A 56,417-nucleotide genomic window follows, 5' to 3' on the forward strand; every position below is an offset into this window, starting at 1 on the left:
ATGGGACTTTTTTTCTACACAAAATAGGCTCCATAATATCCATAGGGGGTTACCCACTACAAATATTATAGAGCCAATTTGTCCTTTCTTTTCACTTATAAATTATAATATATTGAAATGGAATATAAACAAATAGACTAGGGAATTCAAATCAAATTTCTAACAAGGCTTTATAAGTCGTATTGTCCTATTCTAGCTTCAAGACACTGTATTTTTTCTATTGAAAAAGAATTTTTTTACAAAAATAGTTGGTTATTTAGTTTATTTATGCTATAATAGGAGCAATTATTTTTAGGAGGTGGCAGTATGTCTTATTTGTTTGAGATATTACCGAGTTTATTGAGCGGTGCAAGCATGACTTTGCAGATTTTTGCACTGGTCTTGATTTTTTCTATTCCCTTGGGCGTTTTGATTGCCTTTGCCTTGCAAGTCCATTGGAAGCTCCTCCATCATCTGATTAATATCTATATCTGGATCATGCGGGGCACACCCTTGCTTTTGCAATTGATTTTTATCTATTACGTGCTACCAAGTATTGGGATCCGTTTAGATCGCCTTCCTGCGGCCATTATTGCCTTTGTTTTGAATTATGCGGCTTACTTTGCTGAAATCTTCCGTGGAGGGATTGATACCATTCCTAAAGGTCAATATGAGGCTGCCAAGGTCTTGAAGTTTAGTTCCTTTGACACAGTGCGCTATATTATTTTGCCCCAAGTGACCAAGATTGTTCTCCCTAGTGTATTTAATGAGGTTATGAGTTTGGTCAAGGATACCTCTCTGGTCTATGCTCTAGGAATTTCAGATCTTATCTTAGCTAGTCGAACAGCTGCCAACCGTGATGCTAGTCTGGTTCCTATGTTCTTGGCAGGAGCCATTTACTTGATTTTGATTGGGATTGTGACCATTCTTGCCAAAAAAGTTGAGAAGAAGTACAGTTACTATAGATAGGAGGCTGTCATGTTAGAATTACGAAATATCAATAAAGTCTTTGGTGAAAAGCAAATTTTATCTAATTTCAGTCTAAAAATTCCTGAAAAGCAAATCCTAGCTATCGTTGGGCCTTCTGGTGGAGGTAAGACAACCCTCTTACGTATGCTTGCAGGTCTTGAAACCATTGATTCAGGACAAATCTTTTATAATGGAGAATCTTTAGAATTGGATGAACTGGAGAAGCGCAATCTACTAGGATTTGTATTCCAAGATTTTCAACTTTTCCCTCATTTATCCGTTCTAGATAATTTGACCTTATCTCCTGTGAAAACCATGGGAATGAAGCAGGATGAGGCTGAGCAGAAGGCGCGTGGTCTTTTGGAACAGTTAGGACTGGCAGGGCACGCAGATGCTTATCCATTTTCATTATCAGGTGGGCAAAAGCAGCGGGTGGCCTTGGCGCGTGCTATGATGATTGACCCAGAAATCATTGGCTACGATGAACCAACTTCTGCCCTAGATCCAGAATTACGCTTGGAAGTGGAAAAACTAATCTTGCAAAATAGGGAACTTGGCATGACCCAGATTGTCGTTACCCACGATTTACAGTTCGCTGAAAACATCGCAGATCAGATTCTCAAGGTTGAGCCTAAGTAGGAGGTGCCGATGACTAATAAGAAAATTGCTTTAGTATTGGTTTCTCTCCTGACTCTCTTTTTAACGGCTTGTACTCAGAAAGCCAGTGATCCAAAGCAGGATAACTGGGATAAGTATCAAGAGCAGGGGAGTATAACCATTGGTTTTGACAATACCTTCGTACCTATGGGATTTGAAGAAAAGAATGGCCAATATACAGGATTTGATATTGATTTGGCACAAGCTGTCTCAGAAAAATTAGGTGTTAAGGTGCAATTTCAGCCAATTGACTGGGATATGAAGGAAACGGAACTGCAAAATGGAACTATAGATGCCATCTGGAATGGCTATTCTGCCACTGATGAACGCCGAGAGAAAGTTGCCTTTAGCATTCCATATATGGAAAATCAGCAAGTTATGGTTACTAAGAAAAGCAAGCAAATTCATTCAGTAGAGGATATGAAGGATAAGACCTTGGGAGCCCAAGCCGGATCCTCTGGTTATTTAGACTTTGAAGCCCAGCCAGATTTACTGAAAAATCGTGTCAAAGACCAGAAGGCCAATCAATACCAGAGTTTCAATGAAGCCTTGATCGATTTGAAGAATGACCGTATTGATGCCTTGTTGATTGACCGAGTATATGCCAATTATTATCTTCAGTCTGAAGGAATATTAAATGACTATAATGTCTTTTCAGCTGGATTTGAGAGTGAATCTTTTGCTGTAGGTGTCAGACCTGCTGACAAAAGATTACTGCAAGCTTTAAATCAATCCTTTGTTGAACTACATCAAGAAGGGAAGTTCCAGGAAATCAGCCAAAAATGGTTTGGAGAAGATGTAGCAACCAAAGAAGTGAAAAGTAGAGATTGAGTTTTTACTCAGTCTTTTTTGCATCAAAAAATCCTCTGGCAAATACCAGAGGATAAGAGTTTATTTCATTGTTGGGAAGAGCAATACGTCACGGATAGTAGTTGTATCAGTGAGGAGCATGCAGAGACGGTCGATACCGATTCCCAAACCACCTGTTGGTGGCATACCGTATTCAAGAGCTTCAATGTAGTCGTAGTCGATACCTGTAGCTTCATCATCACCAAGTTCTTTAGCTTTAGCTTGGGCTTCAAAACGGCTAAGTTGATCGATTGGATCGTTGAGCTCAGTAAAGGCATTACCGTACTCCTTAGTCATGATGAAGAGTTCGAAACGGTCAGTAAAGCGTTCGTCTTCAGGATTCTTCTTAGCAAGTGGAGATACAGCTACTGGATGTCCATAGACAAAGGTTGGTTGGATCAAGGTTTCTTCAACAAACTCTTCAAAGAAGGCATTGATAATGTGGCCAACTTCAGTGTAGTGTTTCTCAACTGGAACTTTCTTCTCAGCAGCGATAGCTTTGGCTTCCTCGAAAGTCATGTCTTGCCAGAAATCTACACCAGTAATTTCCTTGATAGCATCCACCATGTGAACACGCTTAAATGGTTCATTGATTTTGATTTCAGTTCCTTGGTAGTTAACTGGGCCTTCGCCTTTGACAGCTTTAGCAGCATGTTGGATAATGCCTTCCGTCAAGTCCATGATGTCTTGGAAGTCTGCATAAGCTTGGTAGACTTCGATAGAAGTAAATTCAGGGTTATGAGTAGCATCCATTCCTTCGTTACGGAAGATACGGCCAATTTCATAAACGCGTTCCATACCACCTACGATTAGGCGTTTCAAGTGAAGCTCAGTCGCGATACGAAGCACCATGTCAATGTTTTGGGCATTGTGGTGAGTGATAAATGGACGGGCAGAAGCACCACCAGCTTCGTTATGAAGAACAGGTGTTTCCACTTCAAGGAAACCTTTTTGATCAAGGTAACGACGGATTTCAGAAATGATTTTTGAACGAGTGACAAAGCGCTCAAAGCTTTCACGGTTAGAAATCAAGTCAAGGTAACGTTTACGGTAAATTGTTTCAACGTCTGTCAAACCATGGAATTTCTCTGGTAGAGGACGAAGAGCCTTAGACAAGTGTGTGATGTGAGTAGCCTTGATAGAGAGTTCTCCCATATCTGTACGCATCACTTCGCCTTCGACACCAAGGAAGTCACCAAGGTCTGCTTTTTTGAAGATTTCATAGTTTTCTTCACCGACAGCATCCTTACGAACGTAGATCTGGATTTGACCTTCGCGGTCTTGAAGGTGGGCAAAACCTACTTTACCTTTACCACGTTTGGTTACCAAGCGTCCTGCGATAGTAGCTGTTTCGTTTTTATCGTGTAATTGTTCTTTATCGAGATCAGCAAATTTATCTTTTAATTCTTGTGAATTTGCAGTGCGTTCAAAGCGTTTTCCGAAAGGATCAATTCCTTGTTCACGGAGCGCAGCCATTTTTTCACGGCGAACGATCTGCTGGTCATTTAGTTCTTCCATATGTTCTGTTGACATGGGATCCTCCTAGTTTTACTCAAAATTGAATACGATGAGTCATTTTTTGCGATACTCCCATTTTATCATAAATAAGCAAGAAATTCACGGATAATCTTTCAAAACTAAAAAGAACTTGACGCTATAATCAAGTCCTGTTATTGATAGGAAGTATCATTCCAAGTATCGAGAGTAAATGTTTCAAAATCATGGGTTTCTAGAATGGTCAGGCTGGCATTTGCTAGACCACCATCTTTACGAAGAAGTGGTTCTTTATAGCCTAAAAGAGTACGAAGACTGGCAGTAAGATTGGCACCGTGACCGACAATTAGAATACGCTCAGCCGGACTATCTTTTAATGATTTGATAAATTGGATGGTCCGTTGCGTGGTGCTATAGAGGGATTCGGCTCCAAACATTTGAGTGTCAAATTGAGCAAGATTAGATCGAAAAGCTTTGATTTGTTGTGGGTAAATAGCTTCCAAGGTTGCAATTTTCAAACCTTCCAACTTCCCCAACTGCCATTCACGGAGATTAGGAACACTTTCTAAAGGACAGGGCGTTTTGAGTTGACTTTGGATAATCTCGGCAGATCTGACCGCTCGAGGTAAATCACTTGAATAAATCTGATCAAAAGGAATTTCCTTGAGATATTGGCCAAGTTGTTTTAGGGTTTTAATGGATTCAGGAAGAAGGGGAGAATCACCACTAGCACCTTGAAAACGGCCTTCTTGGTTCCAGACTGTACGACCGTGGCGAACAAAATAGAGTTTCATTACTTGATGTCCTCCAAGATATCTACAAAGTCAGCCTTTACAAAGCTAGCCAAGTCTTGGGGAGCAACGATAATGCTGTGTCCGACCTCGCCCGCAGAGACAATCATTTGATCCAAGTTTAGGGCGATTTTATCGATAAAAATGGGATAATTGTGTTTCTGACGAATTCCGACAGGATTATTAGCTCCATGAATGTAACCAGTTGTTTTTTCCAAGTCCTTTTGGGGAATCATGCTCACTTTTTTATTGCCAGAAATTTTGGCTAGTTTCTTTTCCGACAAGTGTTGAGTGATAGGGACAATTCCGATAATCGGTCCTGTCTTGTCTCCCAAAAGAGCCAAGGTTTTGAAAATCTGATCTCGTTCATAACCTTGAGGAAGCTCTCCTTCCAGGGCATTGATTTGAATCCCCTGATGTGGGATGCCTGCTTTAGACAGGATTTGTTCCACTAATGTTTTTTTGATTTTAACTTTTTTTGCCATTATTTATACTTATCCTCCAATTGGCTCATCCAAATACCAAGCCATATTCCCAGTGCAAAGAAGAAGGCGATGATGACATACCCAACAAGAGAAAGGCCAGTGTATTGGATACTTTCAGCGTTTCCTGCATTTGGAATCAAGATCAAAAGAGTACTTGATAAGACGATTCCGATGATGAAATGATAGACGCGTGAGTGGTAGTTATTTAAGGCATAATCCATCAATTTTGAAAAAATGATGAGAGTTGCACCTGCTCCAATTCCAATTGGAAAGAAGGTTCCCAAGAGATCAAAGGTTTTAAAACCTGTCAGCATAGGAGCATAGAGGCCCAAAATCAAAAGTAGATTCGATGGACTGAGGCCAGGAACTAATACGCCAAGAGCCAGCAGTGCACCAGCTAGGACGAAACTAAGAAAGCTGGCACTTAAGGTTCCAACAACAAAATTTAAGGCATAGAGTCCTAGTCCAGAAATGATAAAGGTTGCCCAGAACCAAGCTAAATCAATCTTGTCTCGGTCAGATTCTCGAGTTGATTCTTTGAGGAGGCTAGGAACAGTACCAATAATGGCACCCGCAAAGCTCCATAATACAAAGACCTGATAATTTTCAAGCAGGTACTCAATCGGGTAGGAAAATAAGCCGATTCCCAGAAGCATACCAATGGCAACTGGTATAAAGTACAAAACATTTTCTTTAAAGTCTTTAAAGGGATGGGCCAGAAAACCAATCATTCGTTCATAAATTCCTAAGATTGCTGCTAGAACCCCTCCGGAAATTCCCGGTAGGATAAATCCAAGAGCAATGACAATCCCTTTAATAACACGTGCTAACCATGAGAGCATATATTTCCTCCAACTATTTCTATTTCACAAAATCCTTACTATATTGTATCACAATCAAACACAAAAAGAAAAAGCAAATGATAAACAAATGCTTTTAAGGTTTTAAAAAGAGTTTTCTAAAGGTTTCTTCTTTGTTTTTTAAGGACGAAATGACGTTGATGTCCAAATCGTGGTCAAAGCCAGCAATTTTTCCTTTAGATGTGTATTGGTGAATATCATAATCTAAGTCCGTATTAGGCTTGCTTTCGAAAAATCCAGTATTTGAACCGTATGAAGGAATCCAAACAGACGTAAACTTGTCTGTATTAATACTGTGTTCTTCCATGAAATATACACCAACGTAGATTCCGATGTTTTTAGCACCAAGTGATTCTAGCTTTGCTCGAAAGGCTTCAACACCCTCGTTCATATTGGACATGGTTTTTTCTTCCACGTCTAGCCAATAGTAACTAGGGCTGTATGGTGAAGAGGCGTTATAAAAAACTTCAGCGGCTTTTTCCATCTCCTGGACATTTTTTCCGGCTACATAGGCATAGACTCCAACAGGGACATTTCGTTTTTGAAACTCAGTGATATGGGTCTTAAAGGCCTTATCAACACCATTAACATAGGAAGCATCGTTCTCTTTGGACGTTTGAGCACCACTATGGACGCGAACAATAGCTCCAGAAATGTTTTGGGACAGAGTATCGTAATTAATTTCCTCAGGACGCTGCCAACCAGAAACATCAATTACCGGTTTATCTATATTGTGTAGCGCTTGTGTTTTTACTTGCGCGATATTTGACTTTGTTTTTACAGGATGGTCCTCAAAACGAGGGCGATTCAGGATTAAAATGAAAATCATAATCCCAAAAAAAACAAATAAAATAAGCGGATTAATTTTCTTTCTCATATCTCATAATTTTACCTTAAAAATGAAAAAAAATCAAAAAAAATACTCAAAAAATGGGTTAAGGAAAGGACTTTGGAGCATTTTTTCATTCAAGGGCGCGGAATGATTTGAAATATGGTATAATAAAAGGGAATTTCTAGAGAAAAGAGAAGATTATGTCAAATTATGCCATTATTTTAGCAGCGGGTAAAGGAACTCGCATGAAATCTGATTTGCCAAAAGTGTTGCACAAGGTTGCGGGTATTTCCATGTTGGAACACGTTTTCCGTAGTGTGGGAGCTATCCAACCAGAAAAGACAGTAACAGTTGTGGGACACAAGGCAGAATTGGTTGAGCAGGTCTTGGCTGGACAGACAGAATTTGTGACTCAATCTGAACAGTTGGGAACTGGTCATGCGGTTATGATGACAGAGCCTATTTTAGAAGGTTTGTCAGGGCACACCTTGGTCATTGCAGGAGATACTCCTTTAATCACTGGTGAAAGCTTGAAAAACTTGATTGATTTCCATATCAACCATAAAAATGTGGCGACTATCTTGACTGCTGAAACAGATAATCCTTTTGGCTATGGACGAATTGTGCGTAATGACAATGCTGAAGTTATTCGCATTGTGGAGCAGAAGGATGCTACAGATTTTGAAAAACAAATCAAGGAAATCAACACTGGAACTTACGTTTTTGACAACGAGCGTTTGTTTGAAGCTTTGAAAAATATCAATACCAACAATGCTCAAGGTGAATACTATATTACAGATGTCATTGGCATTTTCCGTGAAGCTGGTGAAAAAGTCGGTGCTTATACTTTGAAAGATTTTGATGAGAGTCTTGGGGTAAATGACCGTGTAGCTCTTGCGACTGCTGAGTCGGTTATGCGTCGTCGCATCAATCATTATCACATGGTCAATGGCGTTAGCTTTGTTAATCCAGAAGCAACTTATATCGATATTGATGTTGAGATTGCTCCTGAAGTTCAAATAGAAGCCAATGTTACCTTGAAGGGGCAAACGAAAATTGGTGCTGAGACTGTTTTGACAAATGGAACGTATGTAGTGGACAGCACTATCGGAGCAGGAGTTGTCATTACCAACTCTATGATTGAGGAAAGCAGTGTTGCAGACGGAGTGACAGTCGGTCCATATGCCCATATTCGTCCGGGTTCAAGTCTGGCTGCTCAAGTCCATATTGGAAACTTTGTTGAGGTTAAAGGCTCTTCTATCGGTGAAAATACCAAGGCTGGACATTTGACTTATATCGGCAACTGTGAAGTGGGTAGCCACGTTAATTTCGGTGCAGGAACTATTACAGTCAACTACGATGGTAAGAACAAATACAAGACAGTCATCGGTAACAATGTCTTTGTTGGTTCAAATTCAACCATTATTGCCCCAGTAGAACTTGGTGACAATTCCCTCGTTGGTGCGGGTTCAACTATTACCAAAGACGTGCCAGCGGATGCGATTGCAATTGGTCGTGGTCGTCAGGTTAACAAAGATGAATATGCAACTCGTCTTCCTCATCATCCTAAGAATCAGTAGGAGCCTATTATGGAATTTGAAGAAAAAACGATTAGCCGAAAAGAAATCTATCAAGGGCCAATTTTTAAACTGGTTCAAGATCAGGTTGAATTACCCGAAGGTAAGGGAACTGCCCAACGTGATTTGATTTTCCACAATGGGGCCGTTTGTGTTTTAGCCGTAACGGATGAGCAAAAACTCATCTTGGTCAAGCAGTATCGCAAAGCCATTGAGGCAGTCTCTTACGAAATTCCAGCCGGAAAGTTGGAAGTAGGAGAAAACACAGACCCTGTCGCAGCAGCCCTGCGTGAATTAGAGGAAGAAACAGCCTATACAGGGAAATTAGAACTCTTGTACGATTTTTACTCAGCCATTGGCTTTTGTAATGAAAAGTTAAAATTATACCTAGCAAGCGATTTGACGAAAGTGGAAAATCCACGTCCGCAGGATGAAGATGAGACCTTGGAAGTCCTTGAAGTGAGCCTAGAAGAAGCTAAGGAATTGATCCAATCAGGTCATATTTGTGATGCCAAGACAATTATGGCTGTACAGTATTGGGAATTGCACAAACAATAGAGGAGGTCAATATGGGTAAACCTTTATTAACGGATGAAATGATTGAAAGAGCTAATAGAGGCGAAAACATTTCAGGTCCCCCTTTGCTAGATGATGAGGAGACCAAGATTTTACCAACCTCTTCTTCCCGTTTTGGTTATGCCAATCCTAAGGAACATGGTTTTAGCCAGGAAACCTTGAAGATTCAGGTCGAACCGTCTATTCATAAAAGCCGTCGCATTGAAAATACTAAGAGAAATGTCTTCAATTCTAAGTTGAATAAGATTTTATTTGCAGTCATCTTTCTCTTGATTTTGCTTGTCCTAGCAATGAAACTTTTGTAATAAAAAAGGAATTGAAATGAAAATAGGAATTATTGCAGCTATGCCAGAAGAACTAGCTTATTTGGTCCAGTATTTAGACAATGCCCAGGAGCAAGTTGTTTTGGGGAATACCTATCATACAGGCACCATTGCCTCTCATGAAGTCGTTCTTGTAGAAAGTGGAATTGGTAAGGTCATGTCTGCTATGAGTGTGGCGATTTTGGCTGATCATTTCCAAGTGGATGCTCTAATTAATACGGGATCTGCTGGAGCAGTAGCAGAGGGTATCGCTGTTGGGGATGTCGTGATTGCTGACAAGTTAGCCTATCATGATGTGGATGTCACAGCTTTTGGTTATGCTTATGGACAAATGGCGCAACAACCGCTTTATTTCGAATCAGATAAAACCTTTGTTGCCAAAATCCAAGAGAGTCTATCTCAATTGGACCAGAATTGGCATCTTGGTTTGATTGCTACAGGAGATAGTTTTGTCGCAGGAAATGACAAGATAGAAGCGATTAAGTCCCATTTTCCAGATGTTTTGGCTGTTGAGATGGAGGGGTCAGCGATTGCTCAGGCAGCGCATGCTCTTAATCTTCCATTCTTAGTCATCCGAGCTATGAGTGACAATGCCAACCATGAAGCAAACATCTCTTTTGATGAGTTTATTATCGAAGCTGGACGTCGCTCTGCCCAAGTCTTGTTAGCCTTTTTGAAGGCCTTAGATTAAGCGAAAATTTGACAGTTTTTCTAGCTTATGATAAGATTTAAGTAAAGAAAAGCTAGAAAACGTTTCAGAGGATATTATGAGTATTGAAATGACCGTCAGTGAGATTGCAGAGGTCTTAGGATTATCTCGCCAAGCAATCAATAACCGTGTCAAAGAATTACCAGAAGAAGACACAGATAAAAATGACAAAGGGGTAACAGTCGTTACCAGAAGTGGCTTGATTAAGCTAGAAGAAATCTATAAAAAAACGATTTTTGAAGATGAGCCTGTCAGTGAAGATGTCAAGCAACGTGAACTGATGGAGATTCTGGTTGATGAGAAGAATGCAGAAATTCTTCGTCTCTATGAACAATTAAAAGCCAAGGATCGTCAGTTATCAGAAAAAGACGAGCAGATGCGTATCAAAGACCGTCAGATTGCTGAGAAAGACAAACAACTCGATCAGCAGCAACAATTGACCCTTCAAGCCATGAAGGATCAAGAAAATCTTAAGCTAGAGCTGGACCAAGCAAAAGAAGAAGTCCAATCAACTAAGAAAGGCTTTTTTGCTCGTTTATTTGGAGGATAATCAAGGAGCTGTTTAGGTTAAATGCTAACCTGATGGCTTCTTTTGTTTCTAAATAGTATAGTTGCTCAATTAATACTCAATGAAAATCAAAGAGCAAACTAGGAAACTAGCCGCAGGCTGCTCAAAGCACTGCTTTGAGGTTGTAGATAAGACTGACGAAGTCAGTTACATATATCTACGGCAAGGCGAAGCTGACGCGGTTTGAAGAGATTTTCGAAGAGATTTTCGAAGAGTATAAAATAACAGTATAGGAGAGGTAGAGAATGGAACGATTAGAAGATTACATTGCTTTTGACTTAGAATTTAATCAGCACGAAGGACAAACACACTTGATTCAGGTATCGGCAGTGCGTTTTAGAGATGGTCAGGAAATCGATGCTTATGATTCCTATGTCCATACTAGTGTGCCTCTAAAGAGTTTTATCAATGGTTTGACTGGGATTACAGCTGAGACCTTAAAAGATGCTCCCCCAGTGGAGGAAGTTATAAAAGATTTCCAAGAGTTTGTGGGTTCTTTACCCATGGTTGGATACAATGCTGCTAAAAGTGATTTGCCTATTTTAGTGGAGCATGGTTTAGATTATAGCCAACAGTACAAGGTGGATTTGTATGATGAAGCTTTTGAACGTCGGAGTTCGGATTTACATGGTATTGCCAATCTCAAATTGCAAACTGTTGCCTCATTTCTCGGATTTCAAGGTCAGTCCCATAATAGTTTAGAGGATGCTCGGATGACGGCGCGTGTTTACGAGTCCTTTCTAGAGTCGGATCAAGCTAGAGAATTGTTAGAGACAGAAAGTAGCCTATCAAACAATCCTTTTGGAGGCTTGGACTTGTCTCAATTATTTGACTAGGAGTGCCTATGAAATCTGAAAAACCTAAAAATCTAGGTTTTAGGAAAATCTACTTTAATCTAGATAAAATTCTCTTTCTCTTTTTCTTGGTATTCATGATGATTGAGTTTGTCTGGTTACCACTTAATTCTTGGATTGCTGGACTTTTACTCCGTCAGACAGGTTATCTCTTTCTTTCCTACAACAATATTTTTGCAATTATAAAGGGTTCTCCCTTTGTTAGTCTTGCTTTATTTGTTTTGGTAATCGTTAATTTACTGATCGCCTATTACCAGATAGGACTTCTCTTTATCGGAGCTCGACACCTCCTCTATCACGAAAGGAGGACCTTGCTGGAGTACAGTCGCAAGGTCTTTCGCCAAAGTTTCTTGTTTATGAAGCAAGTGACGATTTCCAAAATGGCCTTTATCTTCTTTTATGTCATGATGCTCTTTCCATTGATTCGAAAGATTTTAAAGATTTATTACCTCAATAAAATTGTCATTCCGGAATTCATAGTAGCCTATGTAGAAGATAAGTACTGGTTGGTCGGTTTGGTAATCACTGTTCTAGCCTTGTTGCTGTTCTACATTTCAATACGTTTGATGTTTGCCCTACCCCAGCTTTTATTTGAGAAAAAAACAGTCAAAGAAGCAGTCAAATACAGTCTAGAGAAGACAAGAAAGCACTCCTGGTTTTATATCTGGAACTTGCTTTGGATTATCGTCAAAACGTACCTATTTTTCATTCTTTTATTGATTCCAATCTTGGCAAGTCAGACACTGATGGATGGTTTGACCCATAGGGAATCTCTTGTGCTGGGAATTATCAACTTTGTCTTGATTAAGAATTTCCACTATATGGCCTTGACTTACTTTCTCATTAAGTTTGTTTCCTTTTTGACAGGGGAGGAACTAGAAATCACACCAAGGAGAAAGAAAGACCACTGGATGAGATGGGGAGTGATGGGATGTGCTGGTATCTTTTTCGCTCTTGAGGGTTATGTTTATTTAGAAGCTCCAGTTGCCAATAAACCTTTAATTATCTCTCACAGGGGAGTATCTAATAAGAATGGTGTGCAAAATACAGTCCAATCTTTAGAAAAGACGGCTCAGTTATCTCCAGATTTCGTTGAGACGGATGTTCAGGAAACAAAAGATGGCCAGTTTGTCATGATGCATGATGCCAATATCAAGAATCTGACAGGAGTTAATGCCAATCCTCAGGATCTAACTTTGGATGAATTAACCAAACTTGATATTTCTGAAAATGGCTATCATGCCAAGGTATCTAGTTTTGATGACTACCTTAATAAAGCCAATGAATTGCATCAGAAACTTCTTATTGAGATTAAAACCAGTCGAAAAGATAGCCCAGATATGATGAAACGCTTTATGGAAAAATATGGACCTGTTCTTAAGCAGAATGGTCACCAAATGCAGTCCTTAGACTACCATGTGATTGACCAGGTGTTGGCCTATGACTCACAAATTCCAGTCTATTTCATCCTTCCTTATAATAGTATTTTCCCAAGAACGAAAGCTACAGGTTACACCATGGAGTATTCAACTTTAGATGAAAATTTTGTCAACAAGCTTTGGAATACCGATCAAAAATTGTACGTGTGGACCATCAATAGTTCAGAGTCTTTTGATAAATCTGTTCAGCTAGGAGCTGATGGCATGATAACGGATGATTTGGAAATGATTCAAGATCAAGTTACCATTGCCCAAGAAGACCCAGAGTATACTGAATTGCTTTTCAAACAGGCCATGGAATTCTTTAATTTTTAGTAAGCAAAAAGAGGTTGAGCAAAAAATCACCTCTAAAATATCAAAAAAACGAGCGATGTATCAGTTGGATATGCTCGTTTTATTATGCCATGGTTTATAATTGATACCCAATGAAAATCAAAGAGCAAACTAGGAAGCTAGCCGCAGGTTGCTCAAAGTACAACTTTGAGGTTGCAGATAAAACTGACGAAGTCAGCTCAAAACACTGTTTTGAGGTTGTGGATAGAACTGACGAAGTCAGTAACCATATCTACGGTAAGGTGATGCTGACGTGGTTTGAAGAGATTTTCGAAGAGTATGAAATAAGAATAAAACAGGAAGTAATGCCTATGAAGTGGTTGAACTAGGTTATTTATGTCAGATGTAAAAGGGTTACTAACTTCTGCGTGAAGAAGGCTTTTGAATTTATGTCAAACAGAAAATGGATGTTTTCCCTTTTGGGGCAGATGAGAGAGTATTTTTGGCATGTGCAGAATTTATGTTAGAAATAAATAAACTGTCATAACATCGCTAGGATTCATCTTTATGAGTATGAATCTCACAAAATTGGTCAAGAATCTAGCATCTAAAACATCAATTATACAAAAACACAGTCTCTCTTTAGCTTGATTGTGGTCAAGACAGAAGTTACTGCGCAGTTTTATTTTTTGAGTTGATTTTTTCTTAGATCATGTGCTTACTGAGGATTGCTTTTATTTTCTGAAGTTGGCGGATTGACCTGTTTTTCGTTTTCAGTAGCAGGTTTACTTGGAGTAGGAGCAGGAGCAGAAGAATCCTGAGTTGCTGTTTTCTGCTCTTCTTTTTTCTCTTCCTTGACGCTAGATTTTGGCGTTTCCTCTTGCTGTGTTTTTTCTTGACTAGTATTATTTTCCTTATTGGGACTGGTGTTTTCCTTAGGGGCTTCCTTTTGGATTTCTTTGACAATGGTTGTGGTCTGGCTTGTCGTAGGTTCTTTTTTAGTATTTTTGTTATTATCCAAGGCGTTCATGATTGTGATACTTGCGGTAATCAAGCCGAGGATACTAGCGATTGTAGCAACGGTTTTTTGAAAGACCGTAAAGCCTTTTTTGATGTGTTCTGTTTTTGGTTTTGAAGTTCTACGATAATTAGACATACATTCTCTCCTTTAATTAAAATTTATTATACCGCATTTCTTTAAAAAAATCTTAAAAAAAGAGGAATTGCCCTTTCTTGTCGCAGGCTCCGTTTCATGATACAATAGAAGGAGTGATTTTAGAAAGCGTGAGAAAACATGATTTACTTTGATAATTCGGCGACGACCAAGCCCTATCCTGAAGCCCTTGAAACCTATATGCAGGTGGCTTCAAAAATTTTAGGAAATCCATCTAGTCTCCATCGTTTGGGAGACCAGGCAACACGAATCTTAGATGCTTCTCGGCAACAGATTGCAGATTTAATCGGTAAGAAAAGCGATGAAATCTTCTTTACCTCTGGTGGAACAGAAGGGGATAACTGGATTATCAAGGGTGTGGCCTTTGAAAAAGCCCGGTTTGGCAGGCACATCATCGTATCAGCCATTGAACATCCAGCAGTCAAGGAATCAGCTCTTTGGTTGAAATCTCAAGGTTTTGAAGTGGATTTTGCTCCAGTTAATGAGAAAGGATTTGTGGACGTTGAGGCGCTAGCAGATTTGATACGACCAGATACGACCCTCGTTTCCATCATGGCTGTGAACAATGAAATTGGCTCTGTTCAGCCCATTGAGGCTATTTCAAAACTATTGGCAGACAAGCCAACTATTTCCTTCCATGTTGATGCGGTTCAGGCTCTTGCCAAGATTCCGACTGAAAAGTATCTGACAGAACGAGTGGATTTTGCGACTTTCTCTGGTCACAAGTTCCACGGAGTTCGTGGTGTTGGTTTTGTCTATATCAAGTCTGGTAAGAAAATTACGCCACTGTTGACTGGTGGTGGTCAGGAGCGTGATTATCGTTCGACAACTGAAAATGTGGCAGGGATTGCAGCGACAGCCAAGGCTCTCCGTTTGTCTATGGAAAAGCTAGATATCTTTACGAGCAAGACTGGACAGATGAAATATGTTATTCGCCAAGCTCTTCTCGACTATCCGGATATTTTTGTCTTCTCTGATGAGGAAGATTTTGCCCCTCATATCCTGACTTTTGGAATTAAGGGTGTTCGTGGTGAGGTCATCGTTCACGCCTTTGAAGACTATGATATCTTCATTTCCACAACCTCGGCTTGTTCGTCCAAGGCAGGGAAACCTGCAGGCACCTTGATAGCCATGGGAGTGGATAAGGATAAGGCCCAGTCAGCTGTGCGTCTTAGCCTAGACCTTGAAAATGATATGAGTCAGGTCGAGCAGTTTTTGACCAAGTTAAAATTGATTTACAATCAAACTAGAAAAGTAAGATAGGAGCATTCATGCAGTATTCAGAAATTATGATTCGCTATGGAGAGTTGTCAACCAAGGGTAAAAACCGTATGCGTTTCATCAATAAACTTCGCAATAATATTTCAGACGTTTTGTCTATCTATCCCCAAGTTAAGGTAACGGCAGATCGCGACCGTGCCCACGCTTACCTCAATGGAGCTGATTACACAGCAGTAGCAGAATCACTCAAGCAAGTCTTCGGGATTCAGAATTTTTCTCCAGTGTATAAGGTCGAAAAATCTGTAGAAGTTCTGAAGTCTTCTGTGCAAGAGATTATGCAGGACATCTACAAGGAAGGGATGACCTTTAAGATTTCTAGTAAGCGTAGCGACCACAACTTTGAACTCGACAGTCGTGAACTCAATCAAACACTTGGAGGGGCTGTTTTCGAAGCAATTCCAAATGTGCAAGCTCAGATGAAAAATCCGGACATCAATCTTCAGGTGGAGATTCGTGAGGAGGCGGCTTATCTTTCCTATGAAACCATTCGAGGGGCAGGTGGCTTGCCAGTGGGAACTTCTGGGAAGGGCATGCTTATGTTATCAGGGGGAATTGACTCACCTGTAGCTGGCTATCTAGCTCTTAAACGTGGGGTAGATATTGAGGCCGTTCACTTTGCTAGCCCACCTTACACCAGTCCAGGTGCTCTCAAAAAAGCCCAAGATTTGACCCGTAAATTGACCAAGTTTGGTGGAAATATCCAATTTATCGAAGTTCCTTTTACAGAGATTCAAGAGGAAATCAAAGCTAAAGCGCCAGAAGCCTATCTTATGACCTTGACCCGTCGTTTTATGATGCGGATTACCGACCGTATTCGTGAGGTCCGAAATGGTTTAGTTATCATCAATGGGGAAAGTCTTGGTCAAGTAGCTAGCCAGACCTTGGAAAGCATGCAGGCTATTAACGCTGTGACCAGCACTCCAGTCATTCGTCCTGTGGTTACTATGGATAAGTTGGAAATCATTGATATTGCTCAGGAAATCGATACCTTTGACATTTCTATCCAGCCTTTTGAGGACTGCTGTACTATTTTTGCACCTGATCGTCCTAAGACCAATCCTAAAATTAAGAATGCAGAGCAGTACGAAAAACGCATGGATGTTGAAGGTTTGGTTGAGCGAGCAGTGGCAAGGATTATGATTACTGAGATTACACCGCAGGTTGAAAAAGATGAAGTAGATGACTTGATTGACAATCTCCTCTAATCAGAAAATCCAAAAGAATTTAGAAAATTAAATGAAAAAGTTAGTTTTTAATCCAAAAATGGAAGAAAAACTGACTTTTTTTTCTATAAATGTGATATAATGAGATAAAATTTTGAATATAGAGAGTTTTCTGACAATGAATCAATCCTACTTTTATCTAAAAATGAAAGAACACAAACTCAAGGTTCCTTACACTGGTAAGGAGCGCCGTGTACGTGTTCTTCTTCCTAAAGATTATGAGAAAGACACGGATCGTTCCTATCCTGTTGTATACTTTCATGACGGGCAAAATGTTTTTTATAGCAAGGAGTCTTTCATTGGTCATTCATGGAAGATTATCCCAGCTATTAAGCGTAATCCTGATATCAGTCGCATGATTGTCGTAGCCATTGACAATGATGGTATGGGTCGGATGAATGAGTATGCGGCATGGAAGTTCCAAGAATCTCCTATCCCAGGGCAGCAGTTTGGCGGTAAGGGTGTGGAGTATGCCGAGTTTGTCATGGAGGTGGTCAAGCCTTTTATCGATGAGACCTACCGTACAAAAGCAGACCGCCAGCATACGGCTATGATTGGTTCCTCGCTAGGTGGCAATATTACCCAGTTTATCGGTTTGGAATGCCAAGACCAAATTGGTTGCTTGGGTGTCTTTTCATCTGCCAACTGGCTTCACCAAGAAGCCTTTAATCGCTATATAGAGCGCAAGAAACTGTCGCCTGACCAGCGCATCTTCATCTATGTAGGAACGGAAGAAGCGGATGATACGGACAAGACCTTGATGGCTGGTAATATCAAACAAGCCTATATCGACTCTTCGCTTCGCTATTACCATGATTTGATAGCAGGTGGGGTACACTTAGATAATCTTTTCTTGAAAGTTCAGTCTGGTGCCATCCATAGTGAAATCCCTTGGTCAGAAAATTTACCAGACTGTCTGAGATTTTTTGCAGAGAAATGGTAAGTTAAGAAAGGAGAAAGCCAATGCATATTGAACATCTTAGCCACTGGAGTGGCAATCTTAACCGTGAAATGTACCTTAACCGTTATGGTCATGCTGGGATTCCAGTTGTGGTTTTTGCTTCATCAGGTGGTAGTCACAACGAATACTATGATTTTGGCATGATTGATGCCTGTTCTTCCTTTATCGAGGAAGGCCGTGCTCAGTTCTTTACCCTATCCAGTGTGGATAGTGAGAGCTGGTTGGCCACTTGGAAAAATGGTCACGACCAGGCGGAGATGCACCGTGCCTACGAGCGCTATGTGATTGAGGAGGCCATTCCTTTTATCAAGCACAAGACAGGTTGGTTTGATGGCATGATGACGACAGGTTGTTCGATGGGTGCCTACCATGCACTCAATTTCTTCCTCCAGCATCCAGATGTCTTTACCAAAGTAATTGCTCTTAGTGGTGTCTACGACGCACGTTTTTTTGTCGGAGATTACTACAATGACGATGCAATTTACCAAAACTCGCCAGTAGATTATATCTGGAACCAAAACGACGGCTGGTTTATTGACCGTTATCGTCAGGCAGAGATTGTGCTGTGTACGGGTCTTGGTGCCTGGGAACAAGATGGTCTACCATCCTTTTACAAGCTCAAAGAAGCCTTTGACCAGAAACAAATTCCAGCCTGGTTTGCTGAATGGGGACACGATGTCGCCCACGACTGGGAATGGTGGCGCAAACAAATGCCTTATTTCCTCGGCAATCTCTATTTATAAAAGGAGTTACCTATGAATTACCTTGTTATTTCTCCCTACTATCCACAAAACTTTCAACAGTTTACCATTGAACTAGCTAATAAAGGCATCACAGTCTTGGGGATTGGCCAAGAACCATACGAGCAATTAGATGAACCTTTACGCAATAGCCTAACCGAATATTTCCGTGTTGACAACCTTGAGAACATAGACGAAGTCAAACGTGCAGTTGCTTTTCTCTTTTATAAACATGGCCCGATTGACCGTATTGAATCCCACAATGAATACTGGCTTGAGCTGGATGCAACACTCAGAGAACAATTCAATGTCTTTGGTGCCAAACCAGAGGATCTCAAAAAGACGAAATTTAAGTCTGAAATGAAGAAGCTTTTCAAAAAAGCAGGTGTCCCTGTGGTCCCTGGAGCTGTTATCAAGACGGAAGCAGATGTGGATCAAGCAGTGAACGAAATCGGTCTTCCAATGATTGCCAAACCTGATAATGGAGTGGGAGCAGCCGCAACCTTTAAGATTGAGACAGAAGACGATATCAATCACTTCAAGTCTGAGTGGGATCATTCAACTGTTTATTTCTTTGAGAAATTTGTCACCTCTAGCGAAATTTGTACCTTTGATGGTCTTGTGGACAAGGATGATAAAATTGTCTTCTCAACAACCTTTGATTACGCCTATACACCGCTTGATCTCATGATTTACAAGATGGACAATTCTTATTACGTTCTCAAGGATATGGATCCTAAATTACGTAAATATGGTGAGGCAATTGTCAAAGAATTTGGTATGAAAGAACGGTTCTTCCATATTGAGTTCTTCCGTGAAGGGGACGACTACATTGCCATTGAGTACAATAACCGTCCTGCAGGTGGTTTTACAATTGATGTTTATAACTTTGCTCATTCCTTGGACCTCTATCGTGGCTATGCAGCTATTGTAGCAGGAGAAGAGTTCCCAGCGTCAGAATTTGAACCTCAGTATTGTTTGGCTACTTCTCGCCGTGCAAATGCTCACTATGTTTATTCAGAAGAGGATTTGCTTGACAAATATAGCCAGCAGTTCAAGGTTAAAAAAATCATGCCAGCGGCCTTTGCGGAACTTCAAGGAGATTACCTGTATATGTTGACAACTCCGAGTCGACAAGAAATGGATCAGATGATTAAGGACTTTGGTCAGCGTCAGGCTTGAGAGACTATCGGATTAAGGAAATTCACTCCCTTAGTCCTTTTGTTTTTTATAAGAAACACAGCGGATTGAAACAAGAGTAGGACAATTTTTGAGGTGCTTTTTGATATGAGCCCAGGTTTTCTCAATAAGATTGTACTCAGGTGAGTGGGGAGGAATAAGAAATAAAGCTACTTTTTCTGGGGCTTGTTCATAGTAGGTATGATTCTTTTTTTTCGAGTGTAGCCCATAGCTTTGAGAGCATAGTGGATAGTATAGTAGATTGAAATAAGATGTGAACAAAGTGATTGAGAAAGTCAATTTTTTCTAGAAATGTTTCAGCAACCGTAATGTACTACTCTAGATTCAATACGCTATAGTTGGATGACAGCCAAATTCAGAAGCTATTTCAGTCAAATAAGCGTCTGGATTGTCAGTAAGATAGTTTTTAAGTCTATCTATCTCAACTTTTCTTGGTTTTGTTCCTTTTACTTGATGGTTTAGATCACTTATTTTCTCTTTTAGATAATGGGATTACGTGAGATTTGGAAAACGTGTGATGTTTCTGTTATACTACCTGTTCGCTTACAATAGGCGAGAACTTTTTTTACGTAAATCTATTGAATATGGCATAAGATGACTGCACCACATTGTGTACTATCTTTAGTTCATTTTGTCATATTTCTGTCGAAACAGGTTACTAATATTAATGTACGGGCTCTATGTATGTCAAAAATAAGTTCAGTTATTGAATAGATTTCACTAAACGAGATAGAAGAATAATTTGAGTCTTTTATGCAATCTCCATATAGGATTCATTACTATTGATACCTTAGATTCTTTTTATTGAAGAAATTTTCTGAAAATTACAAAATATACTTGCTATTTTAGAAAAAAAGTGTAGAATATAAGAAATAGGTTTTTAGAATAAGGAGTGGAATATGACAGTAACGATTGATTGGGAGAACCTTGGTTTCTCCTATATGAAATTACCTTATCGCTATATTGCTCATTTTAAAAATGGACAATGGAATCAAGGAGAACTTACAGAAGATGCAACCTTGCATATTTCAGAGTCTTCTCCAAGTCTTCACTATGGTCAACAAGCCTTTGAAGGTTTGAAAGCTTACCGTACTAAGGATGGTAGTGTTCAACTTTTCCGTCCTGACGAAAATGCTAAACGTCTGCAACGTACTTGTAATCGTCTCTTGATGCCACAAGTTCCGACAGACATGTTTGTAGAAGCTTGTAAGGCAGTTGTCCGCGCGAATGAAGAATATGTACCACCATATGGAACAGGTGGAACCCTTTATCTTCGTCCCCTTTTGATTGGTGTTGGAGATATTATTGGGGTAAAACCAGCAGAGGAATACATTTTCACTATCTTTGCTATGCCAGTTGGTAATTACTTTAAGGGTGGTTTGGTCCCAACTAACTTCTTGATTCAGGATGAATACGACCGTGCCGCTCCAAATGGTACAGGTGCGGCTAAGGTTGGTGGGAACTATGCTGCCAGTCTCTTGCCAGGGAAATTGGCCAAATCACGTCATTTCTCAGATGTTATCTACCTAGACCCATCAACACATACAAAGATTGAAGAAGTCGGTTCAGCTAACTTCTTTGGAATTACAGCTGACAATGAATTTGTAACACCATTGAGTCCATCTATCTTGCCATCTATTACTAAATATTCTTTGCTTTATTTGGCAGAACACCGCTTGGGCTTGACACCTATTGAGGGTGATGTTCCAATTGATAAGCTGGATCGTTTTGTAGAGGCAGGTGCTTGTGGTACTGCGGCAGTTATTTCGCCAATTGGTGGAATTCAACACGGTGATGATTTCCATGTATTCTATAGTGAAACAGAAGTTGGTCCTGTGACTCGTAAACTCTATGATGAATTGACAGGTATTCAGTTTGGTGATATTGAAGCGCCAGAAGGTTGGATTGTAAAAGTAGATTAAAATAAACAAAAGGAGATTTTTGATGAAATCGAAAAAGTGGCTCTTAACAGCAGGAGTGGTCCTGAGCACAACAGCTCTCTTAGTGGCTTGTGGAAAAGCTGATAAAGAAGCAGACGCACCGACAACATTTTCATATGTCTATGCAGTAGATCCAGCATCTCTGGACTATAGTATAGCGACTCGTACATCTACAACAGATGTCATCGGGAACGTGGTTGATGGTTTGATGGAAAACGACCAGTACGGAAATGTTATTCCTTCCTTGGCTGAAGATTGGTCTGTCTCAAAAGATGGTCTGACTTATACATATAAACTTCGTAAAGGAGTTAAATGGTACACTTCTGAAGGTGAAGAATACGCAGAAGTAACAGCCCATGACTTTGTAACAGGATTGAAACACGTTGCTGACGGTAAGTCAGACGGTGTCTCTCTCATCCAAAATTCAATCAAGGGTTTGGATGCCTACATGACTGGTGAAACAAATGATTTCTCTACAGTTGGTGTTAAGGCCTTGGACGATTACACAGTCGAATATACCCTAAACAAACCAGAAAGCTTCTGGAACTCTAAAGTCACAACAGCAACTATGTTGCCTGTAAATGAAGAGTTTTTGAAGGCATCAGGTAAAGATTATGGAGCAGTGACTCCAGCAGGGATTCTTTACAATGGTCCTTATATCTTGAAGACCTTGACTTCTAAATCGTTGATTGAATACGAGAAAAATCCAAACTACTGGGATAAAGAAAAGGTAAAAATTGAGAAGATTAAATTGACTTACTACGATGGTTCTGATCAGGAATCGTTGATTCGTAGTTTCTCTTCTGGTGCCTATACGACAGCCCGTCTCTTCCCGAGTAGCTCAAACTTTGCTTCAACTTTGGAACAATACGGAGATAAAATTACTTATAGCCCACAGGACTCAAGTAGTTATTACTTCACCTTTAATGTAAATCGTCAGTCATACAATAAAACTGCGAAAACAAGTGAAGAGCAAAAGACTTCTACAAAAGAAGCTATGCTGAATAAGGACTTCCGTCAGGCTATCAACTTTGCCTTCAACCGTCATTCTTATGCTGCCCAGCTAAATGGTGAAGACGGTGCGGACAAGATTATTCGTAACAGTCTCGTTCCAGATAACTTCGTGCAAGCAGGCGGTAAGAACTTTGGTCACATCGCTCAAGCTGAGTTGGTGAACTATGGTGATCAATGGAAAGGTGTTGAGCTAGTCGATGGTAAGGATTCTATCTACAACCCTGACAAGGCTAAAGCAGCCTTTGAAAAAGCTAAGAAAGACTTGGAATCTAAAGGGGTAACCTTCCCAATTCACCTGGATGTCCCAGTTGAACAAACAGATACCATCGCCGTTCAACAAAGCAACTCTTTCAAACAGTCTATCGAATCAACTCTTGGTGCTGAAAATGTTGTCATTGATGTTCTTCAAATGACAGATAATGAAAAGGAAACAATCACTTCTCAAGCGCGTGTTCCTTCTCAAAAAGATTATAATTTGAACAGTACAGGATGGGCTCCAAGTTATCAAGACCCAGCATCTTACTTGAATATCATGGATCCTAAATCAGGTTCTGCTATGAAACACCTTGGTATCACTAAAGGAAAAGATAAGGATGTTGTAGCGAAACTTGGTTTGGACCAGTATAAGAAATTATTGGATGATGCCGATTCAGAAACTACAAATCTTGAAGAACGCTATGAAAAATATGCCAAGGCTCAAGCTTGGTTGACAGATAGTTCATTATTGATGCCAACAGCCTCATCTGGTGGTTCTCCAGTTGTAAGTAATGTAGTACCATTCTCAAAACCATACTCACAAGTTGGTATTAAGGGTGACCCATATATCTTTAAAGGAATGAAATTGCAAAAAGATATCGTTACGACAAAAGAATATGAAGAAGCACTGAAAAAATGGCAAAAAGAAAAATTGGAATCAAACGGTAAGTACCAAAAAGAACTAGAAAAACACATTAAATAAGGCAGAAAACTCTATATCAGACTTAGAATGATATAGAGTTTTTTCTTGCTAGTTTTAGGAATTTCTTGTAAAATAGAAAAAGTGAAGAGAGGTATGAAATGAGCAAGAAAGATAAAAAAATTGAAATTCAAGTAGCAGATGCCAAAGTTAATGTTGGTAAAGACAGTTTTGAAGGTTATACATTGACTATCGGTAAAAAAGTTATCGGAGAAATTGCCGAATTAGACGGACAATTTGCCATCATAAAGAATGGGAATGTCGATAGTTTTTATAAAAAATTGGAAAAAGCTGTGGAAATTTTGATTGAAAATTATAATTTAGCAAAATAAGTCTTGTTTTTTTGAAATTTTCATGATATAATAGTCCATGTTGATTGTAGGAGAGATAGCGAAGAGGCTAAACGCGGCGGACTGTAAATCCGCTCCTTCGGGTTCGGGGGTTCGAATCCCTCTCTCTCCATTTCATCAATGGGGTATAGCCAAGCGGTAAGGCAAGGGACTTTGACTCCCTCATGCGTTGGTTCGAATCCAGCTACCCCAGTTCTTAGGTAATAATCAAGATAAAAAGCAAAATATCTTAGGGTATTTTATTTTTATAATTGAAAGACGTGAACGATATGAACATGTCCTTGCGGGTGCTTAGGAAAAAAATTATAAGTATGTCAAGTTTAAGAAAAAACTTGATTGTTGGAGGATTTTTTAGATGAACGAATTTGAAGATTTGCTAAATAGCGTTAGCCAAGTTGAGACTGGTGATGTTGTTAGTGCTGAAGTATTGACAGTTGATGCGACTCAAGCTAACGTTGCAATCTCTGGAACTGGTGTTGAAGGTGTCTTGACTCTTCGCGAATTGACAAACGATCGCGATGCAGATATCAATGACTTTGTTAAAGTAGGAGAAGTATTGGATGTTCTTGTACTTCGTCAAGTAGTTGGTAAAGATACTGATACAGTTACATACCTTGTATCTAAAAAACGCCTTGAAGCTCGCAAAGCATGGGACAAACTTGTTGGTCGCGAAGAAGAAGTTGTTACTGTTAAAGGAACTCGTGCCGTTAAAGGTGGACTTTCAGTAGAATTTGAAGGTGTTCGTGGATTCATCCCAGCTTCAATGTTGGATACTCGTTTCGTACGTAACACTGAGCGTTTTGTAGGTCAAGAATTTGATGCTAAAATCAAAGAAGTTGACGCTAAAGAAAACCGCTTCATCCTTTCACGTCGTGAAGTTGTTGAAGCAGCTACAGCAGCAGCTCGTGCTGAAGTATTCGGTAAATTGGCTGTTGGTGATGTAGTAACTGGTAAAGTTGCACGTATCACAAGCTTCGGTGCTTTCATCGACCTTGGTGGTGTTGACGGATTGGTTCACTTGACTGAATTGTCACATGAACGTAACGTATCACCAAAATCAGTTGTAACTGTTGGTGAAGAAATTGAAGTGAAAATCCTTGATCTTAACGAAGAAGAAGGACGTGTATCACTTTCACTTAAAGCAACAACACCTGGACCATGGGATGGCGTTGAGCAAAAATTGGCTAAAGGTGATGTAGTAGAAGGAACAGTTAAACGTTTGACTGACTTCGGTGCATTTGTTGAAGTATTGCCAGGTATCGATGGACTTGTTCACGTATCACAAATTTCACACAAGCGTATTGAAAATCCAAAAGAAGCTCTTAAAGTTGGTCAAGAAGTTCAAGTTAAAGTTCTTGAAGTTAACGCAGATGCAGAGCGCGTATCACTTTCTATCAAAGCTCTTGAAGAGCGTCCAGCTCAAGAAGAAGGACAAAAAGAAGAAAAACGTGCTGCTCGTCCACGTCGTCCAAAACGTCAAGAGAAACGTGATTTCGAACTTCCAGAAACACAAACAGGATTCTCAATGGCTGACTTGTTCGGTGATATCGAACTTTAATCAAATTGAAAATTCATAAAATCCTTTGTTTTCTAAACAAGGGATTTTTCTTTTGTCTGTAAGTCTTTTTTGATATAATAGTTCTATGTTAGAATCAGAAAAACAATCACGTTATCAAATGTTAAATGAAGAGCTCTCTTTTTTATTGGAAGGCGAAACCAATGTTTTGGCTAATCTTTCCAACGCCAGTGCTCTTCTAAAATCACGCTTTCCTAATACCGTATTTGCAGGCTTTTATCTGTTCGATGGAAAGGAATTGGTTTTGGGTCCTTTCCAAGGAGGTGTTTCCTGCATCCGTATTGCACTGGGCAAGGGTGTCTGTGGGGAGGCAGCTCATTTTCAGGAAACTGTTCTGGTTGGTGATGTAACAACTTATCCCAACTATATTTCTTGTGATAGTCGAGCTAAAAGTGAAATTGTTGTTCCGATGATAAAGAATGGTCAATTACTTGGAGTTCTGGATCTGGATTCTTCAGAGATTGATGATTATGATGCTATGGATAGAGATTATTTGGAACAATTTGTCGCTATTTTGCTTGAAAAGACAGAATGGGACTTTACAATGTTTGGGGAGAAAGCCTAATGTATCAAGCACTTTATCGAAAATATAGAAGTCAAAACTTCTCCCAGTTGGTTGGTCAAGAGGTTGTGGCTAAGACTCTTAAACAAGCAGTGGAGCAAGAGAAAATAAGTCATGCTTATCTTTTTTCTGGTCCTCGTGGAACGGGAAAAACCAGTGTAGCCAAGATTTTTGCCAAAGCTATGAACTGTCCAAATCAAGTGGGTGGTGAACCTTGTAATAACTGCTATATTTGTCAAGCAGTGACAGATGGTAGTTTAGAAGATGTCATTGAAATGGATGCTGCCTCAAATAACGGGGTGGATGAAATCCGTGAAATTCGTGATAAATCTACCTATGCGCCTAGCCTTGCACGTTATAAGGTTTATATCATAGATGAGGTTCACATGCTGTCTACAGGAGCTTTTAATGCCCTTCTAAAGACGCTGGAAGAGCCAACACAGAATGTGGTCTTTATTTTGGCCACTACTGAATTGCACAAGATTCCTGCGACTATTCTATCCCGTGTGCAGCGTTTTGAATTTAAATCGATTAAGACACAAGATATTAAGGAGCATATCCACTATATCTTAGAAAAGGAAAATATTAGCTCTGAACCAGAGGCTGTGGAAATCATTGCTAGACGGGCTGAAGGTGGAATGCGGGACGCCTTGTCTATTTTGGATCAAGCCCTGAGTTTGACACAGGGAAATGAGCTGACGACTGCCATCTCTGAAGAAATTACTGGCACCATTAGTCTATCAGCCTTGGATAATTATGTGTTTGCCTTATCTCAACAGGATGTTCCCAAGGCTTTGTCTTGCTTGAATCTTCTTTTTGACAATGGCAAGAGCATGACTCGTTTTGTGACTGACCTTTTGCACTATTTAAGAGATTTGTTAATTGTTCAAACAGGGGGAGAAAACACTCATCATAGTCCAGTCTTTGTAGAGAATTTGGCACTTCCTCAGGAAAATTTGTTTGAAATGATTCGCTTAGCGACAGTTAGTTTAGCAGATATTAAGTCTAGTTTGCAACCCAAGATTTATGCTGAGATGATGACTATTCGTTTGGCGGAGGTTAAGCCTGAACCAGCTTTTTCTGGTGCAGTTGAACATGAAATTGATTCGCTGAGACAGGAAGTTGCGCGTCTTAAGCAAGAACTCGCAAATGTAGGAACTATACCCAAGCCACCTAGTCCAGCACCTAGTCGCCCAGCAGCGGGCAAGACAGTCTATCGTGTGGATCGCAATAAAGTTCAATCTATCTTACAAGAGGCCGTCGAAAATCCTGATTTAGCACGTCAAAATCTGATTCGTTTACAGAATGCCTGGGGAGAGGTGATTGAAAGTCTTGGAGGTCCTGATAAGGCTCTGCTAGTTGGATCTCAACCAGTTGCGGCCAATGAACACCACGCTATTCTTGCTTTTGAGTCTAACTTCAATGCTGGTCAAACCATGAAACGAGACAATCTCAACACCATGTTTGGCAATATCCTCAGTCAGGCAGCAGGTTTTTCACCTGAGATTTTAGCCATTTCCATGGAGGAATGGAAAGAAGTTCGCGCAGCCTTTTCAGCCCAAGCCAAATCTACTCAAACTGAAAAAGAAGTAGAAGAAGAAAGTCTGATTCCAGAAGGATTTGAATTTTTGGCTGATAAAGTGAAGGTAGAGGAAGACTAAAGAAAGATTTCATGATACAATAAGCTTATGAATAGACAACAATTTATTATCATCGCGCTGTTTACAGCTGCTGAGACCTATTTTTTCAATGAAGCCTGGATGACTGGTCGCTATATTATGGCAGCCTTTTGGGCCATTTTGCTCTTTAGAAATTTCCGAGTTAGTTACTTGATGGGTAAAATAGTAGATGTCATTGACCATCATTTAAAAGGAAAAGACTAGTCCTCAGCTTCTAGACAAAATCAAAGCCTTTTAGGCTTTTTTTTGTTATACTATAAAAGTATATTTATTGACCTTTTACCGTATTTTCTAGGGAAATCAAGTATGTTTCCAGTAAGAACTGTAAAGGTCTTGAAAAAGAAAGGAACTATCATGTCAGTATTAGAGATCAAAGATCTTCACGTTGAGATTGAAGGAAAAGAAATTTTAAAAGGGGTTAACCTGACCCTGAAAACAGGAGAAATCGCCGCTATCATGGGACCAAATGGTACAGGTAAATCGACTCTTTCTGCAGCTATCATGGGAAATCCAAACTATGAAGTTACCAAAGGTGAAGTCTTGTTTGATGGCGTAAACATCCTTGAGTTGGAAGTTGACGAGCGTGCGCGTATGGGACTTTTCCTTGCTATGCAATACCCATCAGAAATTCCTGGAATTACCAATGCTGAGTTTCTTCGTGCAGCTATGAATGCTGGTAAAGAAGACGATGAGAAGATTTCAGTTCGTGAGTTTATCACTAAACTAGACGAGAAGATGGAATTGCTCAACATGAAAGAAGAAATGGCTGAGCGTTACCTCAACGAAGGTTTCTCTGGTGGTGAGAAAAAACGTAATGAAATTCTTCAACTTTTGATGTTGGAACCAATTTTTGCCCTTTTGGATGAGATTGACTCTGGTCTTGATATTGATGCCCTTAAAGTTGTGTCTAAAGGTGTGAATGCTATGCGTGGTGAAGGCTTTGGTGCTATGATTATCACTCACTACCAACGTCTTTTGAACTACATCACACCTGATGTGGTACACGTCATGATGGAGGGGCGTGTTGTCCTTTCTGGTGGTCCAGAATTGGCTGCGCGTTTGGAACGTGAAGGATACGCAAAACTAGCTGAAGAACTTGGCTACGACTACAAGGAAGAATTGTAATTCCCTCGTATCTTTTAGGAGAAGTAAATGACTAAAGAAACTATTAAACTTTTTTCAGAAATGCACGCTGAACCAAGATGGTTGGCTGATCTCCGTCAAAAAGCTTTTGACAAGATTGAGACTTTGGAATTACCAGTTATTGAGCGTGTCAAATTCCACCGTTGGAATCTGGGTGATGGAACGATTACAGAAAGTGAGCCATCAGCAAATGTTCCAGATTTCACAGCTCTAGATAATCACTTGAAGTTGGTGCAAGTAGGAACTCAAACTGTTTTTGAGCAAACTCCAGTTGAGTTAGCTGAACAGGGTGTCGTCTTTACAGACTTCCACTCAGCTTTAGAAGAAATTCCAGAGCTGATCGAAGAATTCTTCATGTCATCTGTTAAGTATGACGATGACAAGTTGGCAGCCTACCATACAGCTTATTTCAATAGTGGTGCTGTTCTCTATATTCCTGATAACGTGGAAATTGCTGAACCAATCGAAGGAATTTTCTATCAAGACAGCGATAGCGACGTGCCGTTTAACAAGCATATTATGATTATCGCTGGTAAAAACTCTAAGATTAGTTATCTGGAACGTTTAGAGTCACGCGGTGAAGGAAGTGTTAAAGCAACTGCAAACATTACTGTTGAAGTAATTGCACGTTCTGGTGCTCAAGTGAAGTTTGCCGCCATTGACCGTCTAGGTGAAAATGTTACTGCCTACATTAGCCGTCGAGGTAAATTAGGCAACGATGCAAGTATTGACTGGGCAATCGGTGTCATGAACGAAGGGAATGTCGTTGCGGATTTTGATAGTGACTTGATTGGAAATGGTAGCCATGCAGATCTCAAGGTCGTAGCTCTTTCAAGTGGCCGTCAGGTGCAAGGAATTGACACTCGCGTAACAAACTATGGTTGTAATTCAATCGGAAATATCCTACAACATGGGGTTATTCTTGAAAAAGCAACCTTGACCTTCAATGGTATCGGCCACATCATCAAGGGTGCTAAGGGAGCGGATGCGCAACAAGAGAGTCGTGTTCTTATGCTTTCAGACCAAGCGCGTTCAGATGCCAATCCAATTCTTTTGATTGACGAAAATGATGTTACTGCAGGTCACGCAGCTTCTATCGGTCAGGTGGATCCAGAAGACATGTACTACCTCATGAGCCGTGGTTTAGATAAGGCAACTGCAGAACGCTTGGTTGTTCGTGGTTTCCTTGGATCTGTTATCGTTGAGATTCCAGTCAAGGAAGTTCGTGATGAAATGATCGCAACTATCGAAGAAAAATTGTCAAAACGCTAAGGGGTAGCCTATGTTAGATGTAGAAGTGATTCGCAAGGATTTTCCAATTTTAGACCAGATTGTTAATGATGAACCATTGGTTTATCTGGATAATGCCGCGACGACACAAAAACCACTAGCAGTTCTGGAGACGATTAACCGCTACTATGAGAACGACAATGCCAATGTTCATCGTGGCGTTCATACCTTGGCGGAGCGGGCGACTGCTTCCTATGAAACTGCTCGTGAAACCATTCGTAAGTTTATCAATGCAGGGTCTACAAAGGAAGTTCTCTTTACTAGAGGAACGACGACCAGTCTTAATTGGGTAGCGCGCTTTGCTGAGGAAGTCTTGACTGAGGGAGACCAGGTCTTGATTTCCGTCATGGAACACCATTCTAATATCATTCCTTGGCAGGAAGCCTGCCGCAAGACTGGAGCAGAGCTTGTTTATGTCTATCTCAAGGACGGATCTCTGGATATGGATGATTTGCGAGTTAAATTGACTGATAGAGTCAAGTTTGTCTCCATAGCTCACGCCTCAAATGTTCTTGGTGTCGTCAATCCAATTAAGGAAATTACTCAAATGGCCCACCAAGTTGGTGCCATCATGGTGGTGGATGGTGCTCAGTCTACTCCTCATATGAAGATTGATGTTCAGGACTTGGATGTGGACTTCTTTGCCTTTTCAGGTCACAAGATGGCTGGTCCGACTGGTATCGGTGTTCTTTACGGTAAAGAAAAGTATCTGGAACAAATGTCTCCAGTAGAATTTGGCGGTGAGATGATTGATTTCGTCTATGAGCAATCTGCTAGTTGGAAGGAATTGCCTTGGAAATTTGAAGCTGGAACACCCAATATGGCAGGTGCAATCGGACTGGCAGCAGCAGTAGATTATCTAGAAAAGATTGGTATGGATGCCATTGAAGCCCATGAACAAGGATTGATCGCATACGTCTATCCAAAACTGCAGGCGATTGAAGGACTGACCATTTATGGTTCACAGGACTTGGCTCAACGTTCAGGTGTGATTGCCTTTAACCTAGGTGATCTTCATCCGCACGACCTTGCGACTGCTTTGGATTATGAAGGAGTAGCTGTTCGAGCAGGTCACCATTGCGCTCAACCCTTGCTCCAGTATTTGGATGTTCCAGCAACAGCTCGTGCAAGTTTTTATATCTACAATACCAAGGCAGATTGCGACAAGCTAGTCGATGCCTTACAAAAGACAAAGGAGTTTTTCAATGGCACTTTCTAAACTAGATAGCCTTTATATGGCAGTGGTAGCGGATCATTCGAAAAATCCACATCACCAAGGGAAGTTAGAAGATGCTGAGCAAATCAGTCTCAACAATCCGACCTGTGGAGATGTTATCAATCTCTCCGTCAAGTTTGATGCAGATGACCGCTTGGAAGATATCGCTTTTCTAAACTCAGGTTGTACCATCTCGACTGCCTCTGCGAGCATGATGACAGATGCCGTTTTGGGTAAGACCAAGCAAGAAATCTTAGAACTTGCGACTATTTTTTCTGAAATGGTTCAAGGGCAAAAAGATGAGCGTCAAGACCAACTAGGTGATGCTGCTTTCTTGTCAGGTGTTGCCAAATTCCCTCAACGAATCAAGTGTGCAACTCTAGCTTGGAATGCCCTGAAGAAAACAATTGAAAATCAAGAAAACAAGTAAGGCAAGTTTCTTTTGTCTTATGAATCAGTAGAAATGAAGAATGAAAGAAAGGATATTATGGCTGAAGAAAGAGTAGAACCAAAACCAATTGACCTTGGTGAATATAAATTTGGTTTCCATGATGATGTAGAGCCTGTCCTATCGACAGGAAAAGGATTGAATGAAGATGTCATTCGTGAACTATCAGCTGCTAAGGGAGAACCTGAGTGGATGTTAGAATTCCGTTTGAAGTCTTATGAAACCTTCAAAAAAATGCCTATGCAAACTTGGGGAGCAGACTTGTCAGAGATTGATTTTGATGACTTGATCTACTACCAAAAACCATCTGATAAACCAGCTCGTTCATGGGATGAGGTTCCTGAAAAGATTAAAGAAACCTTTGAACGTATCGGGATTCCGGAAGCTGAGCGTGCCTATCTAGCAGGTGCCTCTGCCCAGTATGAGTCAGAAGTGGTTTACCACAATATGAAGGAAGAGTTCCAAAAATTGGGAATTATCTTTACAGATACGGATTCTGCCCTCAAGGAATACCCAGACTTGTTTAAACAATACTTTGCTAAGTTGGTACCGCCAACAGATAACAAATTGGCTGCCCTCAACTCAGCAGTATGGTCTGGTGGAACCTTTATCTATGTACCAAAAGGTGTGAAAGTGGATATTCCACTTCAAACTTACTTCCGTATCAACAACGAAAATACTGGTCAGTTTGAACGTACCTTGATTATCGTTGATGAGGGAGCAAGTGTCCACTACGTTGAAGGATGTACAGCACCAACTTATTCAAGTAACAGCTTGCATGCAGCCATTGTAGAAATCTTTGCCTTGGACGGAGCTTACATGCGTTATACGACTATCCAAAACTGGTCTGATAACGTTTATAACTTGGTAACAAAACGTGCCAAAGCCTTGAAAGATGCGACAGTTGAGTGGATTGATGGAAACTTGGGTGCCAAGACAACTATGAAATACCCATCTGTTTACCTAGATGGAGCAGGGGCGCGTGGAACCATGCTTTCGATCGCCTTTGCTAATGCAGGGCAACACCAGGATACTGGTGCTAAGATGATCCACAATGCTCCACATACCAGCTCGTCTATCGTGTCTAAATCTATCGCTAAAGGCGGAGGGAAGGTTGACTACCGTGGACAAGTAACCTTTAACAAAAACTCTAAGAAATCTGTCTCTCACATCGAGTGTGATACCATTATTATGGATGACTTGTCAGCATCAGATACTATTCCATTTAATGAAATTCACAACTCGCAAGTAGCTTTGGAACACGAAGCCAAGGTTTCTAAGATTTCAGAGGAACAACTCTATTACCTCATGAGCCGTGGATTGTCAGAATCAGAAGCGACAGAAATGATTGTTATGGGATTTGTGGAGCCCTTCACAAAAGAACTTCCAATGGAATATGCAGTTGAGCTTAACCGCTTGATTAGCTATGAAATGGAAGGATCAGTCGGATAAAATTTGATTTTAGATTTACTAAAAATCAAGGACTTTGAAGATGAACTTGTAACAAAAAGAGACTGAGAAAAAAATATTTTAAGAACAGAAAACGCATGATATCAGGAGCCAAAAACTTGATATTATGCGTTTTATTGTGGGAAGATTTATTATATTCTCTCATGAAATAGAGTTTTTTTCTAAGCGCTTTTGATTTTTGATATAGTTTTGTGAGGACGAAGTAAGACAATATATAAAATAGTCAGTTCAAGCCACGATATAGTTGCTTAGTTTAAAATAAGCTTCTTATAATAAAGCTATGGCATATAGTAGAGATTTTAAACAAGAGCATTAGATTACATCAAAGAAGGACACAGCCATGTCGAGGCATCTAAAGTTTTTGATGTTGGCGGCAGAACTCTCTTCACGTGGGAAAAGAAAGACGTGAACAAGGACACTTAGAGAGGAAAAAGCGAGTCGTCAAAAAGCGTAAGATCCCTTTAGAAGAATTGAAAGCCTTTGTAGAGGCTCATCCAGATGCTTTTTTACAGGAAATTGGGCACATTTTGATTATGCTGTCCCTTCAGTATGGGCAGCTTTAAAGCAGATTCATGTCACTTTAAAAAAAGACGACTAGCTTTAAGGAACAAGATCCAGAGAAAGTCGCTGAGTTTCTTGATATTTTGAATAGCCTAAAAGATTTACCAGTCCTATATATTGACGAAACAGGAATCGACCGCTACCTCTATCGTCCTTATGCACGGGCTCCTATAGAGGAGAAAGTCTATGAAAAGATTAGCGAACGGCGTTTTGAGCGGACTTCGATTGTTGCAGGACAAGTAGATGGAGAGTTTATAGCTCCCATGATTTACAAGGAAAGTATGACGATCGATTTCTTTGTGGAGTGGTTCAAAATGCGACTCCTGCCTGCTTTGAAGACACCTCATGTCATTGTTATGGACAACGCTAGTTTTCATCCCAAGAACATTTTGGATGAAAACTGCATTCAAGATAAACACTTTTTCTTACCTTTACCGCCTTATTCACCAGATTTGAATTCTATTGAGTAAGCTTGGGCTATCTTGAAAAGAAAGTGACGGATTTATTAAGGGAAGTTCCAAATATTTTCGAATGTTTGGAACGCTTTTTTAAAACTAAATGACTATAATTATAAAATGCTTATTGATTTTGATTTAAAATGAGTCAAAAAGTCGTTGCAAAGCGGTTTTTTGTTATAATTAAATGAAGAATGTAGAATTAAAGGAGAAAACCATGACATTTGAAGAAATCTTGCCTGGGTTAAAGGCTAAGAAAAAATATGTACGCACTGGTTGGGGAGGGGCTGAAAATTATGTCCAACTTTTTGACACTATCGAGCAAAACGGGGTTGCGCTTGAAGTGACACCCTATTTTCTAATCAACGTGTCTGGAGAAGGAGAAGGTTTTTCTATGTGGAGCCCAACACCTTGTGATGTTTTGGCAACAGATTGGGTAGAAGTGCATGACTAGACGTGTACTCATTACAGGGGTGAGCTCAGGTATCGGATTAGCTCAAGCTTGCCTCTTTTTAGAGAATGGCTATCAAGTTTATGGAGTTGACCAAGGTGAAAATCCACTTTTACAGGGTGATTTCCACTTTTTACAGAGAGATTTGACCTTGGACTTGGAGCCTATTTTTGACTGGTGTCCTCAGGTTGATGTTTTGTGCAATACTGCTGGCGTTTTGGATGATTACAAACCACTTTTGGAACAAACGGCGCAGGAAATTCAAGAGATTTTTGAAATCAACTATGTGACTCCTGTTGAGTTGACTCGTTATTATTTGACACAAATGCTGGAGAATAAAAAAGGAATTATTATCAATATGTGCTCCATAGCTTCGAGCCTAGCTGGTGGCGGTGGACACGCCTATACTTCTTCGAAGCACGCCTTGGCTGGATTTACCAAGCAGTTGGCTTTAGACTATGCAGAAGCTGGAATTCAGGTCTTTGGGATTGCTCCAGGAGCAGTCAAGACGGGTATGACCGCTGCTGACTTTGAACCAGGTGGGTTGGCTGACTGGGTAGCTAGTGAAACGCCGATCAAACGCTGGATTGAGCCAGAGGAAGTAGCAGAAATTAGCCTTTTCTTAGCAAGTGGAACAGCAAGCGCCATGCAAGGGCAAATCTTGACAATAGATGGTGGCTGGAGCTTAAAGTAGGAGTAGTTGGATGGAAATCAAAAAACACTTTGGAGTTTATGGTGTTTGCTATAAATATGGTTACCTTCTTTGTATTCAAAAAACAGCAGGTCCCTACAAAAATAGGTTAGACCTTCCTGGTGGCAGTCAGCAACTTGGTGAAGGACTGACGGAAACGCTGATTAGAGAAGGTTTGGAAGAGACAGGATTTATTGTTAGAAGCTATTCCAATCCTCGAATCTACGATGTTTTCGTCAGGGAAGAGTTAACAAATTTTATGTTTCACCATATCATGGTCTTGTATGATGTTGAGATAAACGAGAAGGCATCTCAAGTGAATATTTCTGAAACTGTCTCTGATGGTGTGAATGATTCTCTTGGATATGTTTGGATGGCTATTCAAAAAATCACAGAAGAAAATGCATCGCCATTAGTCTTGAAGGTTAAGTCTGAATTATTAGGATTTCCAGAATTGGACAAGACCTTGTATATGAATTGGAAGGTGAATGATGAGAAACCAACTAGCTCTGAGTGGCGAAAAAATTCTTGAAAAAATTTATCCTCAGTTATTGCACCACGTAGGTATGATTAGAGGCGAATACTTGTTGAGGGAGCTCAATCAAAACATCCTGTTACCAAGTTGTCAGCAATTTGTAAAAGATTATCTAGAGACTATTTGCTCCTTGTACTCAGATGAAGAAGTCTGGTATCGTTTTTCTGAATTAACGAATACAGAAGCTAATTGTTTAGAGGGAACTAAACAGCATTTTGACGAACGTCATCCTTTGTTTGGATATAGAGGAACTAGGCGTTTACTGGCGTGTCCGGATGAATTTCAGGCTGAGGCAAATGTCGTTACAGAAGTTTATCAAACCAATCCCAATCTGTCTGTTATCTTTCCTTTTGTGAATGATGCTGAGCAGTTAGAGCAAGCTATTAGAGTGTTACGTCAGCATGGTGTTACTGGAAAAGTCGCCACAATGATTGAATTACCGTCAGCGTATTTTGACTTGGATAGAATACTGGAAACAGGTATTTCAAAGATTGTAGTTGGAATGAATGATTTGACTTCTTTTATTTTTGCGACTGTGAGAAATAGTCAATGGCATGATATGGAAAGTCCAATTATGTTAGATATGCTGAGACAGATGCAGGATAAAGCAAGGATGAAAAAGATTGACTTTGCTGTGGCAGGTTATTTGAATGCTTCCTTCATACAAAAAATGAATCTGATGGGGATCAAGTGTATTATCCACTATAGTTCTATTCCAGAGATTTTTGATTTAGAGATTGACCATCCAGACCACCTCAAACGTGTAAAAGAAGTGAGTACAAAATTACAAAGGAGCAACCCATGACACCGCAAGAAATGTGGAATGCATATAAGAAAATCAACTCCTCAATTGGAGATGAGATAGATGCCTGGGCTTTTGGAGTGGAAGCAGATCTCTTGGCAGATTTGGTACTGAGAGGCGAAAAGACAGCAACGGCTTCAGCCTACGACCTCTACGCCCTAGAAGACGAACCTCTTCCACAAAAAGGGACCTTCGATGTCATTTTAGATAGTCAAAATCAGGCTGTCTGCATTGTCGAAATTACCAAGGTTTCCGTTCAGCCTTTTCATCAAGTTTCTGTTGACCATGCTTACAAGGAAGGTGAGGGGGATAAATCTTTAGCCTATTGGCGCCAGGTTCATGAGGACTTTTTCACCGAGTGGATGAGGGAGGCGGGACTGACTTTTACACCTGACAGCAAGGTCGTTTTGGAAGAATTTCGCAAGGTCTACCCACTGTAGACTATTAGAAGGAAGAAAGTTTTGGAAATCGCCGTCCAATCCTTTTTTCTTAGGCAAAACATGATATAATAAGTTTGTTTGAAGAAGAGCCCTAGCTCTTAAACTTAGATAGGAGAAAACTATGCAAGCAGTTGAACATTTTATTAAGCAATTTGTTCCTGAACATTATGATTTATTTTTAGACTTGAGTCGTGAGACCAAGACGTTTTCTGGGAAGGTGACAATTACTGGTCAAGCACAGAGTGACCGTATTTCCCTTCATCAAAAAGATTTGGAAATCGTTTCTGTAGAAGCTGCAGGTCAAGCTCGTCCATTTACAGTTGACCATGAAAATGAAGCTCTTCATATCGAATTGGCTGAGGCTGGTCAAGTTGAATTGGTTCTTGCTTTTTCAGGTAAAATTACAGACAACATGACAGGGATTTACCCTTCATACTACACAGTTGATGGAGTCAAGAAGGAAGTCTTGTCTACTCAATTCGAGAGCCATTTCGCACGCGAAGCCTTCCCATGTGTGGATGAGCCAGAAGCCAAGGCAACCTTTGATCTCTCTCTACGTTTTGACCAAGCAGAAGGTGAATTGGCCTTGTCAAACATGCCAGAAATTGAAGTTGAAAAACGCAAGGAAACAGGTATCTGGAAGTTTGAGACAACACCTCGCATGTCATCTTACTTGTTAGCTTTTGTCGCTGGTGATTTGCAAGGTGTGACGGCTAAAACTAAAAACGGTACCCTCGTAGGTGTTTATTCAACCAAAGCCCACCCACTATCTAATCTTGACTTCTCACTAGATATCGCTGTTCGCTCTATCGAGTTTTACGAAGATTACTATGGAGTTAAGTACCCAATTCCTCAATCTCTTCATATCGCCCTTCCTGACTTCTCAGCTGGAGCTATGGAAAACTGGGGTCTTGTGACCTACCGTGAAGTTTACTTGGTTGTCGATGAAAACTCTACATTTGCTAGCCGTCAACAAGTTGCCCTTGTTGTGGCCCATGAATTGGCTCACCAATGGTTTGGGAACCTCGTTACTATGAAATGGTGGGATGACCTTTGGCTCAATGAAAGTTTTGCCAACATGATGGAGTATGTCTGTGTGGATGCCATTGAGCCAAGCTGGAATATCTTTGAAGATTTCCAAACAGGTGGAGTGCCTCACGCTCTTGAACGCGATGCGACTGATGGTGTTCAATCTGTCCACGTCGAAGTTAAACATCCAGATGAAATCAATACGCTCTTTGACGGAGCTATCGTCTATGCCAAAGGAAGTCGCCTCATGCACATGCTTCGTCGTTGGCTGGGAGATGCTGATTTTGCTAAAGGTTTGCACGCTTACTTTGAAAAACACCAGTACAGCAATACAATTGGTCGTGACCTTTGGGATGCTCTTGGTCAAGCATCTGACCGTGATGTTTCAGCCTTCATGGATTCTTGGTTGGAACAGCCTGGTTACCCAGTTCTTACTGTCAAAGTTGAAAATGATGTTTTGAAGATTTCACAAAAACAATTCTTCATCGGTGAGCACGAGGACAAGAACCGTCTCTGGGTTGTACCACTCAACAGCAACTGGAAAGGCTTGCCAGATACACTTGAAACTGAAAGTATTGAAATCCCTGGCTACGCAGCTCTTCTTGCTGAAAATGAAGGAGCTCTTCGCCTCAACACAGAAAATACAGCCCACTACATTACAGACTATCAAGGAGACTTGCTAGATGCTATTCTTGCTGACCTAGTTGAGCTTGATAACACAAGTAAATTGCAGATTGTTCAAGAACGTCGTCTGCTTGCTGAAGCAGGGCACATTTCTTATGCTGACTTGCTTCCAGTCCTTGATAAACTTGCTAAAGAAGAATCTTACCTTGTCGTTTCAGCTGTTTCTGAAGTAATTTCTGCTCTTGAGCGCTTTATCGATGAAGGAACAGAAGCTGAAAGAGCCTTCAAAGCCTTGGTTGCTAAATTGGCTCGTCACAACTATGACCGTCTTGGTTTTGAAGCTAAAGACGGAGAATCAGATGAGGATGAATTGGTTCGTCAGTTGGCCATGTCTATGATGATTCGCTCAAATGATGCAGAAGCTAGTCAAGTCGCTAGCCAAATCTTCGCGGCTCACAAGGAGCATCTTGCAGGACTCCCAGCAGCTATTCGCTCACAAGTCCTTATCAATGAGATGAAACATCATGAGACCAAAGACTTGTTAGCACTTTATCTTGATACTTATACGCACGCAACAGATGCTGTCTTTAAACGTCAGTTGGCAGCCGCTCTTGCCTATAGTAAAGATGCGGACAATATCCAAACCTTAATTGCATCTTGGAAGGACAAATTTGTGGTCAAACCACAAGACCTGTCTGCTTGGTACTTCCAGTTCTTAAACCATCAAGCAACTCAGGAAACAGCATGGTCTTGGGCTCGTGAAAACTGGGCTTGGATTAAGGCGGCTCTTGGAGGAGATATGAGCTTTGATAGCTTTGTTATCCTTCCTGCTCATGTATTTAAGACTCAGCAACGCTTGGCGGAATACAAGGAATTCTTTGAGCCACAACTTTCTGATCTTGCTCTTAGCCGTAATATCGGCATGGGAATCAAGGAAATTGCAGCGCGTGTTGACTTGATTAACCGTGAAAAAGCTGCAGTGGAAGCAGTTGTTCTTCAATACGGAAATGCATAAATAAGCCTAAAATAAAAAGAAAACTCAGCTATCTCATGTAATACTCTTCGAAAATCTCTTCAAACCACGTCAGCGTCGCCTTACCGTATATATGTTACTGACTTCGTCAGTTCTATCTACAACCTCAAAGCAGTGCTTTGAGCAACCTGCGGCTAGCTTCCTAGTTTGCTCTTTGATTTTCATTGAGTATAAAATGCAGAGAGTTGAGTTTTTTTTAAGGCAAATTTGGTATAATGGTCTTAATAAGGAGGAGTTTCTCATGATAAAAATCTTATTAGTTGAGGATGACCTAGGCCTGTCAAATTCAGTATTTGACTTTTTAGACGATTTTGCGGATGTCATGCAGGTATTTGATGGAGAAGAAGGTCTCTACGAAGCTGAGAGTGGTGTCTATGATTTGATTTTGCTTGATTTGATGTTGCCAGAAAAAAATGGTTTCCAAGTCTTGAAAGAATTGCGTGAAAAGGGAATTACGACCCCGGTTCTGATCATGACTGCCAAGGAAAGTTTGGATGACAAGGGACATGGATTTGAATTGGGAGCAGATGATTATCTGACTAAACCTTTTTACCTAGAAGAACTCAAAATGCGGATTCAAGCTCTTCTCAAACGTTCAGGTAAGTTTAATGAAAACACCTTGACTTATGGAAATATTGTAGTTAATTTGTCAACAAATACCGTTAAGGTTGAAGATACTCCTGTCGAATTGCTGGGGAAAGAATTTGATTTACTAGTTTATTTCCTTCAAAATCAAAATGTTATTTTGCCGAAGACTCAGATTTTTGATCGTCTATGGGGATTTGATAGTGATACAACGATTTCGGTTGTTGAAGTCTATGTTTCAAAAGTCCGTAAGAAATTAAAAGGAACCACTTTTGCAGAGAATTTGCAAACCTTGCGCAGTGTTGGGTATATTTTAAAAGATGTTCAGTAAACTAAAAAAAACATGGTATGCAGATGACTTTAGTTACTTTATCCGCAACTTTGGTGTATTCACTCTGATTTTCTCTACCATGACCTTGATTATTTTGCAGGTCATGCATTCGAGTCTCTATACTTCGGTGGACGATACGCTTCATGGACTGAGTAACAATCCTCAGGCAGTTATTCAGCTTGCGGTAAATAGGGCAACAGAAGAGATTAAAGATTTAGAGAATGCCGCTACAAATACTAGCAAGACTGAGATAAAACCCAATGTCAGTTCCAATACAGAAGTCATTCTCTTTGATAAGAATTTTACCCAGCTCCTTTCTGGAAATCGATTTTTGGGCTTGGATAAGATTAAGTTAGAGAAGAAAGAACTAGGCCATATCTATCAGATTCAGGTTTTTAATAGCTATGGACAGGAAGAAATCTATCGCATGATTTTGATGGAAACCAATATCAGTTCGGTTTCAACCAATATTAAGTATGCGGCTGTCTTGATTAATACCAGTCAGTTGGAGCAAGCCAGTCAAAAGCACGAGCAATTGATTGTGGTCGTGATGGCTAGTTTCTGGATTTTGTCTTTGCTTGCCAGTCTCTATCTAGCTAGAGTCAGTGTTCGTCCTCTGCTTGAGAGCATGCAGAAGCAGCAGTCCTTTGTGGAAAATGCCAGTCATGAGTTACGAACTCCACTCGCAGTTTTGCAAAATCGCTTAGAGACCCTTTTTCGTAAGCCAGAAGCAACCATTATGGATGTGAGCGAAAGCATTGCCTCTAGTTTGGAAGAAGTCCGAAATATGCGTTTTTTGACGACAAACTTGCTGAACTTAGCTCGTAGAGATGATGGGATTAAACCGGAACTTGCAGAAGTTCCAACCAGTTTTTTCAATACGACTTTCACAAACTATGAGATGATTGCTTCGGAAAATGACCGTGTCTTCCGTTTTGAAAATCGCATCCATCGAACGATTGTCACAGACCAGCTTCTCTTGAAGCAGTTGATGACTATCCTATTTGATAATGCTGTCAAGTATACTGAAGAGGATGGTGAAATTGATTTTCTTATCTCGGCGACCGATCGCAATCTGTATTTACTGGTTTCTGATAATGGAGTCGGTATTTCGACAGAAGATAAAAAGAAAATTTTTGACCGTTTTTATCGAGTAGACAAGGCTAGAACCCGTCAAAAAGGTGGTTTTGGTTTAGGATTATCCCTAGCTAAGCAAATTGTAGATGCCCTAAAAGGAACCATTACTGTTAAAGATAATAAACCAAAGGGAACAATCTTTGAAGTGAAGATTGCCATCCATACACCATCTAAAAAGAAAAAATAAAAATATCGCTCCAGATGGGGCGATATTTTGGATTACATGACTTTCAGTCCGTTTCGCTAAGTCAGGTGTGAGACAGGCAAACCACCCGTTTTAGGGAGGGTCATGATTAAAATAATATAAAAATCTTGACAGATAAACTTAAAAAATGTAAACTATTTACTGGTTAATTAATTGGTTAAATAACCAATTTAGAAAACTATTTAATCAAGTAAAGGAAGTTAAGAAAAAGCTTCATCATTTATTGAAATGAGGGATTTATGAAATTCAGTAAAAAGTATATAGCAGCCGGATCAGCTGTTATCGTATCCTTGAGTCTTTGTGCCTATGCACTGAACCAGCATCGATCGCAGGAAAATAAGGACAATAATCGGGTCTCTTATGTGGATGGTAGTCAGTCAAGTCAGAAAACTGAAAACCTGACACCAGATCAGGTTAACCAAAAAGAAGGGATTCAGGCTGAGCAAATTGTCATCAAGATTTCAGATCAGGGTTATATTACATCACATGGTGATCACTATCATTACTATAATGGGAAAGTTCCTTATGATGCCCTCTTTAGTGAAGAACTTTTGATGAAGGACCCAAACTATCAACTTAAGGATGGAGATATTGTCAATGAGGTCAAGGGTGGCTATATCATCAAGGTCGATGGAAAATATTATGTCTATTTGAAAGATGCAGCTCATGCTGATAATGTTCGAACCAAAGATGAAATCAACCGTCAAAAACAAGAACATGTCAAAGATAAGGAGAAGGTCAGCTCTGATGTTGCTGTAGCAAGGTCTCAGGGACGCTATACAACAGATGATGGTTATGTCTTTAATCCAGCTGACATTATTGAAGATACTGGTGATGCTTATATCGTTCCTCATGGAGGTCACTATCACTACATTCCAAAAAGTGATTTATCTGCTAGTGAATTAGCAGCCGCTAAAGCTCATCTGGCTGGTAAAAATACGCAACCGAGCCAGTTAAGCTATTCTTCAACAGCTAGTGATAATACTAATCAAGCTATAGGAAAAGAACCAACTAGCAAGACAGAAAGCAAAGTTGACAATCTCCAAAGTCTATTGAAAGAACTCTATGATTTACCTAGCGACCAACGTTACAGTGAATCAGATGGCTTAGTCTTTGACCCTGCTAAGATTATCAGTCGTACACCAAATGGAGTTGCGATTCCGCATGGCGACCATTATCATTTTATTCCTTACAGCAAGCTCTCTGCTTTAGAAGAAAAGATTGCTAGAATGGTGCCTATCGGTGGAACTGGTTCTACAGTTTCTACAAATGAAAAACCTAATAAAGTAGCGTCTAGTCTAGGAAGTCTTTCAAGCAATCCTTCTTCTTCAACGACAAGTAAGGAACTCTCTTCAGCATCTGATGGTTATATTTTTAATCCAAAAGATATCGTTGAAGAAACGGCTACAGCTTATATTGTAAGACATGGTGATCATTTCCATTACATCCTTAAGGCGAATCAAATTGGTCAACCGATTCTTCCGAGCAACGGTCTAGCAACACCTTCGCCATCACTTCCAATCAATCCAGGAACGTCACATGAGGAACATGAAGAAGATGGTCACGGCTTTGACGCTAATCGTATTATTGCTGAAGATGAGCAAGGTTTTATCATGAGTCATGGTGATCACAATCATTACTTCTTCAAGAAGGATTTGACAGCAGAGCAAATTAAGGCTGCGCAAGACCACTTGAAAGGGGTAAATACAACAACACCAGCACATGATGACGATCACGACGAAGATCATCATGGACACCATCATGATGAAGGCCATGATCATGGCTTTGATGCCGATCGTGTTATCAGTGAGGATGAGCAAGGTTTTGTCATGAGTCACGGAGACCACAATCATTATTTCTTCAAGAAGGACTTGACAGCGGAGCAAATTAAGGCAGCTCAGGATCATTTGAAAACACATCATGATGCAGAGCCTGTAAAACCTCTTGCTAAAACGGTAGAGTCTTTCTCAAGAGATGCTAGTGATGAAGAAAAAATTGCTTATATTTCTAAAACATACGGAGTTCCACTTGAAGCTATTAGGATTTCAAACGGATTCTTTGTCTTTGGAAATCCAGACCAAGCCTACGATCCAACTCATATCCATCCCTATGCTGTACGTAAGGAACACGTTCGGATTCCTCTTCAAACTGGAAATCCAGAACTTGATTTCCTAAATGAACTTTATACGACTGCCTTACGTGATGGTGTATCTCCTTATAGTTTGCAGGTAGAAAATGGTAGTTTTGTGATCCCTCATGGTGACCACAATCACTACATCAAGGTTCAAACCAAGGGCTATGAAGTAGCGTTGAAAAACAAGATTCCAGCTCTTCAATCTAACTACCAACCTGGAGCTTTTGATGAAAAGGCAGTCTTGGCAAAAGTAGATCAACTTCTAGCTGAAAGCAGAAACATCTATAAAGACAAGCCTATCGAACAAAGACAGATTGAGTTAGCTTTAGGTCAGTTTACTGAAAACATGAAGAAACTGGCAACTAACTCTACAGCAGGTTATCTTGCAACACTTGATCTCTTTGATAAGCAATATATCCATATTGATGAAAGTGTTAAACCTGTTGCAACAAGTGCTCTAGATAAGAAATATCAGGCCTTGATTGATAAAATCAACACACTGGATACAGACTCTTATGGACTTCCTAAGAAAGACCTACTCGTTCGACTCCAAGAAGCTAAGTTGGCTAAAGATGAGGCTGGTTTAGCAGCGGTTGAATCACAACTTCAAGCTTTGCAAGACTTTAATGACCGAACAGGGGTTACAACTGTTGAGTACATTAAGTATTTCTACGAACATGTCAATGACGGTCGTTTGAGTGATGAACTTCGAAACAAAGTAGCTCAGTTGACTTGGACCTTGTATCAATCTCAATCCTTCCTTAAGGCAGCAGAATTGAACAAATTATTCCCAAGCATCTATCAAGCAAAACAAGAAGTGGAAGAAGCTTTGAAAGCTCAACCAACTACTGCAAAATCAAGTCAAACAGTTCTAGATACTGAAAAAGTAGATAATCAAAGTGCCAAGACAGCTATTTATGGCTTCTTGAAAGAATTGTACGGAGACTTTATGCCTGAAGAGCATGTCAATCATGTCAGCAAGGAACAAGTAGAAAGTCTTTTGAGCAAGGCAACTCAACTCTTAGATCAAATCCAAGAAGAAGGCATCAGACAATCCTTGGCAGAAGAAGTAGAAAATCTCAAAGCTGCTACAAATAAGGCTGATGCAGACTTGGATGAAGTAAACAGTCAGGTGAAAGATGTCTTGACTCGTATTGCCAGCGCCCTTCAACAAGAGAAGGAAAATGCTGAGCAAGATCCTCAGACACTTGTTCTCTATCAAAAACTTTACGATATCCTCATGTCACTTCACGCATATTTAGAAAACAATAAGGGCTCTGATGCAGACTTTGATAAGGTAGATACTTTACTAGATCAACTTTCTGCTAAGAGTAAAGATAAGGCTGCTTTACTTGAATTGACAAAAGCTATTCTGGTCTTGAATCAAGAAATCAAGTCAAAATCAAGTGCGAGTGAAGAAGCAACTCCAGCAACAAATGGTGATAAGACCAGTGCTGAGAACCAATCAAACACAGCTGCGGAATCTAACAGTGAAACTGCAAACGACGAAAACAAACCAAGCAACACAACAGATTCTAAACCTGCTGAATCAGCTTCAGAAAAGGGAACAACAGAATCTACAACAAGCACTGGAAATCAAGAAAAACCAGTAGAGTAAAAAAGTTGGTAGTCGGAGATCTAGGAGATTTTCCCATTCAAGGCTGTTTCCTATTTCTCATTGTAATTATAAACCATGGCAACATAAGAAAACGAGCATTTCCAACTGAGGAGGTGCTCGTTTTTTGATAGTTAGAAGTAGTTTTTATCCGTCTATTTAGAGTTGATTACAAATGATCTTGAAAGAAATGATTGACTTGAATGTGGATATAAGATTTATTCACTGATTATAATGTTTAAATAGCGCTCCAAAGCAAAGAATTATCCTCATGAGTATGAATATTATAAAATTTGTCCCAAACTTAATCTATAGTAATCAATTTATAAAAAATAAACATTGTGGTCGTATTTTAAAGATTGTTTTTCCAACAATTCTTTAGGTTTCTTTTTGTTTATAAATCTTCTAAATTAACGACCTCCAAACCATGTTCTGTCAAGCGATAGATGGTCGTACAGACCTCTTTTAAGAAACGACGGTCATGCGAAACAGTGATGATACCGCCTGTATAGGTTGTAAAGAGTTTTCTGATTTCTGGTTGAGAAGTGGGAGAAAAGTTTCGTGTAGGCTCATCTAAGAGGAGAAAGTTTGGTTTGCACAAGACTAAATCCAAAAGCAGGAGTTTACCCTGTTGTCCGCCAGATAAGGAGCGAATTTGATACTGCATTTCTGGATAACTGAAATTGAGACTAGCTAAGTGAGATTGGATTTTCTGCAGTTCCTCTTTTTCACCAGTTTTGCTGAGATAGGCTATTGGTGATAAATCCAATTGCAGTTTTTTGTGGTAATCTTGTGGCATAAAACCAAGCGAAATCTCTCTTTTATCATTAAGAAGTTGCTGTAACTTGGCTAACAGAGTTGATTTCCCAATACCATTTGGGCCGATGATACCGATTTTTTCTTGGCCACGGACAGTTAGTTGTAGTCCCTGAGACAAAATTCGCTCGTCGATGGACAAATTTTCTTTTTCCAGTTGGATTAAGACTTTAGAAGATGGTAATGGTTGGATGTCTGAAAAGAAAAGTTGGATTTGTTCCTCTTCAAGTGGCATTTGAGTCATGGACTGAGCTTCCTTTTCAAAGCGTTTTTCTTGAGAGAGAACAGTTTTCATCTTTTTAGCCAATAGGCGACCGGCAGTACTGTCTTTAGTTGCTCGAAGTGCAGTTTCTACATTTTGCTTAACTCGGCGATGTTTTTCCATGGTTTTGTCATAGGCTCTCTGGTCGTTAGCAGCTTGCTGACTTTGTCTGGCAAAATTAGCCTTTCTCTGCTCACTATAGCTATCATAGTCTAAATGCTCGACTAGCGTTTCCGCTTCTTTCCGATGCTTGACCAGTCGCAAGTGGACAATAGTATCAGCCGTTTGAGAAAGAAAGTCTTCATCATGGGAAATGAAAATAACAGTTTGCCTAATCTTTCGAATCTGACTTTTTAGCCAATAAACCGTCTCAAGGTCTAGGTCATTTGAAGGTTCATCTAAAAATAGGATTTCAAAGGGTTTAGCTAACTCATGGATGAGCTGAATTTTCAAAGCTTCGCCCCCTGATAGACTTCCAATCTTTTGGTCGCTAGCAAATCGATTGCTATCAAAATGCAATTCCTCAGCCAAACGATAGAGGACACTGTAATCTAAATCAATAGTATCTAAAAAGAAGTAGTCGTGTAAAGTTTTCTTTTTCAGGTCCTCGGGGAGTTTTTGAGGAATGTAGGCTATTGATTGATAATCAGATTGAATGTCTCCCCTGATAGTGAAATCAGGCAAAGCTTCCCCCATTAAAGTTTTAAGCAAGGTTGATTTGCCATTTCCTTCCTCTCCAATAATAGCTACCTTTTCCTCATCTTGGATGGTCATGCTTAGATCAGAGACAAGGTCTCGTAAATCTTTGTTTTGTGTGATGGTTAGGTGATTGATTTTTATCATATGATTGCCCTTTCTAGAATGTCCATAGTGCATAACAAAAAGCTCTACTTTATCTAGTAGAGCCAAAGTTTATGTCAAAAAAACTCTATTAATACTCTTAGAAAATCTCTTCAAACCACGTCAGCGTCGCCTTACCGTAGATATATGTAACTGACTTCGTCAGTCTTATCTACAACCTCAAAGCAGTGCTTTGAGCAACCTGCGGCTAGCTTCCTAGTTTGCTTTTTGATTTTCATTGAGTATAAAATGCCAGAAGAAAGAGCATAAAAGAGCTCACAAAAAGAGACAAAAACAAGATCTACTAAATAAAGGTTCTTTATTTGATAGACTTAGTTGTTCATGTCTCCATTACCTCCGAGTATTAGTATCTTTATACTATACCTTTAAGGAAATTTTGTCAACAGAAAACTGGAAATTCTATGCTCTAAAATCCATAGAGAGTTAGTACGTGTTTGACATGCTCGTAATGGAACTTGTCATAGTTGCGCCAAGCGGTACGTGCTTGATCGTTTAGTTTTAGGCTACCTAATCCAATCAGAAGACTGGTGCGTTGGTAAAATTTCTCAAGGTCGATTAAGATACTGTTGTTCAACTTTTCCGCTTTTTTGAGCTCTTGCAGAGTAGTATTTAGCAGCTCTTGCAGTCGAATATCATCTGCCGTACCTTGTTTACAGTTTTGGTAGCTTTTATTTAACTCGGATAGGAGTTGGGTTGCATTTGTAATGAGTTCTTTGGGGCATCATCCTTGCTATCATGTATTCTTGCCTATAGTATAGCACCAAAAAATATAGTGATAAATATATTAAAAAATCGAATGTTAATTACAAAGTTTGGTGGGCTGATTTGTAGCCTTTTCATGGTATAATCAAGAGAGTAAATCTTTATGGAGGAAGTATGAAATTAAATATTCAAGAAATTCGTAAGCAGTCTGAAGGCTTGCATTTTGAACAAACCTTAGACCTAGCCGCAGACCTGCGTGCACGTAATCAAGAAATTTTAGATGTAAAAGATATCCTTGCAGTTGGGAAAGTACAGTACGAAGACCGTATGTATTTCTTAGATTATCAGTTGTCTTACACCATTGTCCTTGCTTCAAGTCGTAGTATGGAGCCAGTTGAGCTAGTTGAATCTTATCCAGTCACAGAAGTTTTTATGGAAGGCGCAACCAACCAGCTAGATCAAGAAGTTCTAGATGATGACTTGGTCTTGCCTATCGAAAATGGAGAACTTGACCTTGCTGAGAGCGTATCAGACAATATCCTGCTTAATATCCCTATCAAGGTCTTGACAGCTGAAGAAGAGGCTGGTCAAGGTTTTGTGTCAGGAAATGACTGGCAAATCATGACAGAGGAAGAATACCAAGCTCAACAAGCAGTCAAGAAAGAAGAAAACAGTCCTTTTGCAGGTTTACAAGGACTATTTGACGGAGACGAATAATGGTCTTGTCAAAGAAACGCGCACGAAAGGTGCTAGAAGAAATCATTGCTCTGTTTCCAGATGCCAAGCCCAGTCTTGATTTTACCAATCATTTTGAACTCTTAGTCGCGGTCATGTTGTCAGCTCAGACGACAGATGCAGCAGTAAATAAGGCCACACCAGGTCTCTTTGCTGCCTTTCCAACGCCACAAGCCATGTCTGTAGCGACAGAAAGTGAGATTGCTTCACACATTTCTCGCCTGGGACTGTATCGAAACAAGGCTAAATTTCTAAAAAAATGTGCTCAACAACTACTAGACGATTTTGATGGTCAAGTACCTCAGACACGTGAAGAATTAGAAAGTTTAGCAGGTGTTGGTCGCAAGACCGCCAACGTAGTTATGAGTGTTGGCTTTGGAATCCCAGCCTTTGCAGTGGATACTCATGTGGAGCGTATTTGCAAACACCATGATATCGTCAAAAAATCAGCGACACCTCTTGAGGTGGAAAAGCGAGTCATGGATATCTTGCCACCAGAGCAGTGGTTAGCTGCTCATCAGGCCATGATTTATTTTGGTAGAGCCATTTGCCATCCTAAAAATCCAGAGTGTGACCAGTACCCACAATTATATGATTTTAGCAATTTGTAAGATGGAACATCGAAAGTTTTTGCTTGATTTTAACCATGCTTTGTGCTATAGTAATTGATAACTAAATATTCCTTTAAACCTGTCCCGTGAGGCAGGCAAGGAGAACGATTAAGTAGTAGGGTGAAGTCTATACTGTTTGCAGTAGGGCTCGCTTGGCTATACATTTCAAGTCTCCTTGTTTAAGGAGACTTTTCTTTTTGGAGGTTTGTCATGAAGGCAAAAGAAGTTGTAGACGAATTGACCGTCAAACGAGCGATTACGCGTATTACTTATGAGATTATCGAACGTAACAAAGATTTGAATAAAATCGTCTTGGCTGGTATTAAAACTCGTGGTGTCTTTATCGCCCACCGAATCCAAGAACGTTTGGAACAGCTAGAAAATCTTTCAGTTCCTGTTGTGGAATTGGATACGAAACCTTTCCGTGATGATGTTAAAAGTGGAGAAGATACTTCTTTAGTTTCTGTTGATGTGACAGACCGTGAAGTTATCTTGGTGGACGATGTGCTTTATACAGGTCGTACCATCCGTGCTGCTATTGATAATATTGTCGGTCATGGTCGTCCTGCGCGCGTGAGTTTAGCAGTTCTAGTCGATCGTGGACATAGAGAATTGCCAATCCGTCCAGATTACGTTGGAAAAAATATCCCAACCAGTCGTTCTGAAGAAATCATCGTAGAGATGACAGAACTTGATGGCCAAGACAGAGTTCTGATTACTGAAGAAGCTTAGAAAGCTAAAGGAGTAGCCATGTCAGAAAATCAACAAGCATTGAACCATGTGGTGTCCATGGAAGACCTCACTGTCGATCAAGTCATGAAATTGATCAAGCGAGGAATTGAGTTTAAAAATGGAGCTCAGCTTCCCTATGAGGACCATCCGATTGTCTCCAATCTTTTCTTTGAGGATTCTACACGGACGCATAAGTCCTTTGAAGTGGCAGAGATTAAACTGGGATTGGAGCGACTGGACTTTGATGTGAAGACTAGTTCAGTCAATAAGGGTGAAACACTTTATGATACCATTTTGACTTTGTCTGCTTTAGGAGTTGACGTCTGTGTGATTCGTCACCCAGAGGTTGACTACTACAGAGAGTTAATTGCTAGTCCCACGATTACGACTTCCATCATAAATGGTGGAGATGGTTCGGGCCAACACCCTAGCCAGAGCTTGCTTGATTTGATGACTATTTATGAGGAATTTGGTCACTTTGAGGGGCTCAAGGTCGCTATTGCAGGTGACTTGGACCACTCACGCGTTGCCAAATCTAATATGCAGATTTTGAAACGCTTGGGAGCTGAACTTTACTTTGCTGGACCTGAGGAATGGAGAAGTCAAGAGTTTGCAGACTATGGACAGTTTGTAACTATTGATGAAATTATTGATCAGGTGGATGTCATGATGTTTCTTCGTGTGCAACATGAACGCCATGATAGTGGTGCAGTCTTTTCAAAAGAAGACTACCATGCTCAACATGGCTTAACACAAGAACGTTACGAGCGCTTGAAAGAAACAGCAATCATTATGCATCCGGCTCCAGTCAACCGTGATGTAGAAATCGCAGATCACTTGGTTGAAGCACCAAAATCACGGATTGTCCAACAAATGACCAATGGTGTCTTTGTTCGAATGGCAATCTTAGAATCCGTACTGGTGAGTAGAAACGCCAACTAAAACACAAGACGTTAAAAGACGCCAGTGAGCGTCCACGAGAGGTGAAAATATGACAAAAAGACTTCTAGTATTAGAAGATGGCACAGTTTTTGAAGGCAAGGCCTTCGGAGCAGATATTGATGTAACAGGCGAAATCGTCTTTAATACAGGGATGACCGGCTACCAAGAATCCATTACAGACCAGTCTTATAATGGACAAATCTTGACCTTTACTTATCCTTTGGTGGGAAATTATGGAATCAACCGTGATGATTACGAATCCATTATTCCAACTTGTAAGGGAGTCGTTGTTTTCGAAGAAGCACGTAGAGCTAGCAACTGGCGCAATCAAATGACCTTGGATGAATTTTTGAAAGCCAAGAAAATTCCTGGTATTTCAGGAATTGATACGCGTGCCCTTACCAAGATTATCCGTAAGCATGGTACTATGCGAGCAACCTTGACTCATGTTGGAGATAGTATGGACCATGTGACGGACCAGCTCCAAGCAACAGTCTTGCCGACAGATAATATCAAACAGGTTTCTACTAAAACTTCCTATCCAGCTCCAGGAGTTGGTTTGAGCGTGGTTCTAGTGGACTTTGGTCTCAAGCACTCAATCCTACGTGAACTTTCTAAACGCAACTGTAACGTGACAGTTGTTCCTTATTCGACAACGGCTGAAGAAATTCTCCATCTTAATCCTGACGGAGTTATGTTGTCAAATGGTCCAGGTAACCCAGAAGATGTTCCACAGGCACTGGACATGATTCGTGGTGTGCAAGGAAAAATTCCAATCTTTGGTATTTGTATGGGGCATCAACTCTTTGCAATGGCAAATGGTGCTAAGACCTACAAGATGAAATTTGGACACCGTGGATTCAACCATGCGGTACGCGAAATTGCTACTGGACGTGTGGATTTTACAAGTCAAAACCATGGCTATGCAGTTAGCCGTGAGGATTTGCCAGAGCATTTGATCATTACTCACGAAGAAATCAATGACAAGTCAGTTGAAGGTGTGCGTCACAGATACCAACCTGCTTTCTCTGTTCAATACCATCCAGATGCAGCCCCTGGTCCACACGACGCAAGCTACCTATTTGATGAGTTTATAGAGATGATGGAAGCTTTTAAACAATCAAACTAAGAACGAGTAAAAGCTCGTCGGAGAATTTATTTAATGTCGCCCTGAGAGGCGACGAATAGAAAGGAGAAGGGTGCTCCGTATTTGCTGAACTGAATACGGGCTACGGACGGTGCTAAAAAGATAGTTATTCCTAGAACTGACAGTTCTTCGTCATAACTCCTATTTTAGCTTTGTCCGCTTGACGCCCTTAATATCTTATATATGCCTAAACGTACTGATATTCAAAAAATTATGGTGATTGGTTCTGGTCCGATTATTATTGGTCAGGCTGCTGAGTTTGACTACGCTGGGACCCAGGCTTGCTTGTCGTTGAAAGAGGAAGGTTATGAGGTTGTCTTGGTTAACTCAAACCCTGCCACCATCATGACGGACAAGGAGATTGCGGACAAGGTTTATATCGAACCGATTACACTTGAGTTTGTAACGCGTATTCTTCGTAAGGAACGTCCAGATGCCTTGCTACCAACCCTTGGTGGGCAAACTGGTCTTAATATGGCCATGGAATTGTCTAAAAATGGTATCCTAGATGAGCTTGGTGTTGAACTTCTGGGTACTAAACTATCTGCCATTGATCAAGCGGAGGACCGTGACCTCTTTAAACAATTGATGGAAGAGCTCAACCAACCAATTCCAGAATCTGAAATTGTTAATACTGTCGAAGAAGCAGTTGCCTTTGCAGCAACAATTGGTTACCCAGTCATCGTCCGTCCAGCCTTTACACTTGGTGGTACTGGTGGTGGTATGTGTGCCAACGAGGAAGAATTGCGTGAAATCGCTGAAAATGGTTTGAAATTGTCACCTGTTACCCAATGTTTGATTGAGCGTTCGATTGCTGGCTTCAAGGAAATCGAATACGAAGTGATGCGTGACTCAGCTGACAATGCCTTGGTTGTTTGTAACATGGAAAACTTTGACCCAGTTGGGATTCACACAGGGGATTCCATTGTATTTGCCCCTGCGCAAACCATGTCAGACTATGAAAACCAAATGCTACGTGACGCGAGCTTGAGCATCATTCGTGCCCTCAAGATTGAAGGTGGATGTAACGTTCAGCTAGCCCTTGATCCACACAGCTTCAAGTACTATGTCATCGAAGTAAACCCTCGTGTGTCGCGTTCTTCAGCCCTGGCATCTAAGGCGACAGGGTACCCAATTGCCAAATTGGCTGCTAAGATTGCCGTAGGTTTGACTTTGGATGAGGTCATCAACCCAGTTACAGGTTCAACCTATGCCATGTTTGAACCAGCCCTTGACTACGTGGTTGCCAAGATTCCGCGTTTCCCATTTGACAAGTTTGAAAAAGGGGAGCGTCGTCTGGGTACACAAATGAAGGCGACTGGAGAAGTCATGGCCATCGGTCGAAACATCGAAGAATCTCTTCTCAAGGCTTGCCGCTCCCTTGAAATTGGGGTGCATCACAATGAAATGCCTGAACTTGCAGCAGTTTCTGATGATTCCTTGATTGAAAAAGTAGTCAAAGCCCAGGATGACCGTCTCTTCTATGTATCAGAAGCCATTCGTCGTGGCTACACACCAGAAGAAATTGCAGAGCTTACAAAAATCGATATCTTTTATCTCGATAAACTTCTACATATCTTTGAAATTGAGCAGGAGTTGGGTGCCCATCCACAAGATCTAGACGTTTTGAAAACTGCCAAACTCAATGGATTTTCAGACCGTAAGATTGCTGAGCTCTGGAAAACGACTGCTGACCAAGTGCGCCAACTTCGTTTGGAAAACAAGATTGTTCCTGTTTATAAGATGGTCGATACTTGTGCGGCAGAGTTTGACTCTGAAACACCATACTTCTATTCAACCTATGGATGGGAAAATGAGTCTATCAAGTCTGATAAGGAATCCGTCCTTGTCCTAGGTTCTGGTCCAATCCGTATCGGGCAAGGGGTTGAGTTTGACTACGCAACCGTTCACTCTGTTAAGGCTATCCAGGCAGCTGGTTATGAAGCCATCATCATGAACTCAAATCCAGAGACCGTTTCAACAGACTTTTCTGTATCTGACAAGCTTTACTTTGAACCATTGACATTCGAAGATGTTATGAATGTTATTGACTTGGAGCAACCAAAAGGGGTTATCGTTCAGTTCGGTGGTCAAACAGCCATCAACCTTGCGGAGCCATTGGCAAAAGCAGGTGTGGCCATCCTTGGTACACAGGTTGCTGACCTAGACCGTGCCGAAGACCGTGACCTCTTTGAACAAGCCCTCAAAGATTTGGATATTCCACAACCACCAGGACAAACGGCTACAAATGAAGAAGAAGCAGTTCTTGCAGCTCGCAAGATTGGCTTCCCAGTCTTAGTTCGCCCATCTTATGTTTTAGGTGGACGTGCTATGGAAATCGTAGAAAATGAAGAAGATCTTCGTTCTTACATGCGTACAGCGGTTAAGGCTAGTCCTGACCATCCAGTCCTTGTTGACTCTTATATAGTTGGACAAGAGTGTGAAGTTGATGCCATTTCAGACGGGGAAAATGTTCTCATCCCTGGTATCATGGAGCACATCGAACGTGCTGGTGTCCACTCAGGTGACTCAATGGCCGTTTACCCACCACAAACCTTGTCGCAAAAGGTTCAGGAAACTATCGCAGACTATACTAAACGCCTAGCAATCGGTCTTAACTGCCTTGGAATGATGAACATCCAGTTTGTTATCAAGGATGAAAAAGTCTACGTTATTGAGGTCAATCCACGTGCCAGCCGTACGGTTCCATTCCTTTCTAAGGTAACCAATATCCCTATGGCTCAGGTGGCGACTAAGCTCATTCTTGGTCAAAAACTTGAAGAACTTGGCTACCAAGATGGACTTTACCCTGAAAGCACTCGCGTTCATATCAAGGCACCTGTCTTCTCCTTCACAAAACTAGCTAAGGTAGACAGCTTGCTTGGTCCTGAAATGAAGTCAACAGGGGAAGTTATGGGTTCTGATACGACTTTGGAAAAAGCTCTCTATAAGGCCTTTGAAGCTTCTTACCTCCACTTGCCAACTTTTGGAAATGTAGTTTTCACCATTGCTGATGATGCCAAAGAAGAAGCCTTGGACTTGGCTCGTCGTTTCCAAAATATTGGCTATGGAATCCTCGCGACAGAAGGGACAGCAGCCTTCTTTGCCAGTCATGGATTGCAAGCCCAACCTGTTGGTAAGATTGGTGATGACGATAAGGATATTCCAAGTTTTGTTCGCAAAGGAAGAATTCAAGCTATCATTAACACAGTAGGAACAAAACGAACTGCTGACGAAGATGGTGAGCAAATTCGTCGTTCAGCCATTGAACATGGTGTACCACTCTTTACAGCCCTAGATACAGCTAATGCCATGCTTAAGGTACTTGAAAGTCGTAGTTTTGTTACAGAAGCAATCTAGTTTAGAAAAGTTTTTCACAGTTTAAAAGCCAGCGTCAGAAAACGCTGGCTTTTGCGATATTAGTGCAGGCTATTCAACTATCAGTTCTGGCTCTTTGTCAACTGTAGTGGGTTGATGAAAAGCTAAGCTCGAGAAAGGACAAATTTCGTCCTTTCTTTTTTGAT

The 56,417-nt window shown here is 40.5% G+C and carries 51 protein-coding genes, 2 tRNA genes and 3 pseudogenes; 47 read left to right on the top strand and 9 right to left on the bottom strand.

Annotated elements, in window-relative coordinates; translation table 11 throughout:
- Nucleotides 1-306 precede the first annotated feature (306 nt).
- Genes N8L33_RS07865 through N8L33_RS07875 form a run of 3 tightly spaced genes read left to right on the top strand, consistent with a single transcriptional unit; the run spans nucleotide 307 to nucleotide 2,436 of the window.
- A complete protein-coding gene (locus tag N8L33_RS07865; RefSeq protein WP_261059521.1) occupies nucleotides 307-948 on the top strand; it encodes an amino acid ABC transporter permease in 642 nt (213 codons plus the stop codon).
- A 9-nt stretch (nucleotides 949-957) separates the two neighbouring features.
- Entirely contained in the window at nucleotides 958-1,587 is a 630-nt protein-coding gene (locus tag N8L33_RS07870; RefSeq protein ID WP_261059522.1) for an amino acid ABC transporter ATP-binding protein, read from the top strand.
- 9 nt (nucleotides 1,588-1,596) lie between these two features.
- Entirely contained in the window at nucleotides 1,597-2,436 is an 840-nt protein-coding gene (locus N8L33_RS07875; RefSeq protein WP_261059523.1) for an amino acid ABC transporter substrate-binding protein, read from the top strand.
- A gap of 60 nt (nucleotides 2,437-2,496) precedes the next feature.
- On the opposite strand, the gene lysS is transcribed toward N8L33_RS07875, so the two are convergent.
- The 5 genes from lysS to N8L33_RS07900 form a co-directional block, all read right to left on the bottom strand.
- Complete coding sequence (lysS, locus tag N8L33_RS07880; RefSeq protein ID WP_077804985.1) at nucleotides 2,497-3,987, bottom strand: lysine--tRNA ligase; 1,491 nt, start codon at nucleotides 3,985-3,987, stop codon at nucleotides 2,497-2,499.
- 137 nt (nucleotides 3,988-4,124) lie between these two features.
- Complete coding sequence (locus N8L33_RS07885) at nucleotides 4,125-4,742, bottom strand: histidine phosphatase family protein (RefSeq protein ID WP_077804986.1); 618 nt, start codon at nucleotides 4,740-4,742, stop codon at nucleotides 4,125-4,127.
- A complete protein-coding gene (locus N8L33_RS07890) occupies nucleotides 4,742-5,224 on the bottom strand; it encodes an aminoacyl-tRNA deacylase (RefSeq protein WP_077804987.1) in 483 nt (160 codons plus the stop codon). The genes N8L33_RS07885 and N8L33_RS07890 overlap by 1 nt, the downstream gene beginning before the upstream one ends.
- A complete protein-coding gene (locus N8L33_RS07895; RefSeq protein ID WP_261059524.1) occupies nucleotides 5,224-6,066 on the bottom strand; it encodes a DUF368 domain-containing protein in 843 nt (280 codons plus the stop codon). Before N8L33_RS07895 ends, N8L33_RS07890 begins: the two co-directional genes overlap by 1 nt.
- 94 nt (nucleotides 6,067-6,160) lie before the next feature.
- On the bottom strand, nucleotides 6,161-6,961 hold the full coding sequence (locus N8L33_RS07900; RefSeq protein WP_261059525.1) for a glycoside hydrolase family 25 protein: 801 nt from the start codon (nucleotides 6,959-6,961) through the stop codon (nucleotides 6,161-6,163).
- Nucleotides 6,962-7,116: 155 nt separating this feature from the next.
- Between N8L33_RS07900 and glmU the strand changes: the two genes are divergently transcribed.
- The 9 genes and pseudogenes from glmU to N8L33_RS07945 form a co-directional block, all read left to right on the top strand.
- Nucleotides 7,117-8,496 carry a bifunctional UDP-N-acetylglucosamine diphosphorylase/glucosamine-1-phosphate N-acetyltransferase GlmU gene (glmU, locus tag N8L33_RS07905; protein WP_261059526.1) on the top strand — a complete coding sequence of 460 codons (1,380 nt, stop codon included), beginning with the start codon at nucleotides 7,117-7,119 and terminating at the stop codon, nucleotides 8,494-8,496.
- 9 nt (nucleotides 8,497-8,505) lie between these two features.
- A complete protein-coding gene (locus N8L33_RS07910) occupies nucleotides 8,506-9,051 on the top strand; it encodes an NUDIX hydrolase (RefSeq protein ID WP_261059527.1) in 546 nt (181 codons plus the stop codon).
- An 11-nt stretch (nucleotides 9,052-9,062) separates the two neighbouring features.
- Nucleotides 9,063-9,374, top strand: coding sequence for a cell wall synthase accessory phosphoprotein MacP (gene macP, locus N8L33_RS07915; RefSeq protein ID WP_261059528.1), 312 nt, complete (start codon nucleotides 9,063-9,065; stop codon nucleotides 9,372-9,374).
- 16 nt (nucleotides 9,375-9,390) lie between these two features.
- A complete protein-coding gene (locus N8L33_RS07920; RefSeq protein ID WP_261059529.1) occupies nucleotides 9,391-10,083 on the top strand; it encodes a 5'-methylthioadenosine/adenosylhomocysteine nucleosidase in 693 nt (230 codons plus the stop codon).
- A 76-nt stretch (nucleotides 10,084-10,159) separates the two neighbouring features.
- Nucleotides 10,160-10,651, top strand: a complete 492-nt coding sequence (rocS, locus tag N8L33_RS07925) for a chromosome segregation protein RocS (protein ID WP_000021242.1) — start codon at nucleotides 10,160-10,162, stop codon at nucleotides 10,649-10,651.
- A 263-nt stretch (nucleotides 10,652-10,914) separates the two neighbouring features.
- Complete coding sequence (locus N8L33_RS07930; protein ID WP_261059530.1) at nucleotides 10,915-11,505, top strand: 3'-5' exonuclease; 591 nt, start codon at nucleotides 10,915-10,917, stop codon at nucleotides 11,503-11,505.
- Between the two features lie 8 nt (nucleotides 11,506-11,513).
- A complete protein-coding gene (locus N8L33_RS07935; RefSeq protein ID WP_261059531.1) occupies nucleotides 11,514-13,277 on the top strand; it encodes a glycerophosphoryl diester phosphodiesterase membrane domain-containing protein in 1,764 nt (587 codons plus the stop codon).
- Between the two features lie 110 nt (nucleotides 13,278-13,387).
- Nucleotides 13,388-13,624 (top strand): hypothetical protein, encoded by a 237-nt coding sequence (locus tag N8L33_RS07940; RefSeq protein WP_261059532.1) that lies wholly within the window; start codon nucleotides 13,388-13,390, stop codon nucleotides 13,622-13,624.
- A 56-nt stretch (nucleotides 13,625-13,680) separates the two neighbouring features.
- A pseudogene (locus N8L33_RS07945) lies at nucleotides 13,681-13,933 on the top strand (IS5/IS1182 family transposase); the annotation flags it as partial.
- Between the two features lie 20 nt (nucleotides 13,934-13,953).
- On the opposite strand, the gene N8L33_RS07950 reads toward N8L33_RS07945, so the two are convergent.
- A complete protein-coding gene (locus N8L33_RS07950) occupies nucleotides 13,954-14,391 on the bottom strand; it encodes a DUF6556 family protein (RefSeq protein WP_261059533.1) in 438 nt (145 codons plus the stop codon).
- A 138-nt stretch (nucleotides 14,392-14,529) separates the two neighbouring features.
- Here N8L33_RS07950 and N8L33_RS07955 point away from each other — a divergent pair, with 138 nt between their 5' ends.
- The 5 genes from N8L33_RS07955 to N8L33_RS07975 all read left to right on the top strand — a co-directional run bounded on the left by N8L33_RS07955 (nucleotide 14,530) and on the right by N8L33_RS07975 (nucleotide 19,796).
- Nucleotides 14,530-15,672 (top strand): cysteine desulfurase family protein, encoded by a 1,143-nt coding sequence (locus tag N8L33_RS07955; RefSeq protein WP_261059534.1) that lies wholly within the window; start codon nucleotides 14,530-14,532, stop codon nucleotides 15,670-15,672.
- Nucleotides 15,673-15,680: 8 nt separating this feature from the next.
- Nucleotides 15,681-16,895 (top strand): tRNA uracil 4-sulfurtransferase ThiI, encoded by a 1,215-nt coding sequence (thiI, locus tag N8L33_RS07960; RefSeq protein WP_261059535.1) that lies wholly within the window; start codon nucleotides 15,681-15,683, stop codon nucleotides 16,893-16,895.
- Between the two features lie 136 nt (nucleotides 16,896-17,031).
- The gene (locus N8L33_RS07965; protein WP_261059536.1) at nucleotides 17,032-17,856 is read left to right on the top strand and encodes an alpha/beta hydrolase; all 825 of its coding nucleotides are present in this window, start codon (nucleotides 17,032-17,034) and stop codon (nucleotides 17,854-17,856) included.
- Nucleotides 17,857-17,876: 20 nt separating this feature from the next.
- Nucleotides 17,877-18,617: an esterase family protein gene (locus tag N8L33_RS07970; RefSeq protein ID WP_261059537.1), complete on the top strand. Its 741-nt coding sequence runs from the start codon at nucleotides 17,877-17,879 to the stop codon at nucleotides 18,615-18,617.
- Between the two features lie 12 nt (nucleotides 18,618-18,629).
- Nucleotides 18,630-19,796 (top strand): ATP-grasp domain-containing protein, encoded by a 1,167-nt coding sequence (locus tag N8L33_RS07975; protein ID WP_023942715.1) that lies wholly within the window; start codon nucleotides 18,630-18,632, stop codon nucleotides 19,794-19,796.
- Between the two features lie 30 nt (nucleotides 19,797-19,826).
- Here N8L33_RS07975 and N8L33_RS10215 read toward each other — a convergent pair.
- Nucleotides 19,827-20,405 (bottom strand): annotated as a pseudogene (locus tag N8L33_RS10215) (IS630 transposase-related protein).
- Nucleotides 20,406-20,713: 308 nt separating this feature from the next.
- Between N8L33_RS10215 and N8L33_RS07990 the strand changes: the two are divergent.
- The 24 genes and pseudogenes from N8L33_RS07990 (at nucleotide 20,714) to N8L33_RS10175 (ending at nucleotide 46,088) form a co-directional block, all read left to right on the top strand.
- Nucleotides 20,714-21,736 carry a branched-chain amino acid aminotransferase gene (locus N8L33_RS07990; RefSeq protein WP_049513662.1) on the top strand — a complete coding sequence of 341 codons (1,023 nt, stop codon included), beginning with the start codon at nucleotides 20,714-20,716 and terminating at the stop codon, nucleotides 21,734-21,736.
- A 22-nt stretch (nucleotides 21,737-21,758) separates the two neighbouring features.
- Complete coding sequence (locus tag N8L33_RS07995) at nucleotides 21,759-23,726, top strand: peptide ABC transporter substrate-binding protein (RefSeq protein ID WP_261059538.1); 1,968 nt, start codon at nucleotides 21,759-21,761, stop codon at nucleotides 23,724-23,726.
- Nucleotides 23,727-23,824: 98 nt separating this feature from the next.
- The gene (locus N8L33_RS08000) at nucleotides 23,825-24,055 is read left to right on the top strand and encodes a DUF2969 domain-containing protein (protein ID WP_000037113.1); all 231 of its coding nucleotides are present in this window, start codon (nucleotides 23,825-23,827) and stop codon (nucleotides 24,053-24,055) included.
- A gap of 49 nt (nucleotides 24,056-24,104) precedes the next feature.
- Nucleotides 24,105-24,185: transfer RNA gene (locus tag N8L33_RS08005), tRNA-Tyr, on the top strand.
- A 9-nt stretch (nucleotides 24,186-24,194) separates the two neighbouring features.
- A tRNA-Gln gene (locus tag N8L33_RS08010) sits at nucleotides 24,195-24,266 on the top strand.
- Nucleotides 24,267-24,428: 162 nt separating this feature from the next.
- Nucleotides 24,429-25,631: a 30S ribosomal protein S1 gene (gene rpsA, locus N8L33_RS08015; RefSeq protein ID WP_001001631.1), complete on the top strand. Its 1,203-nt coding sequence runs from the start codon at nucleotides 24,429-24,431 to the stop codon at nucleotides 25,629-25,631.
- Nucleotides 25,632-25,716: 85 nt separating this feature from the next.
- Nucleotides 25,717-26,214, top strand: coding sequence for a GAF domain-containing protein (locus N8L33_RS08020; RefSeq protein ID WP_261059539.1), 498 nt, complete (start codon nucleotides 25,717-25,719; stop codon nucleotides 26,212-26,214).
- The gene (dnaX, locus tag N8L33_RS08025) at nucleotides 26,214-27,872 is read left to right on the top strand and encodes a DNA polymerase III subunit gamma/tau (RefSeq protein WP_261059540.1); all 1,659 of its coding nucleotides are present in this window, start codon (nucleotides 26,214-26,216) and stop codon (nucleotides 27,870-27,872) included. Before N8L33_RS08020 ends, dnaX begins: the two co-directional genes overlap by 1 nt.
- A 27-nt stretch (nucleotides 27,873-27,899) precedes the next feature.
- Nucleotides 27,900-28,094: a DUF3272 domain-containing protein gene (locus tag N8L33_RS08030; RefSeq protein ID WP_261029326.1), complete on the top strand. Its 195-nt coding sequence runs from the start codon at nucleotides 27,900-27,902 to the stop codon at nucleotides 28,092-28,094.
- Between the two features lie 150 nt (nucleotides 28,095-28,244).
- Complete coding sequence (sufC, locus tag N8L33_RS08035) at nucleotides 28,245-29,015, top strand: Fe-S cluster assembly ATPase SufC (RefSeq protein ID WP_101785311.1); 771 nt, start codon at nucleotides 28,245-28,247, stop codon at nucleotides 29,013-29,015.
- Nucleotides 29,016-29,042: 27 nt separating this feature from the next.
- The gene (sufD, locus tag N8L33_RS08040) at nucleotides 29,043-30,305 is read left to right on the top strand and encodes a Fe-S cluster assembly protein SufD (protein WP_101785065.1); all 1,263 of its coding nucleotides are present in this window, start codon (nucleotides 29,043-29,045) and stop codon (nucleotides 30,303-30,305) included.
- A gap of 10 nt (nucleotides 30,306-30,315) precedes the next feature.
- Complete coding sequence (locus N8L33_RS08045) at nucleotides 30,316-31,542, top strand: cysteine desulfurase (RefSeq protein ID WP_261059541.1); 1,227 nt, start codon at nucleotides 30,316-30,318, stop codon at nucleotides 31,540-31,542.
- Nucleotides 31,529-31,969, top strand: coding sequence for a Fe-S cluster assembly sulfur transfer protein SufU (sufU, locus tag N8L33_RS08050; protein ID WP_060805701.1), 441 nt, complete (start codon nucleotides 31,529-31,531; stop codon nucleotides 31,967-31,969). The genes N8L33_RS08045 and sufU overlap by 14 nt, the downstream gene beginning before the upstream one ends.
- Before the next feature lie 57 nt (nucleotides 31,970-32,026).
- The gene (sufB, locus tag N8L33_RS08055; protein ID WP_060805702.1) at nucleotides 32,027-33,439 is read left to right on the top strand and encodes a Fe-S cluster assembly protein SufB; all 1,413 of its coding nucleotides are present in this window, start codon (nucleotides 32,027-32,029) and stop codon (nucleotides 33,437-33,439) included.
- Nucleotides 33,440-33,737: 298 nt separating this feature from the next.
- Nucleotides 33,738-34,580, top strand: a pseudogene (locus tag N8L33_RS08060) (IS630 family transposase).
- Between the two features lie 110 nt (nucleotides 34,581-34,690).
- Nucleotides 34,691-34,927 (top strand): DUF2829 domain-containing protein, encoded by a 237-nt coding sequence (locus tag N8L33_RS08065; protein ID WP_000141913.1) that lies wholly within the window; start codon nucleotides 34,691-34,693, stop codon nucleotides 34,925-34,927.
- The gene (locus tag N8L33_RS08070; RefSeq protein WP_261059543.1) at nucleotides 34,920-35,618 is read left to right on the top strand and encodes a 3-oxoacyl-ACP reductase; all 699 of its coding nucleotides are present in this window, start codon (nucleotides 34,920-34,922) and stop codon (nucleotides 35,616-35,618) included. The genes N8L33_RS08065 and N8L33_RS08070 overlap by 8 nt, the downstream gene beginning before the upstream one ends.
- A gap of 10 nt (nucleotides 35,619-35,628) precedes the next feature.
- Nucleotides 35,629-36,147, top strand: coding sequence for an NUDIX hydrolase (locus N8L33_RS08075; RefSeq protein ID WP_261059544.1), 519 nt, complete (start codon nucleotides 35,629-35,631; stop codon nucleotides 36,145-36,147).
- On the top strand, nucleotides 36,107-36,955 hold the full coding sequence (locus N8L33_RS08080; RefSeq protein WP_261059545.1) for a putative PEP-binding protein: 849 nt from the start codon (nucleotides 36,107-36,109) through the stop codon (nucleotides 36,953-36,955). Before N8L33_RS08075 ends, N8L33_RS08080 begins: the two co-directional genes overlap by 41 nt.
- Nucleotides 36,952-37,392 carry an ASCH domain-containing protein gene (locus N8L33_RS08085; protein ID WP_261059546.1) on the top strand — a complete coding sequence of 147 codons (441 nt, stop codon included), beginning with the start codon at nucleotides 36,952-36,954 and terminating at the stop codon, nucleotides 37,390-37,392. The genes N8L33_RS08080 and N8L33_RS08085 overlap by 4 nt, the downstream gene beginning before the upstream one ends.
- Before the next feature lie 121 nt (nucleotides 37,393-37,513).
- Nucleotides 37,514-40,060 (top strand): M1 family metallopeptidase, encoded by a 2,547-nt coding sequence (locus tag N8L33_RS08090; RefSeq protein ID WP_261059547.1) that lies wholly within the window; start codon nucleotides 37,514-37,516, stop codon nucleotides 40,058-40,060.
- A gap of 259 nt (nucleotides 40,061-40,319) precedes the next feature.
- A complete protein-coding gene (gene ciaR, locus N8L33_RS08095; protein WP_000590639.1) occupies nucleotides 40,320-40,994 on the top strand; it encodes a two-component system response regulator CiaR in 675 nt (224 codons plus the stop codon).
- Nucleotides 40,984-42,318 carry a two-component system sensor histidine kinase CiaH gene (ciaH, locus tag N8L33_RS08100; RefSeq protein WP_261059548.1) on the top strand — a complete coding sequence of 445 codons (1,335 nt, stop codon included), beginning with the start codon at nucleotides 40,984-40,986 and terminating at the stop codon, nucleotides 42,316-42,318. Before ciaR ends, ciaH begins: the two co-directional genes overlap by 11 nt.
- A gap of 257 nt (nucleotides 42,319-42,575) precedes the next feature.
- Nucleotides 42,576-46,088: a pneumococcal-type histidine triad protein gene (locus tag N8L33_RS10175; RefSeq protein WP_314725989.1), complete on the top strand. Its 3,513-nt coding sequence runs from the start codon at nucleotides 42,576-42,578 to the stop codon at nucleotides 46,086-46,088.
- A 391-nt stretch (nucleotides 46,089-46,479) separates the two neighbouring features.
- Here the strand turns inward: N8L33_RS10175 and N8L33_RS08115 are convergent, their stop codons facing one another.
- Both N8L33_RS08115 and N8L33_RS08120 read right to left on the bottom strand, forming a co-directional pair.
- Nucleotides 46,480-48,039, bottom strand: coding sequence for an ATP-binding cassette domain-containing protein (locus tag N8L33_RS08115; RefSeq protein WP_261059549.1), 1,560 nt, complete (start codon nucleotides 48,037-48,039; stop codon nucleotides 46,480-46,482).
- A gap of 391 nt (nucleotides 48,040-48,430) precedes the next feature.
- Nucleotides 48,431-48,730 (bottom strand): helicase BlpT, encoded by a 300-nt coding sequence (locus N8L33_RS08120; protein ID WP_224218265.1) that lies wholly within the window; start codon nucleotides 48,728-48,730, stop codon nucleotides 48,431-48,433.
- Between the two features lie 170 nt (nucleotides 48,731-48,900).
- Here N8L33_RS08120 and N8L33_RS08125 point away from each other — a divergent pair, with 170 nt between their 5' ends.
- From N8L33_RS08125 to carB, 6 genes are all read left to right on the top strand, one after another.
- Nucleotides 48,901-49,443 carry a YceD family protein gene (locus tag N8L33_RS08125; protein WP_000773212.1) on the top strand — a complete coding sequence of 181 codons (543 nt, stop codon included), beginning with the start codon at nucleotides 48,901-48,903 and terminating at the stop codon, nucleotides 49,441-49,443.
- Nucleotides 49,443-50,072 (top strand): endonuclease III, encoded by a 630-nt coding sequence (gene nth / locus N8L33_RS08130; RefSeq protein ID WP_000244443.1) that lies wholly within the window; start codon nucleotides 49,443-49,445, stop codon nucleotides 50,070-50,072. Before N8L33_RS08125 ends, nth begins: the two co-directional genes overlap by 1 nt.
- Before the next feature lie 210 nt (nucleotides 50,073-50,282).
- Nucleotides 50,283-50,804, top strand: a complete 522-nt coding sequence (gene pyrR / locus N8L33_RS08135) for a bifunctional pyr operon transcriptional regulator/uracil phosphoribosyltransferase PyrR (protein ID WP_004257972.1) — start codon at nucleotides 50,283-50,285, stop codon at nucleotides 50,802-50,804.
- Nucleotides 50,805-50,822: 18 nt separating this feature from the next.
- Nucleotides 50,823-51,746, top strand: a complete 924-nt coding sequence (locus N8L33_RS08140) for an aspartate carbamoyltransferase catalytic subunit (protein ID WP_261059550.1) — start codon at nucleotides 50,823-50,825, stop codon at nucleotides 51,744-51,746.
- Between the two features lie 49 nt (nucleotides 51,747-51,795).
- A complete protein-coding gene (locus N8L33_RS08145) occupies nucleotides 51,796-52,875 on the top strand; it encodes a carbamoyl phosphate synthase small subunit (RefSeq protein WP_000166853.1) in 1,080 nt (359 codons plus the stop codon).
- 201 nt (nucleotides 52,876-53,076) lie between these two features.
- Nucleotides 53,077-56,253 carry a carbamoyl-phosphate synthase large subunit gene (gene carB, locus N8L33_RS08150; protein ID WP_261059551.1) on the top strand — a complete coding sequence of 1,059 codons (3,177 nt, stop codon included), beginning with the start codon at nucleotides 53,077-53,079 and terminating at the stop codon, nucleotides 56,251-56,253.
- Nucleotides 56,254-56,417 lie beyond the last annotated feature (164 nt).

It is taken from the genome of Streptococcus mitis, from assembly GCF_946188695.1.
Taxonomy (GTDB): Bacteria; Bacillota; Bacilli; order Lactobacillales; family Streptococcaceae; genus Streptococcus; species Streptococcus mitis_DF.

Coding starts and splice junctions, on each gene's coding strand:
- N8L33_RS07865 (WP_261059521.1), top strand. CDS start 307: ATGTCTTATTTGTTTGAGATATTACCGAGTTTATTGAGCGGTGCAAGC.
- pyrR (WP_004257972.1), top strand. CDS start 50,283: ATGAAGGCAAAAGAAGTTGTAGACGAATTGACCGTCAAACGAGCGATT.
- N8L33_RS08000 (WP_000037113.1), top strand. CDS start 23,825: ATGAGCAAGAAAGATAAAAAAATTGAAATTCAAGTAGCAGATGCCAAA.
- ciaR (WP_000590639.1), top strand. CDS start 40,320: ATGATAAAAATCTTATTAGTTGAGGATGACCTAGGCCTGTCAAATTCA.
- N8L33_RS08020 (WP_261059539.1), top strand. CDS start 25,717: ATGTTAGAATCAGAAAAACAATCACGTTATCAAATGTTAAATGAAGAG.
- N8L33_RS08085 (WP_261059546.1), top strand. CDS start 36,952: ATGACACCGCAAGAAATGTGGAATGCATATAAGAAAATCAACTCCTCA.
- N8L33_RS07870 (WP_261059522.1), top strand. CDS start 958: ATGTTAGAATTACGAAATATCAATAAAGTCTTTGGTGAAAAGCAAATT.
- N8L33_RS07935 (WP_261059531.1), top strand. CDS start 11,514: ATGAAATCTGAAAAACCTAAAAATCTAGGTTTTAGGAAAATCTACTTT.
- N8L33_RS07930 (WP_261059530.1), top strand. CDS start 10,915: ATGGAACGATTAGAAGATTACATTGCTTTTGACTTAGAATTTAATCAG.
- lysS (WP_077804985.1), bottom strand. CDS start 3,987: ATGTCAACAGAACATATGGAAGAACTAAATGACCAGCAGATCGTTCGC.
- dnaX (WP_261059540.1), top strand. CDS start 26,214: ATGTATCAAGCACTTTATCGAAAATATAGAAGTCAAAACTTCTCCCAG.
- ciaH (WP_261059548.1), top strand. CDS start 40,984: ATGTTCAGTAAACTAAAAAAAACATGGTATGCAGATGACTTTAGTTAC.
- N8L33_RS07975 (WP_023942715.1), top strand. CDS start 18,630: ATGAATTACCTTGTTATTTCTCCCTACTATCCACAAAACTTTCAACAG.
- N8L33_RS08125 (WP_000773212.1), top strand. CDS start 48,901: ATGAAATTAAATATTCAAGAAATTCGTAAGCAGTCTGAAGGCTTGCAT.
- N8L33_RS08080 (WP_261059545.1), top strand. CDS start 36,107: ATGAGAAACCAACTAGCTCTGAGTGGCGAAAAAATTCTTGAAAAAATT.
- N8L33_RS08140 (WP_261059550.1), top strand. CDS start 50,823: ATGTCAGAAAATCAACAAGCATTGAACCATGTGGTGTCCATGGAAGAC.
- sufD (WP_101785065.1), top strand. CDS start 29,043: ATGACTAAAGAAACTATTAAACTTTTTTCAGAAATGCACGCTGAACCA.
- N8L33_RS07965 (WP_261059536.1), top strand. CDS start 17,032: ATGAATCAATCCTACTTTTATCTAAAAATGAAAGAACACAAACTCAAG.
- N8L33_RS07955 (WP_261059534.1), top strand. CDS start 14,530: ATGATTTACTTTGATAATTCGGCGACGACCAAGCCCTATCCTGAAGCC.
- thiI (WP_261059535.1), top strand. CDS start 15,681: ATGCAGTATTCAGAAATTATGATTCGCTATGGAGAGTTGTCAACCAAG.
- N8L33_RS07920 (WP_261059529.1), top strand. CDS start 9,391: ATGAAAATAGGAATTATTGCAGCTATGCCAGAAGAACTAGCTTATTTG.
- N8L33_RS08045 (WP_261059541.1), top strand. CDS start 30,316: ATGTTAGATGTAGAAGTGATTCGCAAGGATTTTCCAATTTTAGACCAG.
- rocS (WP_000021242.1), top strand. CDS start 10,160: ATGAGTATTGAAATGACCGTCAGTGAGATTGCAGAGGTCTTAGGATTA.
- N8L33_RS08070 (WP_261059543.1), top strand. CDS start 34,920: ATGACTAGACGTGTACTCATTACAGGGGTGAGCTCAGGTATCGGATTA.
- N8L33_RS07875 (WP_261059523.1), top strand. CDS start 1,597: ATGACTAATAAGAAAATTGCTTTAGTATTGGTTTCTCTCCTGACTCTC.
- N8L33_RS07890 (WP_077804987.1), bottom strand. CDS start 5,224: ATGGCAAAAAAAGTTAAAATCAAAAAAACATTAGTGGAACAAATCCTG.
- N8L33_RS07895 (WP_261059524.1), bottom strand. CDS start 6,066: ATGCTCTCATGGTTAGCACGTGTTATTAAAGGGATTGTCATTGCTCTT.
- N8L33_RS08145 (WP_000166853.1), top strand. CDS start 51,796: ATGACAAAAAGACTTCTAGTATTAGAAGATGGCACAGTTTTTGAAGGC.
- N8L33_RS07950 (WP_261059533.1), bottom strand. CDS start 14,391: ATGTCTAATTATCGTAGAACTTCAAAACCAAAAACAGAACACATCAAA.
- N8L33_RS08090 (WP_261059547.1), top strand. CDS start 37,514: ATGCAAGCAGTTGAACATTTTATTAAGCAATTTGTTCCTGAACATTAT.
- rpsA (WP_001001631.1), top strand. CDS start 24,429: ATGAACGAATTTGAAGATTTGCTAAATAGCGTTAGCCAAGTTGAGACT.
- N8L33_RS07885 (WP_077804986.1), bottom strand. CDS start 4,742: ATGAAACTCTATTTTGTTCGCCACGGTCGTACAGTCTGGAACCAAGAA.
- N8L33_RS08065 (WP_000141913.1), top strand. CDS start 34,691: ATGACATTTGAAGAAATCTTGCCTGGGTTAAAGGCTAAGAAAAAATAT.
- sufU (WP_060805701.1), top strand. CDS start 31,529: ATGGCACTTTCTAAACTAGATAGCCTTTATATGGCAGTGGTAGCGGAT.
- N8L33_RS08030 (WP_261029326.1), top strand. CDS start 27,900: ATGAATAGACAACAATTTATTATCATCGCGCTGTTTACAGCTGCTGAG.
- N8L33_RS08115 (WP_261059549.1), bottom strand. CDS start 48,039: ATGCACTATGGACATTCTAGAAAGGGCAATCATATGATAAAAATCAAT.
- sufB (WP_060805702.1), top strand. CDS start 32,027: ATGGCTGAAGAAAGAGTAGAACCAAAACCAATTGACCTTGGTGAATAT.
- carB (WP_261059551.1), top strand. CDS start 53,077: ATGCCTAAACGTACTGATATTCAAAAAATTATGGTGATTGGTTCTGGT.
- sufC (WP_101785311.1), top strand. CDS start 28,245: ATGTCAGTATTAGAGATCAAAGATCTTCACGTTGAGATTGAAGGAAAA.
- N8L33_RS07900 (WP_261059525.1), bottom strand. CDS start 6,961: ATGAGAAAGAAAATTAATCCGCTTATTTTATTTGTTTTTTTTGGGATT.
- N8L33_RS07995 (WP_261059538.1), top strand. CDS start 21,759: ATGAAATCGAAAAAGTGGCTCTTAACAGCAGGAGTGGTCCTGAGCACA.
- nth (WP_000244443.1), top strand. CDS start 49,443: ATGGTCTTGTCAAAGAAACGCGCACGAAAGGTGCTAGAAGAAATCATT.
- N8L33_RS07970 (WP_261059537.1), top strand. CDS start 17,877: ATGCATATTGAACATCTTAGCCACTGGAGTGGCAATCTTAACCGTGAA.
- N8L33_RS08075 (WP_261059544.1), top strand. CDS start 35,629: ATGGAAATCAAAAAACACTTTGGAGTTTATGGTGTTTGCTATAAATAT.
- N8L33_RS10175 (WP_314725989.1), top strand. CDS start 42,576: ATGAAATTCAGTAAAAAGTATATAGCAGCCGGATCAGCTGTTATCGTA.
- glmU (WP_261059526.1), top strand. CDS start 7,117: ATGTCAAATTATGCCATTATTTTAGCAGCGGGTAAAGGAACTCGCATG.
- N8L33_RS07910 (WP_261059527.1), top strand. CDS start 8,506: ATGGAATTTGAAGAAAAAACGATTAGCCGAAAAGAAATCTATCAAGGG.
- N8L33_RS07990 (WP_049513662.1), top strand. CDS start 20,714: ATGACAGTAACGATTGATTGGGAGAACCTTGGTTTCTCCTATATGAAA.
- N8L33_RS07940 (WP_261059532.1), top strand. CDS start 13,388: ATGAAAATCAAAGAGCAAACTAGGAAGCTAGCCGCAGGTTGCTCAAAG.
- macP (WP_261059528.1), top strand. CDS start 9,063: ATGGGTAAACCTTTATTAACGGATGAAATGATTGAAAGAGCTAATAGA.